The 57,671-nt window shown below is 47.7% G+C and carries 53 protein-coding genes and 2 pseudogenes (1 of these 55 running past the window's edge); 45 read left to right on the top strand and 10 right to left on the bottom strand.

Annotated features, from left to right (window positions below; translation table 11 throughout):
- Window positions 1–197 precede the first annotated feature (197 nt).
- The 3 genes from speE (at window position 198) to ACRJJO_RS09315 (ending at window position 2,244) form a co-directional block, all read left to right on the top strand.
- On the top strand, window positions 198–1,046 hold the full coding sequence (gene speE, locus ACRJJO_RS09305; protein WP_431065511.1) for a polyamine aminopropyltransferase: 849 nt from the start codon (window positions 198–200) through the stop codon (window positions 1,044–1,046).
- A gap of 635 nt (window positions 1,047–1,681) precedes the next feature.
- Window positions 1,682–1,927 carry a type II toxin-antitoxin system CcdA family antitoxin gene (locus tag ACRJJO_RS09310; RefSeq protein WP_431065512.1) on the top strand — a complete coding sequence of 82 codons (246 nt, stop codon included), beginning with the start codon at window positions 1,682–1,684 and terminating at the stop codon, window positions 1,925–1,927.
- A complete protein-coding gene (locus ACRJJO_RS09315) occupies window positions 1,927–2,244 on the top strand; it encodes a CcdB family protein (RefSeq protein WP_431065513.1) in 318 nt (105 codons plus the stop codon). Before ACRJJO_RS09310 ends, ACRJJO_RS09315 begins: the two co-directional genes overlap by 1 nt.
- Window positions 2,245–2,555: 311 nt before the next feature.
- Here the strand turns inward: ACRJJO_RS09315 and htpG are convergent, their stop codons facing one another.
- A complete protein-coding gene (htpG, locus tag ACRJJO_RS09320) occupies window positions 2,556–4,475 on the bottom strand; it encodes a molecular chaperone HtpG (protein ID WP_431065514.1) in 1,920 nt (639 codons plus the stop codon).
- A gap of 95 nt (window positions 4,476–4,570) precedes the next feature.
- Between htpG and ACRJJO_RS09325 the strand changes: the two genes are divergently transcribed.
- Together ACRJJO_RS09325 and ACRJJO_RS09330 are read left to right on the top strand one after the other, a co-directional pair.
- Window positions 4,571–6,217 carry a response regulator gene (locus ACRJJO_RS09325; RefSeq protein ID WP_431065515.1) on the top strand — a complete coding sequence of 549 codons (1,647 nt, stop codon included), beginning with the start codon at window positions 4,571–4,573 and terminating at the stop codon, window positions 6,215–6,217.
- Window positions 6,217–6,888 carry a sensor histidine kinase gene (locus ACRJJO_RS09330; protein ID WP_404359911.1) on the top strand — a complete coding sequence of 224 codons (672 nt, stop codon included), beginning with the start codon at window positions 6,217–6,219 and terminating at the stop codon, window positions 6,886–6,888. Before ACRJJO_RS09325 ends, ACRJJO_RS09330 begins: the two co-directional genes overlap by 1 nt.
- Here ACRJJO_RS09330 and holA read toward each other — a convergent pair.
- From holA to leuS, 3 genes are read right to left on the bottom strand one after another with little or no spacing between them, the layout of a single operon-like run.
- The gene (holA, locus tag ACRJJO_RS09335) at window positions 6,869–7,894 is read right to left on the bottom strand and encodes a DNA polymerase III subunit delta (protein WP_431065516.1); all 1,026 of its coding nucleotides are present in this window, start codon (window positions 7,892–7,894) and stop codon (window positions 6,869–6,871) included. The genes ACRJJO_RS09330 and holA overlap by 20 nt on opposite strands.
- A 3-nt stretch (window positions 7,895–7,897) precedes the next feature.
- Window positions 7,898–8,389, bottom strand: a complete 492-nt coding sequence (gene lptE, locus ACRJJO_RS09340) for an LPS assembly lipoprotein LptE (RefSeq protein WP_431065517.1) — start codon at window positions 8,387–8,389, stop codon at window positions 7,898–7,900.
- Between the two features lie 13 nt (window positions 8,390–8,402).
- Window positions 8,403–10,853 (bottom strand): leucine--tRNA ligase, encoded by a 2,451-nt coding sequence (gene leuS, locus ACRJJO_RS09345; protein WP_431065518.1) that lies wholly within the window; start codon window positions 10,851–10,853, stop codon window positions 8,403–8,405.
- A gap of 82 nt (window positions 10,854–10,935) precedes the next feature.
- Between leuS and ACRJJO_RS09350 the strand changes: the two genes are divergently transcribed.
- Complete coding sequence (locus ACRJJO_RS09350) at window positions 10,936–11,421, top strand: zinc ribbon-containing protein (protein ID WP_341326324.1); 486 nt, start codon at window positions 10,936–10,938, stop codon at window positions 11,419–11,421.
- 237 nt (window positions 11,422–11,658) lie between these two features.
- The gene (locus ACRJJO_RS09355; protein ID WP_431065519.1) at window positions 11,659–12,438 is read left to right on the top strand and encodes a ParA family protein; all 780 of its coding nucleotides are present in this window, start codon (window positions 11,659–11,661) and stop codon (window positions 12,436–12,438) included.
- 459 nt (window positions 12,439–12,897) lie between these two features.
- Here ACRJJO_RS09355 and ACRJJO_RS09360 read toward each other — a convergent pair whose 3' ends face one another.
- Both ACRJJO_RS09360 and lnt read right to left on the bottom strand, forming a co-directional pair.
- Window positions 12,898–14,166, bottom strand: a complete 1,269-nt coding sequence (locus ACRJJO_RS09360) for an HD-GYP domain-containing protein (RefSeq protein WP_431065520.1) — start codon at window positions 14,164–14,166, stop codon at window positions 12,898–12,900.
- Window positions 14,159–15,736, bottom strand: a complete 1,578-nt coding sequence (gene lnt, locus ACRJJO_RS09365) for an apolipoprotein N-acyltransferase (protein ID WP_431065521.1) — start codon at window positions 15,734–15,736, stop codon at window positions 14,159–14,161. Before lnt ends, ACRJJO_RS09360 begins: the two co-directional genes overlap by 8 nt.
- Before the next feature lie 421 nt (window positions 15,737–16,157).
- On the opposite strand from lnt, the gene soxB reads away from it, so the two are divergent.
- The 29 genes and pseudogenes from soxB to fliT all read left to right on the top strand — a co-directional run bounded on the left by soxB (window position 16,158) and on the right by fliT (window position 45,601).
- Entirely contained in the window at window positions 16,158–17,843 is a 1,686-nt protein-coding gene (gene soxB, locus ACRJJO_RS09370) for a thiosulfohydrolase SoxB (RefSeq protein WP_431065522.1), read from the top strand.
- Window positions 17,844–18,526: 683 nt separating this feature from the next.
- Window positions 18,527–18,817 (top strand): co-chaperone GroES, encoded by a 291-nt coding sequence (locus ACRJJO_RS09375; RefSeq protein ID WP_431065523.1) that lies wholly within the window; start codon window positions 18,527–18,529, stop codon window positions 18,815–18,817.
- Window positions 18,818–18,855: 38 nt separating this feature from the next.
- Window positions 18,856–19,292 (top strand): annotated as a pseudogene (locus ACRJJO_RS09380) (TCP-1/cpn60 chaperonin family protein); the annotation flags it as partial.
- Between the two features lie 300 nt (window positions 19,293–19,592).
- Window positions 19,593–20,100 (top strand): annotated as a pseudogene (locus ACRJJO_RS09385) (TCP-1/cpn60 chaperonin family protein); the annotation flags it as partial.
- 176 nt (window positions 20,101–20,276) lie between these two features.
- A complete protein-coding gene (locus tag ACRJJO_RS09390; RefSeq protein ID WP_431065524.1) occupies window positions 20,277–20,879 on the top strand; it encodes a Uma2 family endonuclease in 603 nt (200 codons plus the stop codon).
- Window positions 20,880–21,283: 404 nt separating this feature from the next.
- Complete coding sequence (locus tag ACRJJO_RS09395) at window positions 21,284–24,331, top strand: SNF2-related protein (protein ID WP_431065525.1); 3,048 nt, start codon at window positions 21,284–21,286, stop codon at window positions 24,329–24,331.
- A 25-nt stretch (window positions 24,332–24,356) separates the two neighbouring features.
- Complete coding sequence (locus ACRJJO_RS09400) at window positions 24,357–24,953, top strand: Uma2 family endonuclease (protein WP_431065526.1); 597 nt, start codon at window positions 24,357–24,359, stop codon at window positions 24,951–24,953.
- A 112-nt stretch (window positions 24,954–25,065) separates the two neighbouring features.
- Entirely contained in the window at window positions 25,066–25,296 is a 231-nt protein-coding gene (gene vapB / locus ACRJJO_RS09405; protein ID WP_431065527.1) for a type II toxin-antitoxin system VapB family antitoxin, read from the top strand.
- A 13-nt stretch (window positions 25,297–25,309) separates the two neighbouring features.
- Complete coding sequence (vapC, locus tag ACRJJO_RS09410; RefSeq protein ID WP_431065528.1) at window positions 25,310–25,705, top strand: type II toxin-antitoxin system tRNA(fMet)-specific endonuclease VapC; 396 nt, start codon at window positions 25,310–25,312, stop codon at window positions 25,703–25,705.
- A complete protein-coding gene (locus tag ACRJJO_RS09415; protein ID WP_431065529.1) occupies window positions 25,705–27,111 on the top strand; it encodes an MBL fold metallo-hydrolase RNA specificity domain-containing protein in 1,407 nt (468 codons plus the stop codon). Before vapC ends, ACRJJO_RS09415 begins: the two co-directional genes overlap by 1 nt.
- A 78-nt stretch (window positions 27,112–27,189) precedes the next feature.
- Window positions 27,190–28,146 (top strand): AAA family ATPase, encoded by a 957-nt coding sequence (locus ACRJJO_RS09420; protein WP_431065530.1) that lies wholly within the window; start codon window positions 27,190–27,192, stop codon window positions 28,144–28,146.
- Complete coding sequence (locus tag ACRJJO_RS09425) at window positions 28,103–28,765, top strand: PD-(D/E)XK nuclease domain-containing protein (RefSeq protein ID WP_431065531.1); 663 nt, start codon at window positions 28,103–28,105, stop codon at window positions 28,763–28,765. The genes ACRJJO_RS09420 and ACRJJO_RS09425 overlap by 44 nt, the downstream gene beginning before the upstream one ends.
- Before the next feature lie 285 nt (window positions 28,766–29,050).
- Window positions 29,051–30,040 carry a UDP-N-acetylglucosamine 4,6-dehydratase (inverting) gene (gene pseB, locus ACRJJO_RS09430; RefSeq protein ID WP_431065532.1) on the top strand — a complete coding sequence of 330 codons (990 nt, stop codon included), beginning with the start codon at window positions 29,051–29,053 and terminating at the stop codon, window positions 30,038–30,040.
- A gap of 11 nt (window positions 30,041–30,051) precedes the next feature.
- Window positions 30,052–31,209, top strand: a complete 1,158-nt coding sequence (pseC, locus tag ACRJJO_RS09435) for a UDP-4-amino-4,6-dideoxy-N-acetyl-beta-L-altrosamine transaminase (protein WP_431065533.1) — start codon at window positions 30,052–30,054, stop codon at window positions 31,207–31,209.
- 245 nt (window positions 31,210–31,454) lie between these two features.
- Window positions 31,455–32,147: a pseudaminic acid cytidylyltransferase gene (gene pseF / locus ACRJJO_RS09440; RefSeq protein ID WP_431065534.1), complete on the top strand. Its 693-nt coding sequence runs from the start codon at window positions 31,455–31,457 to the stop codon at window positions 32,145–32,147.
- 48 nt (window positions 32,148–32,195) lie between these two features.
- The gene (locus ACRJJO_RS09445; RefSeq protein WP_431065535.1) at window positions 32,196–33,119 is read left to right on the top strand and encodes a class I SAM-dependent methyltransferase; all 924 of its coding nucleotides are present in this window, start codon (window positions 32,196–32,198) and stop codon (window positions 33,117–33,119) included.
- 58 nt (window positions 33,120–33,177) lie between these two features.
- On the top strand, window positions 33,178–33,837 hold the full coding sequence (locus tag ACRJJO_RS09450) for a TylF/MycF/NovP-related O-methyltransferase (RefSeq protein WP_431065536.1): 660 nt from the start codon (window positions 33,178–33,180) through the stop codon (window positions 33,835–33,837).
- A 25-nt stretch (window positions 33,838–33,862) separates the two neighbouring features.
- Entirely contained in the window at window positions 33,863–35,266 is a 1,404-nt protein-coding gene (gene uxaC, locus ACRJJO_RS09455; protein WP_431065537.1) for a glucuronate isomerase, read from the top strand.
- Window positions 35,267–35,271: 5 nt separating this feature from the next.
- Window positions 35,272–36,111: an SDR family NAD(P)-dependent oxidoreductase gene (locus ACRJJO_RS09460; RefSeq protein WP_431065586.1), complete on the top strand. Its 840-nt coding sequence runs from the start codon at window positions 35,272–35,274 to the stop codon at window positions 36,109–36,111.
- Complete coding sequence (locus ACRJJO_RS09465) at window positions 36,101–36,913, top strand: class I SAM-dependent methyltransferase (protein WP_431065538.1); 813 nt, start codon at window positions 36,101–36,103, stop codon at window positions 36,911–36,913. The genes ACRJJO_RS09460 and ACRJJO_RS09465 overlap by 11 nt, the downstream gene beginning before the upstream one ends.
- Window positions 36,914–36,929: 16 nt before the next feature.
- Window positions 36,930–38,144, top strand: coding sequence for an ATP-grasp domain-containing protein (locus tag ACRJJO_RS09470; protein ID WP_431065539.1), 1,215 nt, complete (start codon window positions 36,930–36,932; stop codon window positions 38,142–38,144).
- Window positions 38,144–38,995 (top strand): N-acetylneuraminate synthase family protein, encoded by an 852-nt coding sequence (locus tag ACRJJO_RS09475; protein ID WP_431065540.1) that lies wholly within the window; start codon window positions 38,144–38,146, stop codon window positions 38,993–38,995. The genes ACRJJO_RS09470 and ACRJJO_RS09475 overlap by 1 nt, the downstream gene beginning before the upstream one ends.
- A gap of 13 nt (window positions 38,996–39,008) precedes the next feature.
- Window positions 39,009–39,995 (top strand): hypothetical protein, encoded by a 987-nt coding sequence (locus ACRJJO_RS09480; RefSeq protein ID WP_431065541.1) that lies wholly within the window; start codon window positions 39,009–39,011, stop codon window positions 39,993–39,995.
- Window positions 39,995–41,953, top strand: coding sequence for a hypothetical protein (locus tag ACRJJO_RS09485; RefSeq protein WP_431065542.1), 1,959 nt, complete (start codon window positions 39,995–39,997; stop codon window positions 41,951–41,953). The genes ACRJJO_RS09480 and ACRJJO_RS09485 overlap by 1 nt, the downstream gene beginning before the upstream one ends.
- Window positions 41,954–42,067: 114 nt before the next feature.
- Window positions 42,068–42,949, top strand: a complete 882-nt coding sequence (locus ACRJJO_RS09490; protein ID WP_341327690.1) for a flagellin — start codon at window positions 42,068–42,070, stop codon at window positions 42,947–42,949.
- Window positions 42,950–43,015: 66 nt separating this feature from the next.
- Window positions 43,016–43,453, top strand: a complete 438-nt coding sequence (locus ACRJJO_RS09495) for a flagellar protein FlaG (protein ID WP_431065543.1) — start codon at window positions 43,016–43,018, stop codon at window positions 43,451–43,453.
- Window positions 43,454–43,478: 25 nt separating this feature from the next.
- Complete coding sequence (fliD, locus tag ACRJJO_RS09500) at window positions 43,479–44,831, top strand: flagellar filament capping protein FliD (protein WP_431065544.1); 1,353 nt, start codon at window positions 43,479–43,481, stop codon at window positions 44,829–44,831.
- A 46-nt stretch (window positions 44,832–44,877) separates the two neighbouring features.
- Window positions 44,878–45,267: a flagellar export chaperone FliS gene (gene fliS, locus ACRJJO_RS09505; protein WP_431065545.1), complete on the top strand. Its 390-nt coding sequence runs from the start codon at window positions 44,878–44,880 to the stop codon at window positions 45,265–45,267.
- 4 nt (window positions 45,268–45,271) lie between these two features.
- Window positions 45,272–45,601, top strand: a complete 330-nt coding sequence (fliT, locus tag ACRJJO_RS09510; protein WP_431065546.1) for a flagellar protein FliT — start codon at window positions 45,272–45,274, stop codon at window positions 45,599–45,601.
- Window positions 45,602–45,834: 233 nt separating this feature from the next.
- Here fliT and ACRJJO_RS09515 read toward each other — a convergent pair whose 3' ends face one another.
- The 3 genes from ACRJJO_RS09515 to ACRJJO_RS09525 form a co-directional block, all read right to left on the bottom strand.
- Window positions 45,835–48,336 (bottom strand): 6-hydroxymethylpterin diphosphokinase MptE-like protein, encoded by a 2,502-nt coding sequence (locus tag ACRJJO_RS09515; RefSeq protein ID WP_431065547.1) that lies wholly within the window; start codon window positions 48,334–48,336, stop codon window positions 45,835–45,837.
- A 392-nt stretch (window positions 48,337–48,728) separates the two neighbouring features.
- Window positions 48,729–49,604, bottom strand: coding sequence for a flagellin (locus ACRJJO_RS09520; protein ID WP_125220649.1), 876 nt, complete (start codon window positions 49,602–49,604; stop codon window positions 48,729–48,731).
- Window positions 49,605–49,794: 190 nt separating this feature from the next.
- Complete coding sequence (locus ACRJJO_RS09525) at window positions 49,795–50,592, bottom strand: cytochrome C assembly family protein (protein ID WP_431065548.1); 798 nt, start codon at window positions 50,590–50,592, stop codon at window positions 49,795–49,797.
- 132 nt (window positions 50,593–50,724) lie between these two features.
- Here ACRJJO_RS09525 and ffh point away from each other — a divergent pair, with 132 nt between their 5' ends.
- From ffh to lpxA, 8 genes are all read left to right on the top strand, one after another.
- Window positions 50,725–52,080 (top strand): signal recognition particle protein, encoded by a 1,356-nt coding sequence (ffh, locus tag ACRJJO_RS09530; protein ID WP_404359944.1) that lies wholly within the window; start codon window positions 50,725–50,727, stop codon window positions 52,078–52,080.
- 77 nt (window positions 52,081–52,157) lie between these two features.
- A complete protein-coding gene (gene rpsP, locus ACRJJO_RS09535) occupies window positions 52,158–52,409 on the top strand; it encodes a 30S ribosomal protein S16 (RefSeq protein ID WP_014147255.1) in 252 nt (83 codons plus the stop codon).
- Between the two features lie 161 nt (window positions 52,410–52,570).
- A complete protein-coding gene (gene rimM, locus ACRJJO_RS09540) occupies window positions 52,571–53,080 on the top strand; it encodes a ribosome maturation factor RimM (protein ID WP_431065549.1) in 510 nt (169 codons plus the stop codon).
- A 10-nt stretch (window positions 53,081–53,090) separates the two neighbouring features.
- Complete coding sequence (gene trmD / locus ACRJJO_RS09545; protein ID WP_431065550.1) at window positions 53,091–53,831, top strand: tRNA (guanosine(37)-N1)-methyltransferase TrmD; 741 nt, start codon at window positions 53,091–53,093, stop codon at window positions 53,829–53,831.
- A 13-nt stretch (window positions 53,832–53,844) separates the two neighbouring features.
- Window positions 53,845–54,189 carry a 50S ribosomal protein L19 gene (gene rplS / locus ACRJJO_RS09550; RefSeq protein WP_014147258.1) on the top strand — a complete coding sequence of 115 codons (345 nt, stop codon included), beginning with the start codon at window positions 53,845–53,847 and terminating at the stop codon, window positions 54,187–54,189.
- Between the two features lie 483 nt (window positions 54,190–54,672).
- Window positions 54,673–55,182: a methylated-DNA--[protein]-cysteine S-methyltransferase gene (locus tag ACRJJO_RS09555; RefSeq protein ID WP_431065551.1), complete on the top strand. Its 510-nt coding sequence runs from the start codon at window positions 54,673–54,675 to the stop codon at window positions 55,180–55,182.
- Window positions 55,179–56,063 (top strand): site-specific tyrosine recombinase XerD, encoded by an 885-nt coding sequence (gene xerD / locus ACRJJO_RS09560; RefSeq protein ID WP_431065552.1) that lies wholly within the window; start codon window positions 55,179–55,181, stop codon window positions 56,061–56,063. The genes ACRJJO_RS09555 and xerD overlap by 4 nt, the downstream gene beginning before the upstream one ends.
- Before the next feature lie 6 nt (window positions 56,064–56,069).
- The gene (lpxA, locus tag ACRJJO_RS09565) at window positions 56,070–56,843 is read left to right on the top strand and encodes an acyl-ACP--UDP-N-acetylglucosamine O-acyltransferase (protein WP_431065553.1); all 774 of its coding nucleotides are present in this window, start codon (window positions 56,070–56,072) and stop codon (window positions 56,841–56,843) included.
- A 63-nt stretch (window positions 56,844–56,906) separates the two neighbouring features.
- Here the strand turns inward: lpxA and ACRJJO_RS09570 are convergent, their stop codons facing one another.
- A complete protein-coding gene (locus ACRJJO_RS09570) occupies window positions 56,907–57,236 on the bottom strand; it encodes a DUF2845 domain-containing protein (RefSeq protein WP_404359950.1) in 330 nt (109 codons plus the stop codon).
- 254 nt (window positions 57,237–57,490) lie between these two features.
- On the opposite strand from ACRJJO_RS09570, the gene ACRJJO_RS09575 reads away from it, so the two are divergent.
- Window positions 57,491–57,671: the 5' portion of an FAD-dependent oxidoreductase gene (locus ACRJJO_RS09575; protein WP_431065554.1), read on the top strand. It continues 143 nt past the right edge of the window; only the first 181 of its 324 coding nucleotides appear in the window; its start codon is at window positions 57,491–57,493; its stop codon lies off the right edge, out of view.

Below are 57,671 nucleotides of genomic sequence, written 5' to 3' on the forward strand. Positions count from 1 at the left end.
ATTTAGGTGCTGGGTTCACGGCGTCCTGTCAAGCGAGTTACCGAACCCGCTACAAGACTCATAGCATAAGGAAATTATTTTTCACGAAATCCTAAATCGGCGTTATTCGAACGTCTATTTTTTCTAGCTACTGAGTCATGAGCAAATTTCTAATATAATGGTGCCATTTTAAACGTTTCCAACAGGATTACCCAATAATGAACCCAACTGAATGGTTTACCGAACAAGCTCCCGGCGCAGGATCGGCGTTTTCGTTAAAAATCAAACGCAAGTTGCACGAAGAACAATCCGATTTTCAATTTCTCGAAATCTATGAAACAGAGGATTTCGGAAATCTGATGGTGATCGACGGCTGCACGATGGTTTCGACCCGCGACAACTTCTTCTATCACGAAATGATGAGCCATCCTGTGTTGTTCACGCATCCCGATCCGAAACGGGTATGGATTATCGGCGGCGGCGACTGTGGAACTCTGAGGGAAGTTTTGAAGCATCCGGGGGTAGAAGAAGTCGTGCAGATCGACATCGACGAGCGCGTGACGCGGCTGGCCGAAATTTATTTCCCGGAATTATGCGAGTCGAACGACGATCCCCGAGCCGAGCTGAAGTTTATTGACGGCATCAAATGGGTCAAAGACGCCGCGCCCGGTTCGGTCGACATCATCATCGTCGATAGCACCGATCCGGTAGGACCGGCCGAAGGCTTATTCGGCGAAGCGTTTTACCGCGATTGTTTGAATTGCCTGTCCGAAAACGGCATGGTCATACAACAATCCGAGTCTGCTCTTTATCATTTAAATCTGATGCAAGCCATGCGCAATGCAATGAGCGCGGCCGGCTTCGATCATCTGCAAACGCTGTTTTTCCCGCAATGCATTTACCCGTCCGGTTGGTGGAGCGCGACAATCGCCGGCAAGAAGGCATTGGGAGGTTTCAAGCAGGAGGATTCGGCGAATAAACCGTTTGCGACCGAATATTACAACGTCGACATCCACCGCGCTGCATTGGCGCAGCCGGAATTCGTTAAACGGGCGTTCGGCGGTTGATGTATGCATGGCAAGGCGGGCAATACAGTTGTCCGCCTTCAATACTAACTAATGAATACGAACAAAAATCGCGGTGTCGGTTGCCTAACTTATTCCCTTTCGTTATGTGTCTTCAGGGCAAACGCATTAAAATAATCAACATATCAATATGTTATCCTGTTGCTTAGAACGCTTAGTCAATTCGGCTTAACTTATGGTACCCCTCCCTGGGCCCCGTTAGGCCGCGCCGAGCATTGGCGATTTTGCCGAGAATAGCCCGTTAGGGGAGCGGCAGGGATGCCGCTCGTTTTCGGAGGGCTAGGGATAGCCCTTCCGAAAACCCTCGGCAAAATCGTCAGCGCGCAGGATGCAGCGGCCTCCGGGTGTCTTTTCTTTTGGATACTTTTCTTTGGACAAGCAAAGAAAAGTATCGCGGTTGTCGGTCCGCGAACCGACTACACATAAGCGTCGCGATAGCGACACAAAGCCTTATTTAGGTTTCAAATAAACTAAATCTTTATAGTTAACCAGGAAAAAAGGAATATTTTAACTATTTGATTTTCTATAGTGTTTTAATGCGTTTGTCCTGTATGTGTCTTGCGTCTCATAACTAATGTGCATATTATATGCGCATTAGTTATCGAGGAGATATGCGCATGTCCCAGGTCTTTGACGCTCACGCCCCAAAAAAACCAACAAACGTCAGTATCAACAGTGATTTACTTGTTAAAGCGAAAGAACTAAAGATCAATTTGTCGGCAACCTTGGAAAAAGCTCTAACCGAATTAGTAAACGCTCGGCAACGAGAACTTTGGATGTGCGAAAACAAGATTGCCATCGAAGCGTACAATCAATTGGTAGAGGATCATGGAAACTTTAGCGACGATTTGAGGAGCTTTTAGTGGCTCAGTTCAGGGCTTACGAGAATTCAAACAAAGCAACCATGAAAGCCTACCCTTACCTTTTGGATATTCAATCCAACTTACTTGACGAGTTACGAACCACAGTCGTCATTCCGCTTTGCCCTACTAACCTTGCAAGTAAAGCGGCAATTACAAAGCTAAGTCCTACCTTAGAAATTGATGGCAAATTTTTTATTGCACTCACCCAGCAAATTGCTGGCATAGATCGAAAATATCTTGGTAAACAAATTTGTGACCTTTCACATTATCGCTCTGAAATTATTGCCGCATTGGACTTCATGATTTCCGGCATTTAACGGCATAAAAGCCCAGGCGGTAGCCGGCACTAAATACTTTGCTGGAACAATGCGCGCCGGATTTGATTTGATCGGTGGTTCAAAAAAGCTATGTATGCGGTAATAGTCAAAACCCCCCGCCACTGTTGGAAGCACCTATAAATCCAAAGTGAATCGTAGAGTACGCTGCGCGCGCCTAATGTCGGCACAAGGCAACACACGAGGGCAAGTTAAACTACGGCTGATACTGCCGTGGTATGCACAGCGCACCCTACAGCCTTCTTCATGTGAACATGGCCAAAAAAAGGCCGGTTTCCCGGCCTTTTTCTCATTTATTTCAACAATCCCTGCAGTAGTTCGTTCAATTTATGTACGAACGCCGATGGGTCGTCCAATTGTCCGCCTTCGCTCAGGATCGCCTGGTCGAACAAGATGTTTGTCAGGTCTGCAAAACGTTGGTCGTCTTGCTCCTCTTTCAGGCGAGTGACCAACGCGTGAGTCGGATTCAGCTCGAATATCGGTTTGCTGCCGGGCATTTTTTGGCCGGCTTCTTTCATGATCCGCTCCATGTTCAGGCTCATGCCGTAAACATCGCTGACCAGGCATGAAGGGGACTCGGTCAGACGGTGCGACAGACGCACTTCGCTGACTTTGTCTTTCAGCACTTCCTTGATTTGATTGACGACCGACTCGAAGTCTTTGTTGACTTCTTCCTGCTGTTTTTTCTCTTCTTCGTCTTCCAGTTTGCCTAAGTCCAGATCGCCTTTCGCGACCGATTGCATAGGCTTGTCGTCGAATTCGGTCAGGCTTGAGACCAGCCATTCGTCGATACGATCGGACAATAGCAGTACTTCGATGCCTTTTTTGCGGAAAATTTCCAAGTGCGGGCTGTTTTTCGCGGCCGCGAAGCTGTCTGCCGTGATGAAATAGATTTTTTCTTGGCCTTCTTTCATGCGGCCAACATAGTCTTCGAGTGAGACGTCCTGTTTTTCGCTGTCGGTTTGGGTTGAAGAAAAACGCAGTAATTTTGCGATGCGGTCTTTGTTACTAAAGTCTTCAATAATGCCTTCTTTAATGACATTACCGAAATTGGACCAGAAGGTTTCGTATTTTTCGGCTTCGTTTTTAGCCAGGCCTTCGATCAGTCCCAGCACTTTCTTGACGGCGCCGGATTTGATTGTGCTGATTTGTTTACTTTGCTGCAAGATTTCTCGCGAAACGTTCAACGGTAGCGAATTCGCGTCGATCACACCGCGGATGAAGCGTAGGTAACGCGGCATCAATTGTTCGGCGTCATCGGTGATGAAGACTTTTTTGATATAAAGTTTCACGCCGTGTTTGGCGTCGCGATCCCATAAATCGAAAGGTGCGCGGGATGGGATGTACAGCAGCAGGGTATATTCGTTCGTGCCTTCGACCTTGCTGTGGATATGTGCAAGCGGGTCTTGGAAGTCGTGTCCGACATGCTTGTAAAATTCGTTGTAATCCTGTTCGGAAATATCTTGGCGTGCTTTGGTCCATAAGGCCGATGCGCTGTTGACCGTTTCTTCCTCGATGCGTGCCGGCGCGGTTTCGTTGCCTTCATCGTCGGTTTCGGCCGGAATTTCCTTGTCCATTACGATCGGTAATGAGATATGATCGGAATATTTACGCACGATAGAGCGCAGACGCCAGTCGTCGAGAAACTCGTCCTCGCCTTCTTTCAGATGCAGAACGATTTCTGTGCCGCGTTGCGGTTTGTCGATCGATTCCAGCGTGTATTCGCCTTCGCCAGAGGATTCCCAAAGCACGCCCTCTTCATGAGAAGCACCGGCTTTACGAGTTTTCAACGTGACTTTGTCCGCGACGATGAACGACGAATAAAAGCCGACGCCGAATTGGCCGATTAGCTCGCTGTCTTTGGCTTGGTCGCCGGTCAATGATTCGAAGAATTGTTTGGTGCCGGATTTGGCTATCGTGCCGATATGTTCTTGAACTTCTTGACGATTCATGCCGATGCCGTTGTCGATCACGGTGAGCGTGCGTTTATCCTTGTCGAATTCGAGCCGAATTTTTAATTCGCTGTCGCCATCGTAGAGTCCATCGTTGGATAAGGATTCAAAACGCAGTTTGTCGGCGGCGTCGGAGGCGTTGGAGATGAGTTCGCGTAAAAAGATTTCCTTGTTGCTGTACAAGGAATGGATCATTAGGTGTAGCAAGTGTTTGACTTCGGTTTCAAAGCCTCGGGTTTCTTTTTTTGCTTCAACGGTCATGCTTGATTATCCTCTTATCGATTCAAAAGAAATTTGCATTTGATGTGGGGGCACTTGGATTTTTTTCAAGTCATGAGCTAGACACTTTAGAAACTATGGTTAAAATTGCTTTCATGAATCTGAATCTAAAGTCCAAAAAATTTCTGATCGTCGAAGATCTGGCTAATATGCGTAAAGCGATACGCGAATTGTTATATACGCTCGATGTGCAACATATCGTCGAAGCGGCCAATGGTCTAACTGCGATTGCCGCGATGAAAAGGGAGCGTTTCGATGTCGTTTTGTGCGATTACAATTTGGGCGAGGGGAAGAACGGACAGCAAGTATTGGAGGAAGCCAGGTTTCGTAAATTGTTACCTTACAATGCGATTTTTATTATGGTAACGGCGGAACAAAATCAAAGTATGGTCTTGGGGGCTATGGAGAGTAAGCCTGACGAGTATTTGACTAAGCCTTTTAACGGTCAACAATTACTGATGCGGCTGGAAAGAAATCAAACTAAAAAAGAGTTTTTCGCCAATATAGAACAGGCAATCGAGGCCGAAAATTATAGTCTGGCGATACAGTATTGCGATAGCAAGCTCCAAGAAGACAACCGGAAAATGCATTTGCATTTGCAGAAAATTCGTGCCGAATTGGCTGTTAATATCGGCGATTTTAAAAAAGCGGATAATATTTACCGCGAAGTGTTGGCCGCGCGAGAGCTTAATTGGGCACGTCTGGGATTGGGCGTTATCGCTTATTTGCAGAACGATTATGAATCGGCGATTGATGTTTTTCAGAAGCTAATCGACAGTCAGCCGATGATGTTGGAAGCTTATGATTGGTTGGCCAAGGCTCATGAAGCAAGCGGCGATTATCTAAATGCCCAAGCCGCGTTAGATAAGGCGACCAATATTTCTCCGCAGGCCATTTTGCGGCATAAGAAATTAGCGACTTTAGCCGATAAAACAGGGCATCTGGAAATCGCCGAAAAGGCTTATCGATCGGCCGTCAATTTAGGCAAAAACTCCGTTCACAAGTCTTCCGGAGATTTTTCCGGGTTGGCCAAAGTCTATTCAAAGACCAATAATAGCGCCGCTGCGCTGAATACTCTGAAAGACATGCGCAAACAGTATGTCAACGACCCTGAAGCCGAACTTCGAGCGGCGGCATTGGAGACCGAAGTCTACCAGCAAATCGGTGATGAAGAAATGTCGGAGCAGGCTTATCGGACTGCGCAGGAGTTGTGCGAAAAGTTGGGTGATAAAATTCCGAATGACTTGCGCATGGATGTCGTTAAAGCGCATTATTTAAAGGGAAACGATGAGTCGGCGAACGCGATACTGGATCAATTGATCAAGAATAATATCGATGACGAACATTTTATCGGCAACGTCAAGGCAATGTTGGGTAGTATCGGCAGCGAGCACCATGCGGATGCATTGATTGCACCGATTAAGCAGGCCTTGATCGAAATCAATAACAAAGGGGTCGATCTGTTTAAGCGAGGGAAGCTATTGGAAGCGATGCGGGTCTTTGAAGAAGCGGCCGAGATTATGCCCGAAAATAAAACGATTATGATCAATATGATCAAGATTTTGATTTATGATTTGAAAAAATCGGGATTTAATCAACACAAATTTGCAAAGGCTCAAGACTTGATCAAGAAAGCCGCCAAATATGGCGTTAATCCGGACAAAATCGGGAATATGTTGATGCAATTGGAAAAAATGTCTGCCGTGAACGAATCCAAGGTCTAATGTCTACATCCCCCATCAATAATTTTCCGACGATTTTGGCCGCGTCGATTCATGATATCAAAAATTCGTTGTCGACCGCCCGCGAATTGATTGCACAATTAGCTAAGCTTGATGGTGTTGCAGAAACTCCTGAGTTTCGGCAGCTGGAGTTTGAAGCAACTCGCATGAATAGCAGTCTGATGCAATTGTTGATATTGTACAAAATCGATTCGTCGCTGTTTAGTCCGGTAATCGACGAGTATCAGGTCAAAGATATACTCGATGATGTGGTTGCTCAACAGAAGGGGGTGCTGGCTTTGGGTGGTATAGGCCTGATCGTTGAATGTGCTGACGACCTGTATTGTTATTGCGATAGTGGATTAATTAACACCTTGCTGAATTCGATCATTAATAACGCCCAGCGCTATTGCCGCAAAACGATTGTGTTGTCGGCTTATCAATCCGGCGATTCGGTTTGTTTTCAGGTCGAGGACGACGGCGAGGGTTATCCAGCGGAATTGATAGCGGATTTGTCGCATCCGGTTGCGAATGGGCCGGGTAATACCGGCCTTGGGTTGTTTTTCGCGGCAACGATTGCCGAGTTGCATGGCAATGGAACGAAAAACGGTATCGTGCGAATCGATAACGACAGTCGTTTTGAGGGAGCTCGGTTTAGATTGTTTCTGCCATGACTTCGGCGCCTCCGATCAGTAGGCAGATTTGAGTTAGTGTATCCCAAGCGTTGCCCTTGGAAGCCCCTTTGATTCGCCGGTCAGCTTCCGTACTCATCAGCAGGGCTTTATTCAATTGCGCTAGTTTAAGGCGTTGTTCGGCTCCAAGGATCAAGCCCTTTCGGTTTTCCCATACGTGGGCGTTTTTGAGCGCCTGATCTTTGGAAAAGCCTTGATTTCGGGCGGTTTTGACCGATATTAGTAAACGGATGTCCCGGGTCAATGCCCACAACACAAGGGGTTCCGCAGTGCCTTCCGACTTCAAGCCTTGCAGCATTTTCAGAATGCGGCCGATTTTTCCGGCCAGCATTACATCGCAAAGATTAAAGACATCGTAACGCGAGCTATCCGCGACGGCCGATTCGATATCGTGTCGGCTCAGTTGTTTGGGGCCGTACAGCACAAAAAGCTTTTCGATTTCCTGTGCGGCAGCCAGCAAATTGCCTTCGACCCGGCCGGCCAATACGCGCACCCCCTCTCGGTCGCCGGATAATCCTTTAGTCGCCATCCGTTTTTGCAACCAGTTGATGAGGTCTTGCCCTGATGGAGGCCATATTTGGATGATGACGCCAGCCTTATCCAAGGCTTGAGCCCATTTGGATTTTAATGAAGCGCTGTCGAGTTTGCCGGATGTGATGAGCAGTAATGTGTCTTCGGGCAGGTGTGAGCAATATTCGGTCAATGCTTTTGAGCCTTCCGCGCCGGGCTTGCCGGAGGGTAGGCGTAAATCGATGATTTTTTTATCGGCAAAAATACTGAATGAATCGGCAGATTCGCCGAGCGAAGCCCATTCAAAATGAGCGTCGACGGTCAATACTTCGCGATTTTCGAATCCGGCTTTTTTGGCGGCGCGCCGTACGGCGTCGGCGGCCTCACCCAGTTGCAACGGTTCGTCGCTTGCAATCAAATAGATCGGTGCCAAATTTTTATTCAGCGCCGCTTCGAGTTGTTCCGCTTTTAAACGCAAGACTTAATATTTGTGAAGTTGGGTTCGTGTACGGTCGAGAATTGACCGTACAGCTTGTTTGTACATTTCGTTAATAATTACTTGTTCCTCGTTGGCTTGAGCAATGACCGCTTCCTGGTCGTTGTAATATTCCCGGATAATTTCGACCGATTGATTGCGAGCAAGAACGGCTCCTTGATTATCCAAAAGTTCGTATTCCAATTTGTAATTTAATTCGAACTCGTTTGCTTTGCCGATGGAGCTTAATGACAATACTCGCCTATCCAGTCTTTCATTCAACGTATTGATCACCAATTCGGCTTGGCTGGCCGACTCGACGATGCGCACGGGAGACGATCTCAATGTACGGGTAAAGTGGTCGCGCAGATTGCCTGAAACTCCCTGCAGATAAACCTTGTTGATATTGTCGGGGAGGTCGACCGTTCCTTGTAGTCGGTATCCGCAGGCGCTTAACGCCAATGTCAGTAAAATTAGCAGGGCTATTTTTAATCTCATACGCGACCTCGGTTCATACAACTATATTGACTAATTTATTCGGTACGACAATGACTTTTTTGACAGGTTTGTCTTCGATAAAGCGTATGACATTATCATCGCCGAGTGCAATGGCTTCAATTTGCTCCTTCGAAGCGCTGGCAGCCACTGAAATTTTACCGCGTAGCTTGCCGTTGACCTGCACGACGATTTCGAGCGTGTCGAGTTGCATGGCGTTAGGGTCTGTTTTGGGCCATTCGGTATCCAGAAGACTGCCGCTTTGTTCTAAATGTTCCCAAAGCCGCTGACAGATATGCGGAACGATAGGAGACAGCATCAGTACGATCGCGCTGAGCGCTTCTTGACGTATAGCCTTGGCGTTGTTCGAGTCGGTGGTAAATTTGGCAATGGCGTTTAAAAGTTCCATGTTCGCGGCGATCGCGGTATTAAAGGTATGTCGCCTGCCCAGGTCGTCGGTGACTTTTTCGATGGTTTGGTGCAGTTGCCGGCGAAGGTTTTTTTCATCGTCGGTCAATGCATTGCGGTCAAGTCCAGGCGTCGGTAGATCGTTTTGAACATGCTGATGGACCTGTTTCCAAAGACGGCGTAGAAAACGGAACGCGCCTTCGACGCCGCTGTCGGACCATTCGAGCGATTGTTCGGGCGGCGATGCAAACATGATGAACAAGCGTACCGTGTCGGCGCCGTATTGATCGATCAAGGCCTGCGGGTCAACCGTGTTGCCTTTCGATTTCGACATCTTGCTGCCGTCTTTCAGCACCATGCCTTGCGTCAGCAAGTTCTTGAACGGCTCGTCGGGTACCGGCATGCCCTCGTCGCGCATCAATTTAGTAAAAAAACGGGCGTACAGGAGATGTAGGATTGCGTGTTCGATGCCGCCGATGTATTGATCGACCGGCAGCCAGTATTTCGCGGCTTCGTCGACCATCGAGTCCGCCTTGGGGCTTGCGAAACGCGCGAAATACCATGACGATTCCATGAAGGTATCGAAGGTGTCGGTTTCGCGCTGGGCCGGTTTGCCGCATTTCGGGCAGTCGACATGCGAAAAGGTCGGATGCGCGACCAATGGCGATTGCGAACCGTCAAGCACGACATCGCGCGGTAATGTTACCGGCAGTTGATCTTCCGGAACCGGGACCGTGCCGCAGTCGTCGCAATAGATAATCGGAACCGGCGCGCCCCAATAGCGCTGTCTCGAAACGCCCCAGTCGCGTAGTCTGAAATTGGTCTTGCGCGTGCCGCGGTCTTCTTTTTCAAGTTTTTCGGCGATCGCGATGAAAGCTTGCTCGGAAGTCAAGCCGTCGAATTCACCCGAATTGCGCAGTATCCCTTTGTCGGTAAAGGCTTGTTCGGCGCAGCTGTCGTCGGAATCGTCGAGCGAATGAATGACCTGCTTGATAGCAATGCCGTATTTGTGCGCGAATTCAAAATCGCGCTGGTCGTGCGCCGGCACCGCCATGACCGCGCCAGTGCCGTAACCCATCAACACAAAATTAGCGATCCAAACCGATACTTGTTCGCCGCTGATCGGATGCACGGCCTTGATGCCGGAATCGATGCCTTTTTTCTCCATGGTTTCCATCGCCGCTTCGGAGGTTTCCATGACTTTGCATTCCTCGACAAAGCGCGCGATTTCGGCATTGTTTTCGGCGGCTTTAAGAGCCAAGGGATGTTCGGCGGCAACGGCCAAGTAAGTTACGCCCATCAAGGTGTCGGGGCGTGTCGTGTAGATTCTGAGTGCTTCGATTTCGCCGGGAACCGAAAAATCCATTTCGACGCCTTCGGAGCGACCGATCCAGTTAGCCTGCATCGTTCTGACCTGTTCCGGCCAGCCGTCCAGAGTTTCTAGGGCTTGCAGCAATTCATCGGCATAAGCGGTGATTTTCAGGAACCACTGCGAAATTTCTTTGCGTTCGACCGGCGTGTCGCAGCGCCAGCAGCAGCCGTCGATAACCTGTTCGTTAGCGAGCACTGTCAGGTCGTGCGGACACCAATTGACCGGTGCGGTTTTTTTGTAAACCAAGCCTTTCTCAAACAGTTTCAAGAAAAACCATTGCTCCCAGCGGTAATAATCGGGATCGCAAGTCGCCAGTTCTCGGTTCCAGTCGTAACCGAAACCGAGACGTTTCAACTGGTCGCGCATGTATTCGATGTTTTCGTAGGTCCAGTCGGCCGGGTGAACGCCGTGCTGCATCGCGGCATTTTCGGCCGGCAAACCGAAAGCATCCCAGCCCATCGGTTGTAGGACGTTCTTGCCTTGCATGCGCTGAAATCGACTGATCACATCGCCTATCGTATAATTCCGAACATGGCCCATATGCAGTTTGCCGCTGGGGTAGGGGAACATCGATAGGCAGTAATATTTTTCGCGATTCGAATCTTCATGGGCCGCAAAGGCGTTGGTGTCTTCCCAGGATTGTTGAATCGCTTGCTCGATTTCTAACGGCTTGTAACTTTCTTCCATCCTTCTCATCTTTTCCGGTCAAATATATTAGAATACAGTACACTTGTTTAAATCTAAAGCCTCATTTTAAGGAGTTCATCGTATGAGTGACAATAAATTAATTAAAGCCTATAACAATTTGATGGAACACCTTTATGAGGTGATGGATGATGGTATACATTCTTTGGCTCATGCGCTCGAACAAGCCAAGGAAAAGACCAGCGAACTTGGCGGTTTGACGCAGGAAGAAATTAATAAAGTATCCGATTACGTCAAGCGCGATGTCGTGCATGCGGCGCATTCGCGTAATGAAAGTGAGGATGATGACGATTTGTCCGAATGGCTGAAATTCGATATCGATTTACTCGAAAATTTCGCGCTGGAGGAATTTATGAGTTTGGCCGATAAAACTAGCGTCGAATTAGCCAAATTCAGGGCGATTGCCGAAGTCAATACCTATCATAGTGGTGAAATTGCCAGTCCCGGCACGTTTGTTTGCGATCAATGCAATAAGGAAATTTCGTTTAAAACGATCAGCGAGATTCCAAAATGTCCGGCCTGCGGAGCCGATACTTTTGTTCGGTGTTGATATCAGAAATTCTCAGTTTGAGAAGTTTCTCCGTGTTCAGGGTGCGGGGTATTCCTGTCGAGGAACGCCGTAAACCCATCCATGGGGGGCTTGGCGGCGGCTCCCTGACGCCGCGACATCCTCGCCAAGCACACTCCGCACCCTTTTTTATTCTCAAATTGGGAATTGCTGGTGTTGATATTATCCTGCCAAACCTTATAATGCCGACTTTAACTATCTGATTTTATGGAGCATAGAATGCGCAGGGTCATTTTCAACCAGAAAGGCGGAGTCGGCAAGTCTACTATTTCTTGCAATTTGGCGGCAATCAGTGCGGTCGAAGGCAAAAAAACGTTAGTCGTGGATTTGGATATGCAAGGCAATGCGACTCAGTATCTACTGGGCGGAAAAGTCGCTAATTCGGATCAAACCATTGCTAAGTTTTTCAAGGATTGTTTAGGTCTCGGTTTGTTCGGCAGTAATAATCCGGGGCTTGAGGACGTGATTCATGAAACGCCTTTTCCGAATCTTTTTGTGATTCCTTCTCATCCTGAACTTGAGCCTTTACAAGCCAGGCTGGAATCCCGATACAAGATTTTCAAATTGAAAGAAGCCCTGGAAAAGCTGGAAGGATTCGATGCGGTTTATATGGATACTCCGCCGATCTTGAATTTTTATAGTCAATCAGCATTGATTGCCGCGCATAAATGTCTGATACCGTTCGATTGCGATGCATTTTCCCGCGAGGCCTTATATACGCTGATGCATGCTTTGACCGAAGTCAAGGCTGATCATAACCAAGAATTGGAAATCGAAGGCATCGTCGTCAATCAATACCAAAAACAAGCCAATTTGCCAAGGCAATTGGTCGAGGATCTGATTACCGAGGGTCATCCTGTGCTTGACGCTAAAATTTCGCCGTCGGTAAAAATTAGGGAATCGCACAGCGAATCGAAACCGCTGGTCTATTATGCGCCGTATCATAAACTTACCGATGAGTTTCGGGCGCTGCACATCGAAATTACCGGCAAAGTTTGATCTCAGTATTTCGCGATAAATAGTTACCGCGCTATCGTATTGGAAAGCCATTATCCTAAATGCTGCAGTTTAACCATGAATTGCATGGAGTCTTTCAGCAGCTTGTCCTAAAATATTGAATCACCTTTTAGAAGGGCAAAAATGGTTTGAATAGGTAGATAAGTTATTGAATTACAGTATTGTTCTTCATGGTGAAATGCTTTTTCTAGGTTTAAAAAAGTCTATAAAAACGGTAGGGATTCGTGTGTGCCGCCGAAGGATGGGTAGCAGCGAAGCGGAAACCCATCGCTTTGTTTGAGCGCAGGTACACGGTTGTGATAACGCAGCCATTCGCCAACCCCACGATTTATTGCAATGATTCTCTTGACGTTCCATGATGGGTTTCGCTCCGCTCTACCCATCCTACATTAGCTGCCTATCATACTTTCGTCGCCTTCTATCGGAGAGGCGTAATCAAGATTAAGCGGCGATTGCCGCATTCAGTATTCCCTTTTGGTAATATTGGATCACATCTACATTATAGGTGTCAGGGCGTTCAATCTTACGAATGCTATAAGCATAACCGCTAGCATCCAAATCCAACTTCGAGAGATCGATCAAGCGTTCTTGGCGCGGTTGTTTATGTTCATCCAATAACAAGATGATTTTCGGGCGGATCTTGGCTTTCGGGTTTACCTCGACGACAATCCCGACTTCTCCGGTGTTCAATTCGACAACACTTCCAGGCGGGTAAATACCCAGGCATTCGATGAATTTAATCGTCAGCAAGGAGTCGAGATGCGAACCGGAATTTTTGGTTAATATACTGATGGCTTCGAGATGCGTGCGGCCGTTTTGATAAATTCTATCGCTGGTGATCGCGTCGTACATATCGGCAATGGCGACGATGCGTGCATAAGGTGTTATTTGTTCTGCTTTTAATTGGCGCGGATAGCCGGTGCCGTCCAGCTTTTCATGATGGGTATGAGCAACGTCGATGGCGCCGCCATACATGCCTGGCGAGGCCATCAATAATTTCCAGCCCAGCGTCGTATGACCTTGCATGATTTTCAGTTCCTCGGAAGTAAATTTTCCGGGCTTATTTAAAATTTCCAGTGGTATTTTCATTTTGCCCATGTCATGCATCATTCCGCACAAACCGACATGGTGCAATTCGGCTATCGGTAGATTGATATGTCTGCCTAACGCGATTGAGTAAATGCAAACATTCATGCTGTGCTGAGCGGTATATTCGTCGCGTTTTTTCAATTGCGTCATCCACATTAACGCATCGGGAGCATTGATAATGCTTTCGACGCATTCGGCGACGGCTTTTTTAGCGAGCTCGACATTGATGGTCTTGCCAAGGCGAACTTCCTCCATGAAGCTTTTGACTAAATTGCTCGTTTTATGATGAACATATTCGGCATTCTTGATTTCTTTGGCGAATGTCGAGCGTTTTTCGGGCGGCGTGTGTTTTTCCAAAAAATCCTTGGAGTAAGCGGTGCTCTTGGCATAGATTTGCGGGGTTTTCGATTGTTTCGTGACATCGATATAGACATAGTCGCATTGTTGCTGGACGGCTTTGACGTCGTTTTCGTTTTTCAGCTCGAAGCCTTGAAACAAAAAATTCGTTTCCAGCCAGGGGCGGTCGAGTTTCGAGACATACATGCCGACGCGCAAGTCCTTGACGTCTATCTTAAATAGGTCGATTGACGAGGCGAATTCGTTACTGCTCCAGTCAGTCATCATAGCTTCCTCTTTCGTATTGATCCCGCTGACGATTATGAGTGCGGCGGTTGTATTTTATTTGAGTCGACATGCTTGCTATTAATAGAACAATGAGTACCGAGATCGCTGGAGTGTCTCCGGTTTTGGCATAAGGCGTCAGACCTCCCATCGGCTCTATTATGCCGCTGATTGCCGCCGTTTCGAAAGGTATTGCTTGTTTAACGATACCGCCCATAGGTGAAACAATGGCTGTTACACCGGTATTAGTGGCCCTCAATAGATAACGGCCCGTTTCGAGTGTGCGCATTCTGGCGATTTGCAGATGTTGAAAAGGCTCTATCGATTGTCCGAACCAGGCGTCGTTGGTAACGTTTACTAAAAAAGCGGCATCCGGCAATTTCGTTCGCGCTTCGCTGCTAATGGCGTCTTCATAGCAGATCGAGGCCGCAAACGGATATCCTGCCGCGATTGGCAACGTTTGATCGTCTCCACCCGGTGTGAAGTGTCCAAGACGCATGTTTAAAAAATCGAGAATTTTTCCGGACAAAGGTTGTAAGGGCAAATATTCGCCGAAAGGCAGTAAGTGGTTTTTATGATAAATACTTCGCTGTTTACCGAGTACTAATACCGAGTTGTATTTAACGTGAGGTTGATCGCCTTTCATAGGGAGGCTGACGATGATGTCGCTGTCGCGTTCGATGGCTTCGCGCTCCAGCGGTTCGATAAAACTTTCTTCGACTTCGGAATAATAAGCCGGAATCGATGTTTCCGGCCAAACGATAATGTCGGAATACCAATGTTTTTCCGTTAATTCGCGGTATTTCCGTAACGTTGCATCGCGGTTTTCCGGTGCCCATTTTTGTTCCTGCGGAATATTGCCTTGCAATAAGCTGACGCGAATGCTCTCTCCGATTGAATGGGTCCATGAGATGTTTTTGCATAGGGCGCCGCTCGCGAAAAGCATGGCAATCAGAATTAGATTCGTCACGATGTGCCGTTTACCGTGACGGCATTGCAGCGCGAGGCCGGCGCTTAGAGCCATTACAAAACCGGTGCCGTATACACCAATGATAGGGATATAGCCCGAAAAGGGGGTATCGAGTTGCGAGTAGGCGATTTGCAGCCACGGAAAGCCGTTAAGAAACCAATTGCCTCGGATATATTCCACTAAAATCCAGATGCAGGGCGGAATCAAGCCGTAGATCGTTTGGCGTGAACGACGAACGATCGCGCTCGTCAAGTATCCGGTTATCGCCGGAAAGAGGGACCAGACCGACACAAATAACAGCGTGATCAATACGGAACTCAACAAATCGGCCCCGCCATAGACTCGAACGCTGACGAATACCCATGAAACGCCAAAGCCGAATAAACCCAAGCCAAACAAGAATCCCCTCAAGGCGGCGCGGGCGGGAGTCAAAACCTCCCAAGACGCAAATATAACCGCCAAGGCTACGAAGGCCAAATAGGCATAATCGAAAGGTGCGAAAGCCAGCGCCATAGCAATACCGGCGACCGGCGCGAGTAGATCGCCGTAAAATCCTTTGAAAAAAGCGCTTAAATTTTGATTGAAAACGGTTCCCGGCATGTTCATTCTTTACAATAAAGCTCATTAAGGTCTGGCCATCGCCCCGGCAAATGAAAGTGCGATGCGTGGCGGAGGGTGCGGTCACTCGCTCGACAGGACGCCGTGAACCCAGCACCTAAATTATTCAAGATAGTTAACCATAGCCAATGGACTATGGAATTTAGGTGCTGGGTCAATACGTCCATGTAGGCTCGACGGCGGCTATCAGATTGCCAGGGATGGCATGAATGCAGTTTGCATGGAGCAAAAATCTGCCCTGCCGTCGACGCCTGCCGATCGAGCAACCGCGCCCTCTTCGAAACCGGCATTGTGTTGCATATCGAAAAATTAGATAAAGAGTCCAAATACACGAACTTTCACAGTAACTATTGAATATAAATCGCATTTGTCGTATTTCTATCCATCGGAGAAAATCCAAACGATGAATTTAAGTCGTCGTGAATTTTTACAAGCGCTATCGATAGCGCTGTTATCCTCGAATTGTTCGACACAAAGGCGTTTCGGCGATTTCGACATCGAAGACCTATATTCGGCTCAGCCTTACGGCAATGTCAGATTGCTGCATTTTACCGATTGCCACGCGCAATTGCTTCCTGTTTATTATCGGGAGCCTTCGAATGATTTTGCCGCCGGCGAAATGCATGGGCGCGCGGTTCCTTTAAGCGGGCAGGCATTACTCGATTATTACCGGTTAAAATTCGGTAGCCCTGAAGCCCATGCCTTCACGCATTTACGCTTTACCGAATGGGCCGAAATTTACGGAAAAATGGGCGGTTTCGCGCACTTGGCGACATTGATCGAGCGGCTTCGGGGAGAATGCGGTCCGGGCAACACCTTATTGCTCGATGGCGGCGACAGTTGGCAAGGTTCGGCGACGGCATTGTGGACACAAGGGCGGGATATGGTTGCGGCCTGCAATTTCTTAGGCGTCGACGTGATGACCGGACACTGGGAATTTACTTACGGCAGTAAGCGCGTATTGGATAATCTCAAACAGTTTAACGGGGAGTTTGCCGCGCAAAATATCAAGTTGACCGATGCGGCCCAATTCGACAGCGATGATGATAATTCGTGTGTGTTCGAACCCTATGTCATTAAAACCTTGCAACACGCTCGAGTTGCCGTCATCGGACAGGCGTTTCCATACACGCCGATAGCCAATCCCAGACGCTTCATTCCGGATTGGCAATTCGGCATTCAAGAATACAATTTGCAAGGTGTTATCGACCGGATCAAAACCGATAAAACCGCCGATGTCATCGTACTGCTGTCTCATAACGGCCTCGATGTCGATTTGAAATTGGCGTCGAGAGTCAGTGGGCTGGATATTATTTTAGGCGGTCATACGCACGATGCCTTGCCGCAACCGGTGTTAATCGACAATTCAGGCGGCAAGACTTGGGTGAGCAATGCAGGCAGCCATGGCAAGTTTTTGGCGGTGTTGGATTTGGATGTTGGCAAAGGACGACTGAAAGGCTTGAATTATCGTTTATTGCCGGTATTCTCGAATCTGCTGCCGCCCGATCCTAAGATGCAACAATTGATTGAAATCGTTAGAAATCCTTATATCGATCAATTGACTCGTCCGTTGGCGACGGCTGACCGGCTATTATATCGGCGCGACCGTTTTCACGGTACCTTCGATCAATTGATTCTCGACGCCTTGCTGGAAGTTAGTGGTGCCGATATCGCCATGTCGCCGGGATTCCGTTGGGGTAATACGCTACTGCCGGGGCAAACAATTACGCTGGAAGACGTGATGAATCATACGGCGATCACTTATCCAGAAACTTACATGCGCTTCCTATTAGGACGAGAAATCAAAGCGATTCTCGAAGATGTTGCGGACAATTTATTCAACCGCGACCCGTATTATCGTCAAGGCGGCGACATGGTTCGCGTCGGCGGCCTCCGTTTTAATTGCGATCCGAACGAGGAAATCGGCCGTCGTATTTCCGGCCTTAGAATGCCGAACGGAAAGCCGCTTGATTCTGATAAAACTTATAAAGTCGCCGGTTGGGCTGGTGTCGGCGAACCGTCTTCGGGAAAACCGGTTTGGGAGGTTGTTGTCGAGTATTTGGAGGATAAGGTGAAAGGTGAAAGGTAAAAGGGGAGGATTTTCTAGCTTCCCGATACCCGCTAAGGGATTTGAGTTACGGGGCGATTGCAATCGATGCGAGCCTGGAAAGCCGTATAGTGCCTCTGCTTCGCTTTTGCTTAGTACCTCGAGCTAGCCGTGGCATTCGTTATTCTTTGAGGTGTTCTAGTCTTCAATGGGCCTAGGCGGAAGGCTTAGGCATGGGCTTTTATGCACATTGCTCTATCTTGGCTTTAATTTGGCTGGTAAGGCGGATTTTAAATACTAATACGTCTTCAATTACGCATGTAAGTCATTGATATCATAATTTGACCGCATTTTGTATAAAAATTAGCCGATTTAACAAAGTTGTAATAAACATGCGGTTTTATCGCGTCAGTCTTCAAGATATGCACAAAGTTATCCACAGGTTTTGTGATTAAAGGTCGCCTTCTATAAATTTTCAAGAAATAGAGCTTAAAAATTTTAAAAAGCGGCCTTGAAATTCAAAAAACTACCCTTAAATTTGCGTCGAAGCTAGTACAGCACCATTTTTATCATGACAACTTTAGAACAGGAAATTTATCTGATGAGTCAGAAGCTTTTCTGTCCTTTAGTTCGACATAACAAAATGGTCGCTGCACAAGTCAATAGCGATATGAAACTTTATTCAACATTCATTTCATTTATTTATTCATGAGGTACACATTCTTATGAGTATTCGTCCTTTACATGACCGTGTCGTCGTTAAGCGTTTAGAAAGCGAGAAAACTACTCCGGGAGGCATTGTCATTCCCGATAATGCGAAGGAAAAACCGATCACTGCCGAAGTCATTGCCGTCGGCGGCGGTAAGTTGCTTGCTAATGGCGATAAACACGCATTGATGGTCAAGGTCGGTGACAAGGTTTTGGTCGGCAAATATTCCGGCACCGATGTCAAAATCGACGGCGCCGAGCTCGTCGTGCTGCGCGAAGACGATATTTTGGGTGTTTTAGAATCTTGATTTAACTGATTTGAAGAATAGTTTGAGGAAAACCGAAGATGGCAGCTAAAGAAGTTCTTTTTTCAGATGATGCGCGCCATTTTATGTTAACCGGCGTCAATATTTTGGCCGATGCGGTCAAGCAAACGCTCGGGCCGAAAGGCCGCAACGTCGTGCTTGCAAAGAGTTTCGGCGCGCCGACCGTGACCAAAGACGGCGTATCGGTCGCGAAAGAAATCGAATTGCAAGGCAAATTTGAAAACATGGGCGCGCAAATGGTCAGGAGGTCGCCTCGAAGACTTCTGACATCGCCGGCGACGGTACAACGACCGCAACCGTTTTGGCTCAAGCGATCTTGCGCTAGGGCTTGAAATCGGTCGCGGCCGGCGCCAATCCAATGGATATCAAACGCGGCATCGATAATGCGGTTAGCGCCGCGGTCGAAGAATTAAAAAAAATCTCCAAACCTTGCGCGGACAGTAAGTCTCAAGCGCGCCAAGATTTTTCGCGAAAGCTGAAATGGGGTCCGTCCGATTTCAGCAGCGAAAAATGACTTGGCGATTATTGCCTTCGGCGGCCCCGATTCGCCCTGCGTCCGTGCCACTACGCCACATCATCGTCAACTCGATGCGGCTCCGTAGCACTCCCACAAATGGCTTGACGCCGTGTCGCGATGCCTTGTATTTTGCCTCCGCCTGCGCTAGTCGCGCAGACTCCGGCAAAACACCCGGCGCTACGGCTATCGGGGACTAAAAATCTTCACTTCGCTGGCGCTCCGTTTCCAAGATTTTCAGCGAAGGAAAAACTACAAGAGCGTATCGCTAAATTGTCCGGTGGTGTTGCGGTGATCAAAGTGGGCGCGGTGACCGAGATCGAAATGAAGGAGAAGAAAGCGCGTGTCGAAGAAAGTATCGTGCCGGGCGGCGGCGTCGCATTGGTTCGTGCGCAAGCAGCCTTGCAAGATCTGAAAACCGACAATGCCGACCGTAACGTCGGTATAAAAATACTGCGCCGCGCAATCGAAGAGCCGTTGGGTCAAATCGCAACCAATGCCGGCGTCGAGGCTTCGGTAATCCTGGCTAAGGTTCAAGAAGGCAGCGGCAGTTTATGGTTTCAACGCGGCTACCGGCGAATACGGTGACATGCTCGAAATGGGGATTCTCGATCCGACCAAGGTGACACGGTCGGCCTTGTAAAACGCTGCCTCGATTGCAGGGCTCATGCTGACGACCGAAGCGATGGTCGCCGAATTACCGAAAGAAGACAAAACGATAATGCCGGCCGGCAGCATGGACGATTATTGATCCGGCTATTATATCTTTCGCACTTCAAATTTCGGCAGTATCTAAGGAGGCGCCGGGTGTTCGGTCCCGCGCCTAACGCTAGGTGAGGGACCGAACACCCCCCGATGCCGAATTTTGATCTACGATGGGTATAATGGCAGTGATTGATAGGACTGTATAAAAATTAGGAGCGCCTAATGGCTAAAATCAACCGATTATCACAGTTAGATCTTAATCAACACTACAGTTATGCCGATTATATGACTTGGCAGCTTGACGACATGATCGAGCTAATCAAAGGCAAAATCATGCTGATGTCGCCCGCGCCGAATGTTATACACCAAAGCATCTCGGTTAATTTTACGCGGTTATTGGCTAATCATTTTCGTCATAAACCTTGCAAGGTGTTTGCCGCGCCTTTCGATGTCCGGCTGTATGACAGAAAAAAATCGGTATTAACTAGCCAAGACATTCACACGGTAGTGCAACCTGATTTATGTGTGATTTGCAATCCCGAGCTATTAGATTCGCAGGGCTGTAACGGCGCGCCTGACTGGATTATCGAGATATTATCGAAAGGTAATGCCAAACGAGAAATGAAATTAAAATACGAAATCTATCAAGAAAGCGGCGTAACAGAATATTGGCTTGTTTATCCGGAAGAGCAAGCTATTTATCAATTTGTCCTAAACGATGAAAGACAATACCGCCTTAAGCACATGTATGCCAATGACGATATTGCCGTCCCGCATCTGTTCCCTGATCTACAACTTGATGTGAATGAAATATTTGAACTGTAAGCCGAAAATAATGCGTAGGATGGGTTCGGCTCTATTCTCCATTATATCTTTCAACGCGTTCATTCCCTGGTGCATTCATTAAATTTAGTTATGCCGAAAATACCCGAAGCGACAGGGCGTTAAATTACGTTAGAATAACCGTAATTATTCAGTATAAGTCATGTATGAGAAGGCGTCAGGCATTGATTTATAAGGCTGACTGCAACAGGACGTTGTAGTCAGAGCTTACAGGGATGTATTCACCCAGCACCTAAATACCATAATCCATTTGCTATGATAAACAATTTTGGATTATTTAGGTGCTGGGTTCACGCGTCCTTAGAAATCAATGCCTGACACCAACCTACCGCATGCGCTGAATAGTTACGAATAACCTAACTTCCGATTTCTTAACGGCAAACGCTATGGACAACGATTTTTTTCTTTTCGATACCGAACGACTGCATGCCGTCGCGGCCGATGACCGTGTAAAGCAAGGCTTGGCTTATTTTTCCGAGAACCGTGTGTTCGATCTCGATCTTCATGACGGCATCTTGTCGGCACAGGTCGAAGATGAGGATGCCGATTTGCCGTATTATTTGGAATTGTCCGAAGGCGGGGATATGCAACTTCATGTCGATTGCCGCTGCGGCGATCATCAGCTGGTTTGCAAGCATGCTGTCGCGGTCTTGTACGCTTACGCCGATCAGTTCGGAGGCGATGAAGAGATTCTGCTCTGTAGCGCGGTCGAGGAAGCGATCGCCGAACGCGTCAAAAAAGGCCGCAACGAAGTCCGTGTTAAATTGATCAGCGGCAATCTCGGTTTCGGCATTTGGCAGGCGTCGTCGATCCAATCGGCAACGCATTGGCAACAAACCTATCAGGTGCAGATTCGCTCGCTCGATCAGCGTATGAATTATTGCACCTGTCCCGATTTGGCAAGTAACCGCCTCGGCACTTGTAAACATATCGAAGCGGTCTTGCATTATGCGAGCAAACAGCCCGACTATAAGAAACTGAAACAGGCCGGTTGCCCAGTGTCTTTCGTCTACCTATCTTGGGAGTCGGCCACGCATCCGGTGCTGCGCTTACATCGCAGCCCGCATATCGAAACGGATCTCGCCGAATTACTCGCTAATTATTTCAATGCCGACGGAAGTTTCAACGGGCGAGTGCCGGAGGATTTTTTCAGATTGTCGGAACAAGTCTTCGGGCGCGAGGATTTGCAATTGGGCGACGATGCTGTGCGCTATGCCCGGCAATGTGCCGAGGATGCCGTGCAAGCCGAACGGGAGCGACAGATTGCTCAGGAAATTTTGCGCGCGAACGGCGTACTTCCCGGCATCAAGGCGCGCTTGTTTCCGTATCAAAGCGAAGGCGTGGCATTTTTAGCCTCGCGCGGCCGGGCGCTGCTTGCCGACGACATGGGGCTGGGCAAGACCTTACAGGCTATAACTGCAGCATCCTGGATGGCCGATAATCTCGGCATTCGGCGCGTCCTGATCGTATGCCCGGCGTCGTTGAAATCGCAATGGGCACGCGAAATCGAAAAATTCACGTCGCATGGCGCGCGCATCGTGCAAGGTCCCGCCGAAAACCGTTCGGTGCATTACCGCGCCGATGCCTTGTTTTTCATTGTCAATTACGAATTGATCTTGCGCGATCTTAGCGTCATCACCGAAACGCTGAAGCCTGATCTGGTGATTCTCGACGAAGCGCAACGCATCAAAAACTGGCGCACTAAAATCGCTTCTTCGGTGAAATTGATTCCGTCGCGTTATGTGTTCGTGCTAAGCGGCACGCCGCTGGAAAACCGCCTGGAAGACCTTTACAGCCTGTTGCAAGTGATCGACGCGCGCGTGCTCGGTCCGCTGTGGCGCTGTTTGCTCGATTTCCATGTCACCGACGAGCGCGGCAAGGTGATCGGTTATCGCAATTTGTCCGAATTGCGGCGTCGTATCGCGCCGATTATGTTGCGGCGCAATCGCAGCTTGGTCAGCGATCAATTGCCGGATCGGACCGAAGTGCGCCTGGATATCCCGATGACGCCCCAGCAAGTCGAACTGCACGGATCGGCGCTGTCCGCGGCAGGTTATATCGCTCAAATCGCAAAACGCCGGCCGTTGACGCCGAGCGAACAAAACCGCTTCATGGCGGCGTTGCAACAAGCACGCATGGCCTGCAATGCCGCCGGCCTTGTCGATAAGGAAACAGAAGGTTCGCCGAAACTCGACGAAATGGTGGGCATCCTCGAAGAGATCTGCCTCGAAAGCAGCCGCAAGGCGGTTATCTTCTCGCAATGGGCCATCATGACCGAAATGGTCGAAGCCAAGGTCCGCGCGATGGGACTTGGCTGCGTGCGATTGCATGGCGGCGTACCGAGCGAAAAGCGCGGCGAATTGATGGAGCGCTTCGAAAAAGACGATTCGGTGCAAGTGTTCATTTCGACCGATGCCGGGGGAACAGGCTTGAATCTGCAATCGGCGACCGTGTTGATTAATTTGGACATGCCTTGGAACCCGGCCATACTGGATCAACGCATCGCGCGGATTCATCGTCTAGGTCAGAAACAGAATGTGCTGATTTTTCTGTTGTTGGCTGAGGATTCCTACGAGCAGCAAGTCGCGAAGCTGGTGCAAAACAAACGCGACCTGTTCGACAATGTCATCGATCCCGAGGCTTCCGAGGATGTTGTCGGCGTGTCGAAAAAAATGCTACAGACATTGATAGATGAGCTGGCCGCAACAGAGCCCTCGGCAGACACGGAAAATAAGCCGCCGTTGCTGGAGCTGGAGGAAAGTCTCGAAACGGAATCCGCCGATCAGCCCGAAAAACTGCTTAAACACACGGAGCCTGCCGCCAGCGAGGACGAATCCGATAGCGCGATTCGGCAATTGATCGTGAATATACAGAACTGTTTCGGCACCCGTATCGAACGCATACTTGGCGCAGGCGGCGGGTTGCTGGTCGTTTTGAATGCGGTCGACGATGCCGACGAAGATAACGCGCGCAACCTGTCCGAGCCCGATGTTCCGGTGGCGCTGATCGACCGGCGAACCTTGGCCGGTTTACAGCGTCTTGGAGCCGCTTCGCCGGTCGCGCAAACCGAAGTACTGTTCGAGCCGGACGAGAGCGAAGCCGCACAGGTCAATCCATTGCATCAGACAGCCGAAGACAAATTGAAGTCGGCTGAATTACTTTGGGCTCAGCACGCGAATGCCGGCGTGATGGACTTGTTGACTGCGGCTTTGTTGGCCAAGGCTTCGGCAATCGGCGGCAAAAGCCAAACGCCGCCGGCCGATCAGGCGACCGTTTGGTTGTACGGCGAATTATTACCTCAACAGCGCGTTACGCAAGAACAAGCTGCCGTATTTGCCCGAGTGTTTTCGTTGAGCCAAGCGCCGTCAGTTCCGGATGCATTGATCGAACAATGCCTGACCGATGTACGCTGGCTGTTGTCGGTGTTGGCTTGATAGAGAACATCGGAGGGTGAGTATCATGCGCGTCAGCTATGCCGAACACCGCTTGAGCGAAGCAGACTATCTGGAAGGCGAACGAGACGGTCGGATTCGGCATGAATTGATCGATGGGCATGCCTATGCGATGACCGGCGCGAGCGACAAGCACAATAAGATTAGCGGCAATATTTTTGCCGAGCTTAGAAATGTGTTAAAGCAAAGAACGTCGCCATGCACAGGCTATATCAACGACATGAAAGTCAAAGTACAAAACGACTTTTATTATCCCGATGTGATGGTGGTCTGCGACCGGCAGGATCTCGAAAGCGACTATTACAAAACCCAGCCGGTTATTATTGTTGAAGTGCTTTCGCCGGGGACGCGGCGCATCGATAAAACCTTGAAGCGCCAAGCTTATTTGTCTTTGGAATCGCTTCAGGAATATGCGCTGGTCGAGCAAGATAAGGCTGAGATCGAAGTGTTCACGCGGCAAAGCGGCTGGCAGGCGGCTTATTACTATCTCGGCGATACGATTTATTTCGAATCGATCGATGCGAGTATTTCGGTCGAGGATATCTATTATCAGGTCGATAACGAGGATGTCTTGGCATTCATTCAGCAAAAACAGCAATCTTGAATCCATTAAGCCGCTTATTTTTAATGCCGAAAGCACTTATCGATTGACAGGTAGGCATTCTTTGCTAGCATGGATATACAGTTTGTATATCTCGGTAAAGAGGGAGGTTAGTATGGTTCAAACGACGGTGTTCAAGAATAACCGAAGCCAAGCGGTTCGGTTGCCCAAGGAAGTCGCATTGCCGGACGACATAAAATCGGTCGACGTGATTGCGGTCGGTAATAAACGCATCATTTCTCCGGCTGGCACGGCATGGGACGATTGGTTCGAAGGGTCGGGCGTCTCCGATGATTTCATGGGCGAAAGAGGTCAGTCCGAAGTGCAACTAAGAGAGGCATTCTGAGTTGCTGAAATACATGCTTGATACCGATACCTGCATCTTCACGATCAAAAGAAGACCCGTTCATCTCAAGCGCTTATTCAATGCGCACATCGGCCAACTCTGCATTTCATCGGTAACGTGGGGTGAACTTGTCTACGGCGCTGAAAATTCAGAACAAGTTCAGCGTAATTTATTGGACATCGAGGGTTTTGCCGCGCGTCTTGAAGTTCCTCCTTTCGACGCGCATGCCGCAAGGCAATCCGGTCAGATCAGGGCCGAGTTGTCACGCGCAGGCATGACGATTGGCGCTTACGACATGATGATTGCGGGGCATGCGAGAAGTCTAGGCTTGATTGTCGTTTCCAACAATGTCAGAGAATTTAGCCGCGTGAGCGGAATTCGTTTGGAAAACTGGCTCGAAAATATCTAATGTATCCTACAATCGAACATCACGGCGCGGTCAACGGCGTCACCGGCTCCTGTCATGAGTTGAAAATCGATGCAGACGATTCGGTGTTGATCGATTGCGGTTTATTTCAAGGCGCGGAAGTCTCGAACGACGGCGCGGCCTTCGATAACCTGCAGATCGAATTTCCGGTTCAGCCGGTTCGTGCGTTGATCGTCACGCATTGTCATATCGACCATGTCGGCCGCATACCTTATTTGTTGGCCGCCGGTTTCGACGGGCCGATTTATTGTTCCGAGCCGTCGGCAGAATTGTTGCCGCTGGTGCTCGAAGATGCAGTGCAGGTCGGATTCACGCGCGACAAGGCGTTGGTCGAGCGTTTTATCGGCTTGATCCGGTCGAAGATAGTCTCCGTGCCTTATGGACAGTGGCAATCGGTGCCGTTGAGCGGGAAAACCGGCAGCAAATTAAAAATCAAATTCAAACCGGCCGGCCACATACTCGGTTCCGCCTATATCGAATGCGATGTCGGTAACGGCCTACAACATACACGCATCGTATTTTCCGGCGATTTGGGCGGACCTTATACACCGCTGCTGCCGGCACCGAAATCGCCTTATCGGGCCGACGTGCTGGTGCTCGAAAGCACCTACGGCGACCGTTTGCACGAAAACCGGCGGCAACGTAAAGACATGCTGAAGCAATTGATCAGCCATTGCTTGCAAAATCGCGGCGCGATTCTAATTCCTGCATTTAGTATTGGACGGACGCAAGAGCTGCTTTATGAACTCGAAGAGCTGATTCATCGTTATCGGGAAGAAACCGTTGCGAAAGGCTTGGCATGGGATGATCTCGAAATCATCGTCGACTCGCCGCTCGCGAATCGTTTTACCCAAGTTTACCGCAAACTAAAACCCTATTGGGACGCCGAAGCCAAGCGGAAACTGGGCGCCGGGCGGCATCCGTTGGCGTTCGAGCAAATCACGACGATAGACTCGCATCAAGATCATCTGAACACGGTCGATTATTTAAAGAAAACCGCGCGGCCTTGCATCGTGATAGCCGCGAGCGGCATGTGCGCGGGCGGTCGCATCGTCAATTATTTAAAAACGCTAATCGAAGACGAGCGCACCGACATTCTGCTGGCCGGCTATCAAGCCGAAGGCACGCCGGGCCGGGCCATTCAGACTTACGGACCGAAAAAAGGTTATGTCGAATTGGACGGGCGGCGCTATACGATCAATGCCGGCGTGTATCAATTGAACGGCTATTCCGCCCACGCCGACAGAGATTCGCTGCTTCGTTTCGTCAAAGGCATGCGAGTCAAACCATCAGAAATTCGGTTAATTCACGGCGACGTAAAGGCCAAGTCGGCATTGCGACAAGTGCTGCTGAAAGTTGTGCCCGATGCGAACGTGCTGATTCCCTAAATCAACAAATCGCAAATTTCAGAAATCCAAGAGTAATCAAGTTCAACGGAACCTGGCGCAACTCGACTGGCGAAAATTATGAATACATTAAAAAAACTGCCATTAGTCATACAAACCTTTGCCGAAATACGGGAAAATCCGTATTGCTATGTTGATAAAACGCCCTTGATAGCGCAACTGATTGACGCAGGCAAAGCCTATTTCTTATCGCGCCCAAGGCGCTTTGGCAAAAGCCTGTTGGTCGATACCTTAAAAGAACTGTTCGAAGGTAACCAAGCCTTATTTAAAGGCTTGTTTATTGAAGACAAATGGGATTGGGGGCAAAGCTATCCCGTCATCAAGTTTGATTTTGCTGAGGGCGTATTACAAAGCCGTGCGCAGCTAGATGAACAACTTTATGAAATGCTACATACACAACAACGTCGTTTAAATCTTAAGCTCACTGCCCGTAGCATTAACGGGCAGTTCGCCGAATTAATTCGTTATACTTACGAAACAACCGGCCAAAAAGCCGTTATCCTGGCCGATGAATACGACAAGCCGATTTTGGACAACATTGGTCGCCCCGAACGCGCCGCTGAAATTCGCGAAGGCTTGAAAAACCTCTACTCCGTACTCAAAAGCCAAGACGCGCACATCCAATTTGTCTTTATGACCGGCGTGACCAAATTTTCTAAAGTCAGCTTATTTAGCGGTTTGAACCAACTGCAAGACATTACCCTTCATGAAAACTACGCTACGATTTGCGGTTATACCCTATACCCAACAGGATTTAGATACCACATTTGCCGGGCATTTAGCCGATGTCGATTGGGTGCAACTAAAAGACTGGTACAGCGGCTACCAATTTTTAGGCGAGCCGGTTTACAATCCTTACGATATTTTATTATTCATCAGCGGCAACCAACGCTACCGCAACTACTGGTTCGAAACCGGCAACCCCAGCTTTTTAATCAAACTGTTCCAACAAAAAGCCTATTTTCTGCCCGACTTGGAACAGCTCGAAGTTTCGGAAGAAATCCTGGATTCTTTTGACGTCGAGCGCATTAATCCCGTTACCTTATTATTCCAATCCGGTTATCTCACCATCAAAAAAGCCTATACCGACATCATGGGCGAAATGGCCTTTGTCCTGGCCGTGCCCAACCATGAAGTGAAAATGGCGCTGAACAACCAACTGATTGAAGGCTACTGCCAAATCGACACCGAGAAAAAAGCATACCGCACGGAACTTTACAAACTTTTACGCCACGGCGCGATAGCTGAACTACAGCCTATGTTACAACGACTATTTGCCGCCATTCCCTGGCGCAACTTCACCCACAACGACCTGCCCAACTCCGAAGGTTACTACGCTAGCGTCCTCTACGCCTTCTTCGCTAGCCTCAACGCCACGATTATTCCTGAAGATACCACGAATCGGGGGCAGGTTGATATGACAGTCATGTTGGGCGACTGTATTTATGTCATGGAAATCAAACTCGACAAAAGCACTGACTATCAACCGCAAAACCCTAATTCTGCGTTGCAGCAAATTCGGGACAAAGAATATGCGCAAAAATATCAAGATAAAGCAAAACAGATTTATGAGGTTGGGATGATTTTTAATCAAAATCAACGGAATTTGACACAGTTGGACTGGCGATACGCGTAAAGAACGGAAATAATCAAAGCATCAATGCGATATCCCGATAGAGACATAACGCATTTATCGGGCTACACTTAAATTTTATGATTCGTTATTAAGCGAGTCAAACAATAAGATATATTGATGATGGGCATTAAACACTTGTATACCTAAAGCCCTAATGTGCCGGGCCTGATAGATACGCTAGTTATAATTCCCTGCCGTAATAACGTTTCAACAATTTGCGAGCAATTGGCTGAACGATCTTACAAATCAGGGCATGCTTTCAAAGCAAAAATAAAGAACAGAATCATGCTACAAGGAAAAAATATATTGATAACCGGTGGTACCGGGTCGTTTGGAAAGCAATGCGCGAAAGTTTTGTTGGAGCGTTACGACCCAAATAAACTGGTTATTTTTTCCAGGGATGAGCTCAAGCAATATGAAATGCGGCAGGTTTTTAATCAAAAATGCATGCGGTATTTTATTGGCGATATCAGGGATCAAAGTCGTTTGAAGAGAGCGCTGGAAGATATCGATATTGTGATTCATGCCGCAGCGCTCAAGCAGGTGCCGGCGGCGGAATATAATCCTTTTGAATGCATCAAGACCAATGTGTTGGGCGCGCAAAACTTGATCGAAGCCTGTTTAGATACCGGTGTGCAACGGGTGGTGGCGCTCTCAACCGATAAAGCCGCTGCGCCGATTAATCTCTATGGCGCTACTAAGCTATGTTCCGATAAACTGTTTGTGGCCGCCAATAATATTAAAGGTTCCAGGGATATACGCTTTAGTGTTGTGCGCTATGGTAATGTCATGGGTAGCCGAGGCTCGGTGGTCCCGTTTTTTTTGCAACAACGTAAAACCGGTATTTTGCCGATTACCGACCCGGAAATGACGCGTTTTAATATCAGTCTTCAAGAGGGCGTGGATATGGTGCTTTGGGCGATTGAGAACGCCTGGGGCGGTGAAGTACTGGTGCCGAAGATTCCCTCCTATCGTATTACCGATTTGGCGATGGCTATTGGTCCGGAATGCGAGCACAGGATAGTCGGAATTCGTGCCGGCGAAAAAATCCATGAGGAAATGATCACCGTCAGCGATAGCTTCAATACGGTGGATTTAGAGTCTTATTATGCGATTTTGCCGGCAGGAGCTGCGTACAACATGAAAAATTATTGCGCCCGCACCGGCTCGCAAAAAGTTCCTCCCGGATTTCGATATGATAGCGGTAGCAATGATCGTTTTTTATCGATTGATGAATTACGTTTGTTGGTCGATAGCTATAGGAATCATGAATAAGATTATTTGCAATGATACCCTATAGCCGTCAAAGTATCTCAGAGGACGACATTCAAGCAGTGGTCGAGGTGCTAAAGTCCGATTTTTTGACGCAAGGACCTGTTGTTCCTCGGTTTGAGCAAGCCGTAGCCGATTATTGTCGGGCTATTCATGCCGTGGCAGTCAACAGCGCTACGTCAGCCTTGCACCTCGCCTGTCTGGCGCTGGGTGTCAAGCCGGGCGATATGGTTTGGACGAGCCCGATCACTTTTGTAGCCAGTGCCAATTGCGCGCTGTATTGTGGCGCCAGTGTCGATTTTGTCGACATCGACCCCGATACCTATAATCTAAGCGTCGAATGCTTGACGAAAAAATTAGCCGAGGCCGAGTGCCAAGGTCGCTTGCCCAAGGTTGTGATTCCAGTGCATTTCGGCGGGTTGTCTTGCGATATGGTAGCGATCCGCGAATTAAGTCGGCGCTACGGTTTCAAAATTATCGAAGATGCCTCGCACGCGATTGGTGGACAATATTGTGATGAGCCGATCGGATGTTGCCGTTATTCCGAAATCACCGTATTCAGTTTTCATCCTGTGAAAATTATTACAACCGGTGAAGGCGGCATTGCCGTCACGAACGATATCGAACTCGCCCGAAGAATGGCTTTGTTGCGTAGTCACGGTATTACCCGCGATGCAAATCAAATGACGCACGAACCGGATGGTCCCTGGTATTATCAGCAAATCGAGTTGGGTTTCAATTACCGGATGACCGACTTGCAAGCGGCGTTGGGGTTAAGCCAGCTTAATCGGTTGGATGCGTTTGTCGAGCGTCGGCATCGGTTAGCCGACCTTTATCGGCAAAGGTTGATAGATTTGCCGGTAAACTGGCAATTGCAACCGGATGACTGTCGTTCTTCTCTGCATTTATTCGTTATTAGGTTGCAAAATTCGGGAGTAGGCAAACCCCATTTGGAAGTATTTCGTCTGTTGCGTAGTGCAGACATAGGCGTCAATCTGCACTACATACCTGTTCATTTACAACCTTTTTATCAAAACAAAGGTTTTAAGCCAGGCGACTATCCGGAAGCCGAAAAGTATTACTCCGAAGCAATCTCATTACCTCTTTATCCCGATTTGACTGAATCGCAACTTTGCGAGGTAGCTAAGGTTTTGGGGGCAAGTTTAAATTGAGTTCGGCTGCACGAATGACTGCAAGCAAATTAAGCGGCCAGTTATTTCGAGCCTCTATCCTTATGAAATAAAGGCGTTCAAACAGATTATTCAAAATCTGGATGGTGTTGTGTATTTATATGGCAATTGTCTTGAAGACGATAAGAAGGGTAGAGGTATCGATGTATTACTATGAAAGTGCGTGAACAGTTGCTTGATTGACAAGTGTCGTCGGCAGGGTCGAAAGTAGCTTAAATGGAGGTCGAGTGAAAGTAGCTGTAATACCCGCACGGGGCGGAAGTAAACGTATCCCGCGTAAAAACATCAAGGATTTTTGTGGCAAGCCGATAATTGCTTGGTCGATTGAGGCTGCAAAGACATCCAAGTTGTTTGAGCACATTATTGTATCAACTGACGATGTTGAAATTGCCGAGGTAGCGCAGAACTGGGGTGCTGAAGTCCCATTCATGCGGCCTGCGGAATTGTCCAACGATTTTGTCGGTACCGGTGCGGTTACCAAACACGCAATTGAATGGGTTGTCGAACACTATGGGGAAATAGACTATGTATGTACCATCTATGCGACGGCTCCATTTATTAAACCGAACGATTTAGTTGCCGGCTTTGAGCGGATGGTGAAATTCAATAAATCGATCGCGTTTGCCGTGACCAGTTTTCCTTTTCCGATACAGCGAGCCATCCGCATTGACGAGTCCGGAAACGTATCAATGTTTCAGCCTGAACATTTGATGACGAGGTCTCAAGATTTAGAGCCGGCGTATCATGATGCCGGACAATTCTATTGGGCCAATTTTGATGCAGCTCTGCATGAAATACCGGCGTTTTCCGATGCTTCTGTAGCATTAATTTTACCTCGATACCAAGTGCAGGACATCGACACTCCCGAAGATTGGGAGCGGGCCGAATTGATGTTTTCCGCATGGCGGCAATCCTTATAATGCCTCGTAGCAAGACTGTGCCAAGAACCTAGAACTACTGACTAAGTTATGCAAGAACCCTCACAAATTAAAAAATGGCAAGAACATGAAGGTGTTGTTGTTGCTTCGGCTAACGGTTTTGATGTTATCGACTGTGGTTCATGCGGTTTTAAACACATTGTCGCTCTGCCCAGTATCGAGGAATTAGAGCAAATTTACCGTCATGATTACTATAGTCGCGAAAAGCCGTTGTATATTGAACGCTATCGCGAGGATATCGATTGGTGGAATACCGTTTACGTGCAGCGTTATGAGAGACTCGAACGCTATCTGTCGGAAGGTCGTCGCCGGTTGCTTGATATCGGCTCGGGCCCCGGCTTTTTTTTGCTCAAGGGCAAGCAAAGAGGCTGGCAGGTTAAAGGTATCGAACCTTCGTCACAAGCCGTGGAGTTCAGTCGTGGCTTGCAGCTGGATATCGAGTGCGGTTTGTTTTCCACGCAAACGGCGCCCGAACTAGGATGTTTTGATGCTATTAATATGAGTCTGGTGCTGGAGCATATTCTCGATCCTGCCGCATTTTTGGCATTGATACACGCTAGTTTGAACGATAACGGTTTAATCTGCATTGTGGTGCCGAATGATTTCAACCCATTTCAGTGCGTGTTGCGTGATCATCTAGGGTTTGATCCTTGGTGGGTTGCTCCACCCCATCATATTAACTATTTTGACTTCATTTCTCTTGCTGGTTTGGTAGAACGTTGCGGTTTTCAGGTTTTGCACAAAGAATCAACCTTTCCTATCGATATGTTTTTATTGATGGGAGATCAATATGTAGGCAGCGATGAAATTGGACGGGCCTGTCATAAAAAGCGAATGAACTTCGAGTTGGCATTGACCCGTGGTGGCCGCAGCGATGTACTGGAATATCTGCAGGCGGATTTCGCTCGTCAGGGAATTGGGCGGGAAGTAGTGCTGTACGCAAAGAAAATTTAATTCGGTTTGGAGTTCATGGTACGAAGAATGATGAAAATAAGGCATACCGGAGGGTGCGATGCGTAAATCGTTGCGGGATCAAGAGCTATACCAACCATTGTTTTCGCCATGGCTCGATCAATCAAGCAAGTTCGCTAATTTAATGGCAGATATAAAACCATATACCGTGGTTTCGTCTGACCGGGTCTGGGTGCTATATAGCTTAGCTCGACAGGCTTGCAATTTGTCGGGCGATTTTTGGGAATGCGGGGTATTTAAAGGAGGAACCGCGATGATGTTCGCCCAAGTGCTTTCGACTTTCAGGGATCGTCGATTATGCTTGTTTGATACCTTTACCGGTATGCCCAATACCGATCCAGGGCATGATTATCATCGCAAAGGCGATTTTGCCGATACCAGTCTAAGCGAGGTAAAAGCACGAGTGGGTGACGCGCCCAATATCGTATATTATGCCGGTTTTATCCCTGAGTCGTTTCAAGGATTGGAGCAGACGCGAATTGCTTTCGCCCATGTCGATGTCGATATTTACCGATCGGTGAATGATTGCTGCGAGTTTATCTATCCTCGATTGGTTAGCGGCGGTTTTATGGTGTTCGATGATTACGGTTTTCCTAGTTGTCCTGGCGCACGCTCTGCGGTCGACCAATTTTTCGTAGATAAACCGGAATTTCCTTTGGTGCTGCCTACCGGGCAGGCCTTGATTGTAAAACTCCCATGACGGATTCATTGCATACAAAACATCTATGGCTACTATTTTTGACGACGATTTTTTGTTACAGGGCGAGACGGCTCAGGCATTATATACAGCGACTCGAACCTTACCTATCATCGACTACCATAGCCATCTGCCCGTCGAGACGATAGCGATCAATCAACCGTTCGCTAACCTTTGTGATATATGGATACGCGGAGATCATTACAAATGGCGGGCAATGCGACTCAACGGTGTGCCTGAGCGTTACTGCAGTGGTCAAGCCAGCGATTGGGAGAAGTTTTGGGCTTGGGCCGCAACTTATCCATTGACGCTACGTAATCCGCTTTATCACTGGTCGGCCTTAGAGCTTAAGCAATATTTCGGCATCGAAACGCTATTGATGCAGGACACTGCCGTTTCGATATGGGAACATGCCAACGCTTTATTGGCGGGCAGCGATTTTAGGCCAAGGGCGTTGTTGCAAAAGATGAATGTGGAAGTGTTATGCACTACCGATGATCCGGCCGATACACTGGAGCATCATGCTCGTTTGCGGGCAGAGGGTTTCGAAGTAGCGGTGTTGCCGACTTTTAGGCCTGATGCGGCGCTGGCGATAGCCGACCGATCCCAGTTTGGTGCTTGGTTGAATAAGCTATCTTCGATTACCGGAATCGATATCGGTAATTTTGATGCTTTGATCGATGCATTACGTATGCGTCATGATGCGTTTGCCGATGCCGGTTGTTGCATGTCGGATCATGGTCTTGAGCGATGCTATGTCGAGTTGTGCAGTGTTGCCGATATGCGGCGTATCTTCAACAGCTTCTTGTGTAATGCCACTATCGATCACTTGGATATCGAACGCTGGCGTTCTTTTTTGATGAAGGAGTTCGCTCGTTGGAATCATGAAAAAGGTTGGACCATGCTTTTACATTTGGGGGCCACTAGAAACAATAATCGGCATGTTTTTGAAAGTGTTGGCCCCGATGCAGGTTGCGACTCGATCGGTGATTTCGACCAAGCCTATCGCTTAAATAAGTTTTTGAGTGACCTTGATGCTGAAAAACGCCTGCCTAAGACAGTGCTCTTCAATTCCAATCCACGCGATAATATGCTGTTTGCTTCCGTCACCGGTAATTTTTTCGAAGACGGCGTTGCCGGAAAAGTGCAATTCGGCCCGGCGTGGTGGTTTCTGGATACCGCCCAGGGGATTTGCGATCAATTGAATGCCTTGTCGCAAGTCGGTCTGTTTGCTCGATTCATCGGTATGGTTACCGATTCCCGCAGTTTTTTGTCATTTAGCCGTCACGATTATTTTCGCCGAGTAGTCTGTAATATGTTGGGTGAAGACGTCAGGTACCGCCTGATACCGGATGATATCGAACAATTACAAACTCTATTGCAGGGCGTTTTTTATAAAAATGCCCGCAAATATTTTGGAGTTAAGCCGTGAGCGAGATGTTGAAAGATCATAAGCTGGTGATCATTGGCGGTAACAGCGCGATTGGCGAATGTTTTTTGGATGCCGCTATGGCTCAAGGTGCGGCATGCGCAGTAATCGGGCGAAGCGATCCGAGCAAAGACCTGCCTTTTTTTGTCGCCGATATTACTTCTTTGGATGAGCTGAGCGTTGCTGCCGATAAGGCGATTGGCTCGCTCGACGGCATCGATACTTTAGTTAATTTCGCCGGTACCCATCATGCACCGATGGATTTTTGCAAGGACGATCCGCAAAAACTGTTGAGTGAATACCACCGGGTTATGGATGTGAATCTGACCGGGGCCTTTCTGGCGACTATGATTTTCAGCAAGCATATGGTTAGTCGCCGTCATGGGCACATTTTGCATCTATGTTCAAATGCTTCACGGTTGTCGCTTTACGGTTCCTATGCTTACAACATTTCCAAACATGGGTTGGAAGGGCTAATAAAAACGGCTGCTGCTCAGTTAGCTCCATTCGGGGTTCGTGTTAATGGCGTTGCTCCGGGAACCGTCGAAACAGCATTGAATCGTAGCCTACTACGATCGGGAGAGAATGGTGGATACAGCCTTAGGGCGTCGGCGATTCTGGCCCATACTCCAAGCAAGCAGTTCGCGACCTTGGATGGGATTGCGGAAACGCTACTCGCTACTTGTATTCCTCAGCGCCATTTGACCGGAAACGTGATCTTCTGTGACGATGGTTACAACATCGAAGGCCATTCCTGGCCAGCCGGCAATGCAGCGTTGTATAGTGGTGAAGAAGCTTTGCAAACGCTGTTTACTCACCTCAATCAAGATTATCCTCATGAACATTGATTCCGAATATTGCATGATCTGTGGCAGTGCCGAATTCGGGCCTGTTTGCGAAAAGTCCGGTTTTCGGTATGTCGGGTGTGCCCGATGCCGGTCGGTTAGGCAGTATCCTTATCCTTCGGATCAAGAGATTGCCGGCTACTATGCTGATTACCAAACTAAGAAATCTGGCGAGTCGGTATATCTGACCGATGCAGGATATGCCTGTTTCAAGCGTGACAAGACATTCACTTTTGCCGATTTAGGCTTAGGAAATGATGCCTTTGCTGGGAAGACGGTATTGGATGTCGGTTGCGGTACAGGACAGTTTCTGCAAATGATGGAGGATTTTCGTGCTGCTTCGGTGCTAGGTATGGACATTTCTCAAGAATGTATCGATCAGGCTCGGGCGCGGGAATTGAATTGTGTGTGCGGTGATTTTCTTAGCCTCGACGGACGCTACGATGTTATTAGCATGTGGCATTTGATCGAACATCTTCGAGACCCTTGCCAATATATCGCGCATGCTTACCGTTTGCTGAACCCTGGCGGTTGGTTGTTGATCGAAACTCCGGTGGTCGGCGTTATCTCTGAAAGTTTTGGTGCGGATTGGCGGTTTTTCATGCCGGTCGAGCATATCAATTTATTTTCTCAAGACGCCTTGTTTTGTCTGGGTGCTAAGGTAGGCTTAGATCTACGCTCTTGGATAAGATTCGGTAGCGGTAATACTTCCGGTAGCATGCCGGCCCCTAACAAGCGAGCTATGGATGTCATCGCTAAGAAACATGGCTTTGGCGACACCCTAGCAGCGCTCTTCGTAAAATAATCGTATGGAACGCATTGTGACTAAAGAACCTCAAGATAGCTCAATCATTGTGGTTAGTGCCGGGATTATGCAAATTCCGGCTATCAAGATTGCCAAAGAGATGGGGTTGACAGTGATTGCCACCGACCGTAATCCGCATGCCGTTGGTTTCGAATACTGTGATCATGGCATCGTGATCGATTCGAAAGATGTGGATGGTCATGTTCGTTTTGCCCTCGACAATCGGGAAAAATTCAATATCCGGGCGGCATTCGCCGGTTCGGATTGTGCTGTCACCGTTGCCGCAATCACTAATTCTTTGGGATTGCCGGGAATACCTTTAGCAGTCGCACAGCGTTCGAATAACAAGGTGTTGATGAAAGAACGCTGGCTTCGCGATAAGATTCCAACCCCATTCGGTGCCGAAGTCATGACCCTCGACGAGGCTAAGGCGGTGCTTAAGCGCGTTGGGTTTCCAGCCATCGTTAAGGCGGTGGATAATGCAGCTTCGCGCGGCTCTATGCGGATAGATACCGAAAAGCAGTTGTCGCAAGCACTGGAAAACGCCAAGCAGGCGTCCACTACCGGCACCGCAATTATTGAAGAATATGTTGTCGGTGATGAACAGAGCGTCGAAACCATTGTTTGGAAAGGGCGGCATTATCATGTCAGTATTGCCGATCGTATGTTCGGATACCACCCCTATCATATCGAAATGGCGCATATTGACCCGTCGGTTTTGCCATCTGAGCAGCAACAACGCATTTTTGAAGTGGTCGATGCCGCCGCCGATTCGCTGGGTATCGATTTCGGGCCGGCCAAAGCCGATATGATTTGGACCCAAAAGGGGCCGATGATTTTAGAAATGCCCGCGCGGCTCAGTGGGGGATTTCATTCGCAGTACACAACACCGTTAAGTTCCGGAAAAAACCCTATTCGAGCGGTGATGGAAATTGCCTTAGGCCGCGATCTTGATGAGACGTTTATCCGAGGTACTCGCAACTTGACATCGATTTGTGCCGGAATTTTTCCTCCGAAAGGTCGCATTAATGCCATATTGGGTATCGAAGAAGCGAGAAAAATAAAAGGGGTTGAAGAAATCATTATTACCAAGTCGCCCGGAGATTATATCGAGGATTATGTCGATAACGCTCAGCGCTGTTGTTGGGTTATAGTGGTCGGATCTTCGAAGCAGCATGCTTTCGATATTTTCAATGCTGCGAAAAGTCTTATCCGTTTCGAGGTGACGTGATGACGGTACGATTTATCGCGGAGGTTTCCAGTAACCATTCTCAAGACTTGACGCGTTGTTTCGATTTTATTGATACGGCCGCTACGGTGGGTTGCTCAGCTATTAAGTTCCAGTTGTTTCGTGTCGATTGGTTGTTTGCAGAGGGAGCCTTGCCTGAAAGCGAGGTGACGAAACGTAAGAATTGGGAGCTATCGTTAGATTTTTTACCTGAGCTGTCTAAGCGTTGTCGGGCGCTAAATATCGAGTTTTCCTGTACACCGTTTTATCTGGCCGCGGTTGCCGAGCTCGAACCTTATGTAGCGTTCTACAAAGTCGCATCGTATGAATTGCTGTGGGACGATTTATTGATTGCATGCGCTCTTACCGGCAAACCGGTAGTGCTGTCAACAGGCATGGCTACTGTGGAGGAGATTCAACATGCAGTCGATGTGTTGAAAAATAACGGATGCGCTGCGCCGGTTTTGTTACATTGCACTTCCTCTTACCCGACGCCTTACGCCGAGGCCAATCTTGCTGCGATCGAAACTCTAAGACGAGAGACGGGTTGCGAGGTCGGTTGGTCGGATCATACCGTTGAACCGGCAGTCATCAATAGGGCCATTCACAAATGGGGGGCTAAGGTGGTCGAATTTCATCTCGATCTGGACGGCAAGGGTGAGGAATTTGCGGCCGGTCATTGCTGGCTACCCGATCAGATCGCTGCCGTAATAAAGGATGTGAATAAGGGCATCGAAGCGGACGGTGATGGCGTCAAGGAACCTGTTCCGTCGGAATTGCCCGATCGTATGTGGCGGGCAGATCCTAGCGATGGCTTGCGGCCCTTGAAAGAAACTCGAGACCGATTGAAATAACGTCAGCCTACCAATGAATGTTCTCATTGTATGCCATGCAGGAAGTAGGGTCGGGCTTGGGCATTTAACTCGGTCTCTAGCCGTTGCGCGTATCGTGCAGCAGGCGTTTGACGTCAGCATTCGCTTTCTGATTCAAGGCGATCCGATCGCACATCCTGAATTGCAGCAATTTGAACACAGTTTTTTGTCGATTGGCGAGGATTTGACGAAAATGATCGAGAGGCAACTTGATACTTCGGTTCCTCAATTGATTATTTTCGATCTGTTTCCGGAGTGGTTGCCGATCGATTTAGCGAAACTCTTGAAAAATTTGCGAGCCAAGGCTTGCAAAATCATTGCCGTTGACGGTTTACTCAGTCATCAAGATCATTTGGATCTGATTGTCATGCCGTCTTTCCGTTGCCCGCCAGAGGTAGTGGAGAGTCAAGGGGCTCCAGTGATATATGGTTGGGATTGTTTTTTGCTGAATGCCAAGGCTTATCCTAGGCTTTGGTGTCGTGGCAGTCATGTGTTGGTTCTGAGCGGCGGTGCGGATGTTACGGGCTTGGGACAGAGGCTTCCAAGGCTTTTGCTTAATACTTTGCCGGATAATACGCAAGTCAATTGGGTGACCGGTCCCTATGCTAAGCAACCCGACTTTCCCGAATCATCAACGGTAATGTTCAACAATCATCAGGCGCCCTCCAGTCTTGATGAACTGATGCTTGATGCGCACTATGCCGTTACGGTGTATGGCGTCAGTTTTTTTGAACTGCTCTATTACGGTATACCCACAGTGGTGTTTTCGCCCTATGGCAATAAGGATGATGACGAGCTAGGTCTGATCGCGAAGGAGAATGTTGCTTTGGTGGCCCGTGATGAATTGGATGCGCTGGAAAAGCTGCGGAACTTGATGGCGGATGATGAAATGGCCTCCGCGTTATCTATTGCTGCTCAAAATAAAATGGCTGCGGCTAATGGCGGGCGGCTTGTGCAAGCGTTGAACGAGTTATTGGTTTAATGTCGCACGCCTATCTTATTTTTCATTTGAACTTGGCTTTCTCATCGATTCCTACTGAGGCTCGCCCCGAGGTTATTTGCAAGTGTTATTGGCCTTTACTGGAATTAATCCGTAAAACGAAGGTTCCGGTCGGAATTGAGTTAACCGGGTGGACGCTCAATCAGATAGTTGAAATCGATCCTGAGTGGGTTGATTGTTTTCGCGGCATGTTGCGAAGCGGGCAATGCGAGCTAATCGGTAGCGGTTGGTCGCAAATCATCGGGCCCTTGGTACCCTACCAGGTTAATGTCCGAAATCAAGCATTGGGCCTGGATGCATATCGGCAGTTATTGGATATCGAACCGAATATTGCGTTAGTCAACGAAATGGCTTATTCGACTGGCTTGGTCGACGTTTATGCCGTAGCGGGTTATCGAGGCATTATCATGGATAGGGATAATGTAAGGCTCGCATTGGGGTTGGAACACAGCCCGCTATCTACGATGCCGACGCATGCGCAAGGGTGCGGTGAAGTTTCTTTGCCTGTTTTATGGTCCGATTCGATTTTATTTCAGCGTTTACAGCGGGTGGTGCATGGGGATATTCCTTTTACGGAGTATACGTCTTATATCAAGCATCGTATCGAGCAGGGCGAAAGAATGTTGCCCATTTATTGTAACGATGCGGAGATTTTTGATTATCGTCCCGGCCGTTTTGCCGCCGAGTCCAGGTTGCACACGGAAGGGGAGTGGTTAAGGTTCGAAAGAGTTTTGAAACAATTACAAAGCGAGTGCGAACTTAACTGGTTGAGTCCGAGCGAGGCGTTGTCAAGGCAGATTGGTGATGCGGAAAAAAAAACATCCAGGCTCACTTCGATAATCCAACCCGTCCCAGTTAAGAAGCAGGCCAAATATAATATTAATCGTTGGGCGGTGTCGGGAAGAGATGATTTATGGCTAAATACAGTTTGCCATCAATTATGGCAAGCGATGCAGAAAAGCGGCGAGGATTCTTCCGAATGTTGGCGGGAAGTTTGTGAGTTATGGGCTAGCGATCTACGTACTCACATCACCGACTTGCGGTGGCAAGAAACGCTTGATCGGATTGTCCGATTAAAATTGAAATGGTCGCTTGCCGATTCTGTTCCGCGAGAACATCGAAAGCCTCAAAAGATATCGGAATCCGTGCTTATCGAAAATGATGAGGAAGGGATTTTTCTTACAATAAACACGCCGGCATTGAAATTAGTGCTGAATAAGCGGCGTGGTATGACAATCCATACTTTGGCGTTCAAATCGCAGGGCTTCGCTGCACTGATCGGCACATTATCTCAAGGATATTTTCAGACTATTGAATTAGGTGCGGATTTTTATTCCGGCGGGGTTTTGATCGAAATTCCAAGTCAGCATGCCCGGCTGACTGATTTGGAATGGGTAAACCCTCAGGTTCAGCAGTTTGGTAGCGAATTGTCTATTTCTGCGGTAATCGCTTTTGATCAGGGTAAGTTGCGAAAAACTATTTTGGTGGATACCGTTACCGAGAAAGTACGGTTACGTTATGAATTCGACGATTATGAGAGACCATTGGGATCGGTGCGTGTGGGTAAGGTGACTTTGTTGCCTGAAGCATTTACGGGAGATTTGACGATTGAAAGTGTTAATGGGGGGGCTGGAAAGGAGTTGTTTTGTTTGAATCAAAATGTCGATTACGGTAAGGCGGCATCGGTGCTGGTGTCCAGTTCGTCGGCCTTAGCTTGTAGCGATGGCAGAGTCAGTATTTATGACGATATGGGCAATGGGGTCGAGTTGGAATGGCATCCTGCTGTTTCAGCGGCAATCGTAATGTTGCAGCATGTTCACACTTATGGTGCTCATTTGACTCGATTATGGTTTTCATTGTCAGAACTGGACGATACTTCTCGCCGAGGCGGACGTTTATTACCCTTTGAGTTTGACATAAAACCATTAAAAAAAGATTAAAGTAATTTTGTTGATTGACGATAACTCTAGTGAGTTTAGAAACTTCTTTTCAACAATCAAAATAGCATTGTTTCGGATTGAAATTACATCTGAAGCGAGGTGGAGGATAACATCATGGCAATGGTCATCAACACAAACATCGGTTCGCTGAATAGTCAACGGATGCTGAATAGTACCAATAATTCGCTAAAAACCTCTATGGAGCGTTTGTCATCCGGTTTGCGCGTAAACTCCGCAAAAGACGATGCGGCCGGATTAGCGATCGGTAATAAAATGACTTCGCAAATCCGAGGTATGACAGTGGCTATTAGAAACGCCAACGACGGCATTTCAATGGCGCAGACGGCTGAAGCCGCAATGGGCTCTATTACGGAAACCTTGCAAAGGATGCGAGATTTGGCTGTGCAATCGTCAAACACGGGTGCAGTGAATGCTGCCGACCAATCAAAGTTACAAACAGAATTTGAGCAGCTTCAAAAAGAAATAGGCCGAATCATTACCAATACCGAATTTAACGGTAAGAAAATTTTAAATGGCGGATTGTCCGGGCAGGTCTTTCAAGTAGGCGCCAACACGACTTCAGATAACCGGATTTCGCTAACCGTCAATAATCTATCGGCAGCAGCTTCAACCGGGTTGGGATCCATACTATTATCGGCTGTAGTGATTGGCGGCTCGGCCGGGACGAGTGCAGGCGCCACAGCAGTAACCGCAGGTTCTGTCGGAGCGGTCATTGATGGTTTGGATAGAGCGTTAAGCAGAATCGATACGTTTCGTTCTACTTTGGGTGCGATGCAAAACCGCTTTACCACGACGATTAGCAACCTGCAGTCTTCGATTGAAAATCAAAGCGCTGCGCGGTCGCGGATCATGGATGCCGATTTTGCTGCCGAAACCGCTGCTCTAAGTCGAAACCAAATTCTGCAGCAAGCCGGAGTCGCGATGCTGTCGCAAGCAAACCAAGCCCCGCAAACAGTGCTTAGTTTATTGAGATAAAGTGGTAAGATGTCGGATGCCCTTTATTATCGGGCATCCGAAACAAGGGTGAGTTAGAGGTGGGTTATGAATAATGATATTTCAAATGTCACCAGGCTAGGTTTTACATCTTCACCACAAGGCGATAGTAATGCTACCAAATTTCAGACTGTTAAAAATAAGCATACAGAGCAAGTAGTTTCGCCAGATAATGTTCAACGAGTTACTAAGGATTCATTGGGCCGAGAGCGAGAAACTGAGGGCAAACAAACTGATAATTTGATTTCGATGGAGGATGTCAAGCAATTGGCGGAGGAAGGGAATAAAGTATTGGCGGAAGCTCAGCGTAATCTGCAATTTAAAGTGGATGAGACTACCAATCAAGTGGTGGTTAGTGTAGTCGATCAAAAAAGTGGCGAGGTTTTACGGCAAATACCTAGTGATGAGGTTTTGGCGCTAGCGAAGCGATTGAAGGAATTGGATGGCGAGCAAGTGCAGGGCGTGTTTTTGAAGGAGCGGGCGTAGTTTTTATTTAAATTGGGAGTGGGTTATGGCAATCACATCTGCATTAGGTGTAGGTAGTGGGATAGATATCAACGGCTTGGTAAGCCAATTGGTTAGAGCCGAAGGGCAGCCAGCTTTTAATGCTATTAATCGCCAGGAATCGTCTGTTAAATCTCGGCTAAGCGCCTTGGGAACTCTCAACAGTGCTTTGTCGAGCTTTCAAACCGCGGCGAATAAACTCAAGACAGATGGCTTGTTCAGTAAGCATCAAGCATTTTCATCGAATGAAAATATAGCGACAGCAACGGCGGGAACCCTTGCCATTGCCGGTAGCTATAGTCTGAAAGTCAACCAGCTTGCGACTTCGCATAAATTAATTACAGGCGACGGGGCCGGTTATTCGGGGTATAACGCCGAAGTGGGTACCGGCGAATTGACGTTGTCTGTGGGCGGTAACGAATTTTCACTTAACATCGGCGCTACCAATAATACATTGAGCGGTATTCGCGACGCGATTAATAATGCGCAGGATAATACCGGAGTGACCGCGAGTATTATTAGTGTCGACGACGGCTTTAAACTAGTGCTGACTGGCAAAGAAACCGGTAGCGAAAATGCGATAGCAATTTCTTCATTGGCTCCGGGATTGACAGAGCTAGCCGGCAACATGCAGGAGCAGCGAACGGCTAAAGATGCAATCATTGAAGTGGATGGCCAAATTGCCACGCGCAGTAGTAATTCCATTTCCGATGTTATATCTGGCGTAACCCTGGATTTAAAGGTTGAAGATCCGGATACCGTATTCGCTTTGGATGTATCGATTGATAGCACAGCCATTACCGATGCGGCGAATGATTTTGTCAAGGCTTATAACGGTCTAATGACTGTGGTCAAGGATTTGGGAAAATACGATGCCGGATCGAACGTGGCCGGCGCGTTAATCGGCGACTCGACTCTGAGAAGTATTCAAAGCCAGATACGCACTGATGTATCGAGGCCTGTCGAGTCCGCTTCTAACGAATCGAACTCTTTGGCATTAATCGGAATAACCGTTGATCGAAACGGTGTTATGTCGTTGAATAATTCAATATTCAGTGAGAAATTGAATGGCGATCTAAAGTCGATTAGTGATATTTTTTCATCGACCGACGGTATTGCCAATCGCTTAAGCGAACGTTTGACACAATATTTGCAGCCTGGCGGCACCTTGGATTCAAGAACCAAGTCGCTAAATAATCAGCTCAGAGGATTTGAAACACGCAGGGAAAATGTGCAGATTAGGCTGGATAATTTAGAAAATGCCTTAATGAAGCAATTCATTGCGATGGATACCGCAGTTGGGCAATTTCAGTCGACTGGTGCTTTCGTTTCTCAGCAATTGGCGCTGCTCAATAAATAATCAATTAGGATTATAGATAATGAAAGAGGCTAACATGAGACCGAGTATGTACAGGAATAATGCCAATAAATATGCCGCTGTACAGAACGAGGCGGTTTTAGATGATGCGTCCCCTCATAAATTAATTCAAATGCTGATGAGCGGTTTTTTAATGCGTGTCAACGCGGCTAAAGGCGCGATCGATCGCGGCGATTTTGAGGAAAAAAGCATTCAGATTTCTAAAGCTATTGCTATTGTCGGCGGATTGATCGATGGTCTAGATGCCGAGCGAGGTGGGGAGATTGCCGAAAACTTGAGTAGTTTATATGACTACATGAATAAACGGCTTTTTCAGGCGAGTTCTGAAAACAACATTCAAATTCTGGATGAGGTGAGTGGATTGATGCGTGAGTTAAAAGAAGCATGGGATGCAATTCCGGAAGCCTATCAGCAATAAAAAAATGGATTCCGTGGATGTCTTGCTCGATACTTTGAGCGGTTTTTCAGAGAAAATCGCGCAAGCGATTGATTGCGAAGCTTGGGACAACCTCAATGAGATTTTAATACGTCGTCATAAATGTCTCGAAGAGCTATTTAGTGCTCCGATTAAGCAAACACAGCGCTCTGCCGTAAGCGCTTTGTTGCTTAAGATTCAGCAGGAAGACAGTTTGTATCTAGCGGGCGTACAAGATCGAAAACAAATCTTGCAAAAGCGTGCGTCTTTGTTAAGTCAGGGACGTAAAAGCGTCAAAGTCTATCAAAGTGAACAAAATGAATCGAAGTCGGATTAACTGCGGCTTTTATATTTTAAGTATATTCCTTCTTTCATCCTAAAATTAGTATTTGAGTCTTCACCAGGCGGGTGAAAGTATTGTAGTCCCCCTTCATGCTTTGACTTTGTCTCAGCACGAACGGTCTACAACACAAGTTAACTGCTCTTTTTAGGTTCATCATGCTTTTTATAAATGCGTTCCTCAGAGCGTTTTTATTTTCCTGGAGAATGAAAACCGCATTGTGATCGTTGTTAATGATTCTGGTCTTTGAGGTCGGCAATTTTCTTTTTCAATAAAATGGCTGCCTCTAAGTCCGGGGTTCGATCTAGAATATGGTTGAGCATCATTTCCGCCGCATCGGGGATTTGATTTTCAAGATAGAGATCGGTTAGTTTTAATTGACACTGAAGGTCTTCCGGAAATTGAGATAAATAGGTGTTATAGCTATCGATTGCAATCATTAGCCGCCCCAAAATCCTGGCGGACTCAGCGTACAGTGGCAGATAGATCGGGTTAATTTGAGCAAGGCATTCCAGAGCCATGAATGCATTTTCATCGTTAAGCTGTTTAATGCTGATTGATGTAATTCTCAGTAATGCTTCTTCGATTAGCGGAGACTCGTCTAGATTCAAAATGGCGTCATAATAATTGAGCGCTTGATTGTCGTTCCCTTCCAATTCGGCTATAAACGCTGAAATCAATAATAGATAGGGTTCTTTGTCGGGTTCTTTGCTGTCGAGTTCCAAAGCATTATGCAGGTCTTTTAATTCGTCCGTTTTCTTATGATTGGATAATAGAAGGGCTCTTGTTTTTACTTCCGGTAATCGTGAAGAAGTTCTCGCTTGAGTGTTTAGCGTTGTTAAGCCATTTGTTAAAAATGTGTCGAACATTTTCGACAAAGATGCTATTTCATTTTTAGTTTCCGGAGATAAATATGCGGTCGGATGATGCTTAAGCCATATACTAGCCCGATTGTGACTTTTGTCCTTGTTCCATTGATCGAATAGCAGTGAAAAATCCGGTTTATCTATGAGCTCTTCTTTTCTAGATCGTGTGCGGGAAAGAGCGTCTTCTACTTGTTTGATAAGGCGGGTCGAGCCAATTTGGAATGCTTCATAATAGATGCGTCCGATTTTTTTGGTGTACTCCGCATCCCAGTTATCTTTATTCGGTGCGGCGATTTTAAGAAAATTTCGTATTCCAAATCGTTTTACCACTGAGCTGTAATCTCGATATTTTTGATGTAATCTCTTTTCAATCGTGTCCAGATTGCGTTTGTCTCGATAATTTGCGATTTGCCCTTCCTGGTTATACATTTCTTCATTGATTTTTATGGCTTTTTTGGCAAGTGTTTTAATGCCGTTAAGATGATGCAATGCTTTTTCCAATTCCATTGAAATGGCGGCATAGTGCTCGCTAAGTTCCGGCTCCGATAAGCATGGAATCAGTTGGGCAGCATACTCGTCCGGTGGAGTGTCTAATTCGTCGAGTGTTATTTTTTCAGGGGGAATATGATCGATGAATGCGACTTTAGCAGCCGTCTTAGCAAGATTAATGATTTTTCGGTTATCGGTCGTTATCGATTGGGCTTGTCGAGAAAGAATGGACAGCGCTGCATAATAATCTTGACCTGTGGGTCTTTTTTCTCCGCAATAAGTTTCGACTTGCAGTGACGTTAGGTCGTACTTGGGGCCTGCTAGTTGTTCGTTACTGCCTTTAGCATGTGTGATACCTTCTTTGGTAAAGCATAAATCGAAGCCGGCCAGTAAGATTCGGCTAAAGCCAAAGCGGTGAGCAGTATTAAGCGCTGTATTGGTAACGGTTGGCCCGACACTGTTGATATTATCTATGTTCAGTTTCGTCTTCCATGGGAATCGTTCACCTAGGTAAAGGCTTTTGCCGTGCCACTGGTTGATCAAGGTCGGGTAGGCGTGATGCGAATGGACAAAAATGGTCTTGTCTCCAAACTTAAACATTTCTTTGCTGACTTCAGCGCTAATCTCATAGGGGTCCACAGAAAAAACGAAATCCGGCTCAATCTTTGCCGAGATTAATTGTCTGGATACACGCGAAACTGAAAAAACCGTCAATTTGTTTCGGTGTTGTTTTATCCAAGGCAATAGATCAGTTAAGGAAGGGCCTCCCGCCAATATGATGACGGTTTGGCCGCGATACGCGTCTTGTAAGAGGCTTGCGGGCAATATGTTGTCGGCGAGATTTTCCAATTGGCGGACCATAAATGCCTCGCAGCCGATGGCGACATTGTATTGCCAGTGCAACGATTGCAGTATTTCATTTAATTGCCAACTTAGCTCGGGATAATCTTGAAGTGTCGCTTGTTGTGCGCCAATTGAATTGTGCAGTTTGACCGAATTAATGTAGAAGTAATCGTTGATTTTGAAATCATCGCTTAGTTTTTGCCAGTTTTCGAGGGTTGTGCAGGCGATTTCGGGGGGCAAATTGTCAAGCAAGCCTTGCTGTTCAAGCAGGTTCAAAATTTCTTCAGGTTCAATAAATATATATCGAGTTCCAGAGGGTATTCCTTGTTGTTGAATGAACTTTGGTAATAAGCCTGAGTCGGTCCCGACAATGATATATAGCGAATCTTCATTAAACAGTGCTGGATTGAACGATGTTTCGAAAACGACCTTTGCACTAACCTTGTTGAAAGTTGCGCCATTGATGAAGTAGAAATACTTGTCGCCGAAAGTATTGATGGCAAGTGCGGCATGTGCTGTGTTTGATAATATCATCGTGGGTTGTTCATGTTGTTTTCGATTTTGTCGGCAATTTTAGGCCTGTTTTTTATTACGTCCTTCGCACAGATGAGTCGTTCGGCTTTGTTGGAAATATGATCATGTCGAGGGTCGCCGTGAACCCGGCACCTAAATTATCCAGGAAAACTAACTTATACCCATGTCATCATCTTAGATCAAAATTCGGCGCCGGGGTGGCCGTCAAAGGATGCCGTGAACCTGCACCTAAATTATCTAAGACAATTTCCCATGGCCAATGGGCTATGGCGTTTAGGTGCTGGGTGAACCCGTCCATGGTGGCTGCTGAATCCATGCTGCCAACATCCTCTATACCTTCATAAAGTTGGTTAATTTTTTAATAAAAAGGGATTAACTCAATGATAATAAGGCTATTGTAGTAACTGGAGAACCGATTGCTTCGATTGGTTGGCTTGGGCTAGCATAGCTGTTCCCGCTTGTTGCAGTATTTGGTTTCTGCTTAATGCGGCAGTTTCAGCCGCGAAATCGGCATCCATGATTCGAGACCGCGCTGCGCTTTGATTTTCAATCGAAGATTGCAGGTTGCTAATCGTCGTGGTAAAGCGGTTCTGCATGGCGCCCAGGGTTGAGCGAAAAGTATCGATCGTGGTCAACGCCTTATCCAGGCCGTCAATAACTAGGCCGATAGAAACTGCGGTCTTTGGTGTGACGCCAGCGCTCGTTCCGGCTGAACCGCCGATCACTACGGAGCTCATTAGTATGGAGCCTAAGCCGGTTGAGGTTGCTGAGGCCAGATTATTGACGGTAATCGAAATCCGATTGTCAGAAGTCGTATTAGCGCCCACTTGAAACACCATTCCCGATAGACCGCCATTCAAAATTTTCTTACCGTTAAATTCGGTATTGGTAATGATACGACTGATCTCGCTTTGTAGTTGTTCAAATTCTGTTTGCAACTTAGCTTGGTCAGCTGCATTAACCGATCCTGTGTTAGAAGATTGCACAGCCAAGTCACGCATGCGTTGTATGGTTTCTGTAATCGATCCCATTGCGGCTTCGGCCGTTTGCGCCATCGAAATCCCGTCGTTGGCGTTTCTAATCGCCACTGTCATGCCTCGGATTTGCGAAGTCATTTTATTGCCGATTGCCAATCCTGCGGCGTCGTCTTTTGCGCTGTTGACACGAAGCCCTGACGAGAGGCGCTCCATTGAAGTTTTAAGGTTATTATTGGTTTGAGTCAGCATACGCTGACTATTGATCGAAGCGATATTTGTATTGATTACCATGCCTGACATAGCGATTCTCCAAAATGAAAACGAAATTTAAGAAGTCATTTTGGAATAAGCGATTGTTATGCCATGTTAATAAATAATATATTTATTAGGTAGTTATGCTTATAGCGGAGATGGCTTGCCGGGTGGGTGGCAAAATATTGACGCATGGCAAATAAATTGTTCGGTATTCAGGTTTTGAAGGTTAGTGCTTTTGCAGAATAATCTCTAAAACCAACTTACTGCCGAAATAAGCCAGCAGCAGCAGCACAAAGCCTACTAGTGTCCAGCGGATGGCGATCTGGCCGCGCCATCCGTATCGGATTCTGCCCAACAATAAACCGGAAAAGATGATCCAAGCTATGATCGATAACACGGTTTTATGTACTAAATGTTGAGCAAATAAATCGTCGATAAACAAGGCTCCGCTGACCAGCGAAATGGTTAGGAAAAAAAGGCCTGCTCCGATCATTTGAAACAATAACGATTCCATTGCCTGTAGAGGCGGCAGGGATCGAATGACGCGTTTAGGCTGGTGGCTACGAAGTTGCCGGTCTTGAATGGCCAAAAGTATGGCTTGTAAAGCCGCGACATTCAATAGGCTAAAGGCCGAAATCGAGGTTAATATGTGTACGCTCATCGGCCAGTCATAGCGCAAGCTTGTCTGGGCTTTAAAGGGGAAGAGCATATCCAAGCCGAGCAGTATCGCGGCCGTCGGAAATACCGCAATGCCTAGTTTTTCCACCGGTTTATCGAAGGTGGCAAAAAGAATTAACAAGGCGACCAGCATGGATACTAGCGATGCCGTATCAAAAAAACCAAAGTTCAGTCCGCTTTGTCGTTCGATGATGACTAAGGTGTAGGCTCCATGGGCGGATGCACCGAACCAACCTAAGTAAATCGAAGGTTTTTGTGTATTCTCGGTAACGGTTTCTCGAATCAAAAAGCCGGTTGCGGCTAAATAACCCAAAATGGAAAAGATACCTATGGCTGTTATGTTCATGGTCGCGTTGGCGAGAGATAAGGAATAATCGAAAGGCGATCTTAAAGGGTTATGTTAAACTATCCGACTGAATAGTTCTAACCGATTTGCGTTAGCGAACATCCGTTTGAATCATAAATAAAAGATGCCGATATGTTTGATAATTTAACCGACCGCCTAAGCAGTACGCTTAAAACGATTAAAGGTCAGGGTCGTCTGACTGAAACCAATATCAAAGACACGTTGCGCGAAGTCCGCATGGCGTTGCTTGAAGCCGATGTCGCGTTACCTGTGGTAACTGAGTTCATCGAACGCGTTAGGGAGGGGGCACTCGGGCAGCAAGTGCAAACCAGTTTGACGCCGGGACAAGCGATGATCAAGCTGGTTCAGTCGGAGCTGATCAAGGTTATGGGCGAGGAGAATGAAGGGCTTAATCTAAAAGCCAATCCTCCCGCTGTTATTTTAATGGCCGGCCTGCAAGGTGCAGGTAAGACGACCACGGCGGCAAAATTAGGCCGTTTTCTGAAGGAAAAGCATAAGAAAAAAGTCGGCGTGGTCAGTGCTGATATTTATCGCCCGGCCGCGATTAAACAATTGCAAACGCTGGCGGATGATTTGTCGTTGGATTTTTTTGCCAGCGACGCTTCGCAAAAGCCGATCGATATCGTCAATAATGCTTTGGATGCGGCAAAAAAGAAATTTCTCGATGTGCTGATTGTCGATACCGCGGGTCGACTGCATATCGATGATGAAATGATGGGTGAAATCAAAGCGTTGCATGCCGCGATTGATCCGGTCGAGACCTTGTTTGTCGTCGATAGCATGACCGGCCAAGATGCCGCCAATACGGCAAAAGCGTTCCATGATGCCTTGCCGCTGACCGGCGTTATTTTGACCAAGGCCGACGGCGATGCGCGTGGCGGTGCGGCGTTGTCGATTCGCCATATTACCGGTAAGCCGATTAAATTTATCGGTGTCGGCGAAAAAACCGATGCATTGGAGCCGTTTTATCCCGATCGTGTCGCGTCACGTATTCTGGGTATGGGCGATGTGCTCGGTTTGATCGAAGAGATCGAACAAAAGATCGATAAGAAAAAAGCCGAGAAGCTTGCGAAAAAAATTCAGAAAGGCAAGACCTTCGATCTAGAGGATTTACGCGAGCAACTGTTGCAAATGCAAAGCATGGGCGGTGTCGGTTCATTGATGGAAAAGCTGCCGGGTATGAATCAAGTGCCGCAGGGAATGAAGGATAAGGTCAACGATAAAGAGCTGGCGCGTCAAATTGCCGTCATTAATTCAATGACGATGCAGGAACGTCGTTATCCGGACTTGATTAAAGGTAATCGTAAGAAGCGTATCGCGGCCGGTTGCGGCCAAGAATTACAAGACGTCAATCGTGTTTTAAAGCAACACAAAGTGATGGAAAAAATGATGAAGCGATTTAAAAAAGGCAACATGGCCAATATGATGCGCGGTATGCAAAGCAACATGCGCGGCATGAGAATGTAAATTATCCTTCACTTATGCAAAAAAATGCGTAAAATAGGTCGATTAAATTTTTGATTAATGTTTTTTGAGGATTTTAGATGGTAACCATTCGTCTTTCCAGAGGCGGCGCGAAAAATCGCCCTTTTTATCAAGTCGTTGTCGCTGATAGCAGATGTGGTCGTGACGGACGCTATATCGAACGCGTCGGTTTTTTTAACCCATTAGCGCGTGGTAATGAGCAAAAGCTACAATTAGATATTGAGCGTGTTGCTTATTGGCAAGGTCAAGGTGCTCAGCCATCGGATCGTGTTGCCAGTTTGATTAAAACCGCTAAGAAAGCCGTAGCTTAAAATTTGACCGATCGACAGTATACTTCGCGCGGTCATGTTTGCGGCTTTTATGGCAATGCTATTTTGTTCGAGAGCAAGGCGCGAAAACAGGCGCATAGCAAGCTATGTAACTGTTTTCGCAACGCCGCTATCGGACAAAAGAGCGCGTTAGGAAACTGCAAATGTGTCCGCGCGAAGTATATATCCTTGTCGGGGAAATTTCCGGCGTTTTTGGCTTAAAAGGCTGGGTCAAAATTTTTTCTTACACCGAACCGCGGGAAAATATTTTGTCCTATTCGGCGTGGCAGCTAAGAAAAAACGGTGAGATCAAGTCGCTTAAAGTTAAAGAAGGGCAACGACAAGGTAAAAATGTAGTCGCCCATCTTGAAGCTGTCGACGATCGTGATGTTGCGGAAAGTTTGATTGGTTGGGAAATTTATATCGAACGCGATCAGTTCCCTTCACTTGCAAAAGATGAATACTATTGGGCTGACCTTGTCGGTCTCAGTGTCATCACGAAATCGGGTGTAGAATTAGGGATGATCGATCATTTGTTCGAAACCGGCGCCAATGATGTTTTGGTGGTGAGCGGAGATCGAGAACGTTTGATTCCGTTTTTAATGGGGCAGACAGTCCTGGAGGTCGATTTGAACGGCAAATGCTTGACGGTCGATTGGGATCCTGACTTTTAGTCGGTGGTCGATGCGTTTCGATGTAATTACGCTGTTTCCCGAGATGGTCAAGGCAGCGTCAAAATACGGCGTTACCGGTAAGGCGATAGACAACGGTATGGTCCGTTTGGAGGCTTGGAATCCTCGGGATTATACTCACGACAAGCATCGGACAGTTGATGATCGGCCTTATGGCGGCGGCCCCGGCATGGTCATGAAGTATCAACCGCTATTTGATGCGGTTAGCGAAGCGAAAGAGAATGGCTTTGGCGATCATGCAAAAGTTGTTTATTTAAGCCCGCAAGGCAGGCCCATTACGCAAAGCTTGTTGAATGAATCGGTCCATTGTGAGCAATTAATATTAGTTGCCGGGCGTTACGAAGGTATCGACGAGCGTTTTGTCGAAACGGTTTGCGATGAAGAATGGTCCCTGGGCGATTATGTTATCAGCGGCGGTGAGTTAGCTGCATTGATCGTTGTCGATGGGGTCTCGCGTTTATTGCCTGGCGTGCTCGGTGATGAGAGCTCGGCCCTTCAAGATTCGCATATGGATGGCTTACTGGATTATCCGCATTTTACACGGCCGGAAAATATCGAAGGCCGAGTCGTCCCGGACGTTCTGCTTAGCGGTAATCATGCGGATATCGAGCGCTGGCGGCTTAAGCAAGCGTTGGGGCGAACTTGGCAGAGGCGTCCTGAATTATTAAAAAACAAGCAGTTGAGTGATGTGGAATACGAGCTGCTGCAAGAGTTTATTGTGGAATTGGTTTAATTAAGGTGTGGTGATGAGCAATATTATTGATGTATTGGAAAAAGAACAATTAAGAAATGATATTCCTGAATTTGGCGCGGGCGATACTGTAGTCGTCAATGTTAAGGTAAAGGAAGGCGATCGCGAAAGAATTCAGGCTTTTGAGGGCATCGTGATTGCAAAACGTAATCGTGGACTGAACTCTGCGTTTACTGTCAGAAAAATTTCTCACGGTGAAGGCGTCGAGCGGGTTTTTCAGACGCACAGCCCTATTATCAGCGATATCAAAGTTAAACGCCGCGGTGATGTACGTCGCGCCAAGCTGTATTATCTACGGAACTTGACCGGTAAAGCCGCTCGTATTAAAGAAAAAATTTAAGTCGAGATTTTGCTTCGTTCCGGCAATAAAAAAGGCAGCCAAGGCTGCCTTTTTTATTGCCGGAAAAACCTGGATTTCCTTGTTTCCACGCTGCAGCATACCGATCTTGCTTAGGCAGCTAAGGTATGGGTTCCCACGGAGGGCCGTTCATCGTTATTCATAAATTGTAGGGTACGCTGCGAGTACCAAAGCCGTGCCCTGCCGGTTCGGTTGGCACATGAACATCGCGGGGTTACCATGGTACGCACAGCGGACCCTACGCGGATCACCTTGCGTTAGGTGTGGGATATCCGAGGGTGTTAAGTGACAATAAATGGTATAGAGGTCGTATTGGTTAAGGAGCAAGTAGTAGGGTATGCTACGCGTACCATGGTAATTATAAGCTGTTGAAAAATTTCGTGGCTTTCGAGTATTTCGTGGTTTAATCACTTTTTGCAGACAGTTAATCGATACGACAATTCTATTTAAGAATGGGAGCGCGATATGCCTTTCATCGTTCACTGGGTCAGCGAATGCCAAGGCGTCGAAAATATTCGAATCCTCCAAACGCCTGCCGGAAAACTGTCGGTACAGAGGTGCGGCGAGGTGATTTGCAGTATGGATTGGTTGCCCAGCGGGCCAGTCATGGTTTCCAGCCTCGATAACGGCAATAAACAAAGCTTCGATCCGGTTGAAAATTATTGGCGTGAACCGAATGCTATCGTGGAACTCAAGCTGTTACGGCGGGGTAGCCCGTTCTTGCAAACCGTTCAAGACGCATTACTCAGGATTCCGTTCGGGACGACGTTGACTTATAAGGATTTGGCTAAAATCTTAGATTCCGCGCCGAGAGCGGTCGGCGGCGCATGTCGGCGAAACGATTATCCGTTGATTGTGCCGTGCCATCGAGTCGTTTCGGTATCCGGCCCCGGCGGCTACTCGGGGCAAACACAAGGCGAGTCGATGGCTATCAAGCTCCAATTATTGGCTTTCGAGGCTTCGTTTAATCAATGAACCCAAGCGATTTGATCGATCAGTTCCTTGATGCGTTGTGGGCCGAGCAAGGCGTTAGCAACAATACCTTGTCCGCCTATGGTAGCGATTTAACTATTTTCGCCCAGTGGCTCAAGAGCATCTCTTTGTTGGATGTGGGGGGAGACGATATTTCTCGATTTCTGGCATTCAGATACAATCAAGGTATCGGTAGCCGTTCAAGTGCCCGGTTACTGTCGACATTGCGGCGTTTTTATGCTTATCAGTTTCGGGAGAATCGGATCAGCGTCGATCCGACCGCATTGATCGATATGCCTTATATCGGCAGAAAATTGCCGTCTTCATTATCGGAAAACGATGTCGAAGCCTTGCTTAAGGCGCCCGAAACCTCGAACCTATTAGGTTACCGCGACAGAACGATGTTCGAAATGCTTTATGCGACGGGGCTTAGGGTTTCCGAATTGGTCTGTTTGCGTTTGGAGCAGGTAAGCCTCCGGCAAGGCGTCGTCAAGATTACCGGAAAAGGCAATAAAGAGCGCTTGGTGCCGTTCGGCGAAGAGGCGATGGAATGGCTTGAAGGTTATCTGAAAACGATACGACCGGCGATTCTCGGCGAGCGGCAAAGCGCTTTTTTATTCGTGACGAATCGAGGCGACGGCATGACAAGGCAGGCGTTTTGGCATATCATCAAACGCCGCGCGAAAGAAGCCGGCATCGTCAAGGAACTGTCGCCCCATACGCTACGGCATGCCTTTGCGACGCATTTGCTCAATCATGGCGCCGATTTACGCGTCGTGCAATTGCTGTTGGGCCATTCCGATTTATCGACGACGCAAATTTACACGCACATCGCGCGCGAACGACTGAAAGATCTCCACGCAAAATTTCACCCGAGAGGATAAGCCAAGATGGCGCAAAACATTCATCCGACAGCCTGCATTGCAGAAAACGTAAAATTAGGCGAAGACGTCACCATAGGACCCTTCGCGGTCATTGAAAGCGATGTCGAAATTGGCGCGCACTGCCGAATAGGCCCGCATGCAGTCGTGCAACGTTATGTCAAAATGGGCGAAGGCAATATAGTGCATCCGCATGCCGTGCTCGGCGGCCTGCCGCAAGACTTAGGGTTCACCCCCGAAACCGTAACGTGGATCGAAATCGGCGATGGCAATCAATTTAGAGAGGGCTTTACCGCGCATCGGGCGACCAAGGAAAAGGGCGCGACGCGCATCGGTTCGGGGTGTTATTTCATGAATAACAGTCATGTCGCGCACGATTGCTCGATCGGCGACAACACGATATTCGCCAACAATGTCGCGATCGGCGGCCATGTCGAAATCGGTCGTAAAGTATTCGTGGGTGGCGGCGTGGTCGTGCATCAGTTCTGCCGGGTCGGTTCTTACGCCATCGTACAAGGTACGACCGGGCTCAACATGGATGTGATTCCGTTCATGTTGATCGGCGGACGTCCGGCCAAACATTATCGTTTGAATACGATCGGTCTCAGGCGCGCCGGGATTACCGGAGAACGTTACAAGGTGCTCGAAACGGCGTTTCGCCGGCTTCGCAGTAAAAAGAGCCTCGACGATTTGGAAGAAACCGATGAGCTCAAAGAATTGAAAGAATGGTTGGCGGTCAAATCGAAACGTGGTTTGCATGGTTTCGTCGATCTGTCGGTTTGAGTTGAAATGTCGCCCGAGGCTTGAATTGACATGGTTTTCGCCGATTGAAAAGATGGCTGCCGATCAATTGCCGTAACCGATGCTACGAATGTCCATTAATATACCGTTTTCGAAAATCAGCTGTTGCTTGAGTCTTCTCGGGCCGAAGTTGTAGATCCATTCGTCGATAGTGATTTGCTGGTATTCGGATATGTCGAGCGTACCTTGCGGAAAACGAAAACGACTGCCCGAAACGCCCAAACGCTTATCGGCATAGTCGGGTTCGCCGCATTTTATTCGAACATCGCTGATATGGTCGCCGGTTTGGACGATCCGTTGTCCGCAGCGGAAGGCAAAGGCTTCGGGGGCTGAGGCGAACAAAAAGAATCCCAGCAACAAATAAATTTTTTTCATAAATACTCATCGAAACGGAAGAATGTAATTAAAGTTAACGTAAACCGATGAACCGAAAATGAATCGGTAAGGTACTTTTTACGGTTTTTATTTTACACTGTGGCTCGACTTTAAACCTTTTTAGGCGGTAGGAGTATTCGAATGATGTTACTACAGATAGAGCCGGAAATGCCCTATTCGCGCATGGCCTTGCCGTATTATTTGATCGGGTAAGTCGGCGAAAACGGCACGTTCTTAAGAAAATCGCCGAACAATTGAAACCGGGAGCCAGAGTCGTGCTGATGGGGGCCGAGTTTATCGGCTGCATTATTTTGGAGATGCTGGTTAAAAGCGGAGCGAAACTAATCATCATCGAAATGGGCGAGGGCATGATGAACGAAAAAGGAGGTGTCTTGATCAAACAATGGTGTCTCGAAAAAGGTGTTATGATTCATT

Source organism: Methylotuvimicrobium sp. (assembly GCF_050611805.1).
In the GTDB taxonomy this organism is placed as follows: domain Bacteria; phylum Pseudomonadota; class Gammaproteobacteria; order Methylococcales; family Methylomonadaceae; genus Methylotuvimicrobium.

Bases quoted from the DNA above. Each gene is read 5' to 3' on its own strand.
- speE (WP_431065511.1), top strand. From the start codon at position 198: ATGAACCCAACTGAATGGTTTACCGAACAAGCTCCCGGCGCAGGATCG.
- ACRJJO_RS09310 (WP_431065512.1), top strand. From the start codon at position 1,682: ATGTCCCAGGTCTTTGACGCTCACGCCCCAAAAAAACCAACAAACGTC.
- htpG (WP_431065514.1), bottom strand. From the start codon at position 4,475: ATGACCGTTGAAGCAAAAAAAGAAACCCGAGGCTTTGAAACCGAAGTC.
- ACRJJO_RS09325 (WP_431065515.1), top strand. From the start codon at position 4,571: ATGGTTAAAATTGCTTTCATGAATCTGAATCTAAAGTCCAAAAAATTT.
- ACRJJO_RS09330 (WP_404359911.1), top strand. From the start codon at position 6,217: ATGTCTACATCCCCCATCAATAATTTTCCGACGATTTTGGCCGCGTCG.
- lptE (WP_431065517.1), bottom strand. From the start codon at position 8,389: ATGAGATTAAAAATAGCCCTGCTAATTTTACTGACATTGGCGTTAAGC.
- leuS (WP_431065518.1), bottom strand. From the start codon at position 10,853: ATGGAAGAAAGTTACAAGCCGTTAGAAATCGAGCAAGCGATTCAACAA.
- ACRJJO_RS09350 (WP_341326324.1), top strand. From the start codon at position 10,936: ATGAGTGACAATAAATTAATTAAAGCCTATAACAATTTGATGGAACAC.
- ACRJJO_RS09355 (WP_431065519.1), top strand. From the start codon at position 11,659: ATGCGCAGGGTCATTTTCAACCAGAAAGGCGGAGTCGGCAAGTCTACT.
- ACRJJO_RS09360 (WP_431065520.1), bottom strand. From the start codon at position 14,166: ATGACTGACTGGAGCAGTAACGAATTCGCCTCGTCAATCGACCTATTT.
- lnt (WP_431065521.1), bottom strand. From the start codon at position 15,736: ATGCCGGGAACCGTTTTCAATCAAAATTTAAGCGCTTTTTTCAAAGGA.
- soxB (WP_431065522.1), top strand. From the start codon at position 16,158: ATGAATTTAAGTCGTCGTGAATTTTTACAAGCGCTATCGATAGCGCTG.
- ACRJJO_RS09375 (WP_431065523.1), top strand. From the start codon at position 18,527: ATGAGTATTCGTCCTTTACATGACCGTGTCGTCGTTAAGCGTTTAGAA.
- ACRJJO_RS09390 (WP_431065524.1), top strand. From the start codon at position 20,277: ATGGCTAAAATCAACCGATTATCACAGTTAGATCTTAATCAACACTAC.
- ACRJJO_RS09395 (WP_431065525.1), top strand. From the start codon at position 21,284: ATGGACAACGATTTTTTTCTTTTCGATACCGAACGACTGCATGCCGTC.
- ACRJJO_RS09400 (WP_431065526.1), top strand. From the start codon at position 24,357: ATGCGCGTCAGCTATGCCGAACACCGCTTGAGCGAAGCAGACTATCTG.
- vapB (WP_431065527.1), top strand. From the start codon at position 25,066: ATGGTTCAAACGACGGTGTTCAAGAATAACCGAAGCCAAGCGGTTCGG.
- vapC (WP_431065528.1), top strand. From the start codon at position 25,310: ATGCTTGATACCGATACCTGCATCTTCACGATCAAAAGAAGACCCGTT.
- ACRJJO_RS09415 (WP_431065529.1), top strand. From the start codon at position 25,705: ATGTATCCTACAATCGAACATCACGGCGCGGTCAACGGCGTCACCGGC.
- ACRJJO_RS09420 (WP_431065530.1), top strand. From the start codon at position 27,190: ATGAATACATTAAAAAAACTGCCATTAGTCATACAAACCTTTGCCGAA.
- pseB (WP_431065532.1), top strand. From the start codon at position 29,051: ATGCTACAAGGAAAAAATATATTGATAACCGGTGGTACCGGGTCGTTT.
- pseC (WP_431065533.1), top strand. From the start codon at position 30,052: ATGATACCCTATAGCCGTCAAAGTATCTCAGAGGACGACATTCAAGCA.
- ACRJJO_RS09445 (WP_431065535.1), top strand. From the start codon at position 32,196: ATGCAAGAACCCTCACAAATTAAAAAATGGCAAGAACATGAAGGTGTT.
- ACRJJO_RS09450 (WP_431065536.1), top strand. From the start codon at position 33,178: ATGCGTAAATCGTTGCGGGATCAAGAGCTATACCAACCATTGTTTTCG.
- uxaC (WP_431065537.1), top strand. From the start codon at position 33,863: ATGGCTACTATTTTTGACGACGATTTTTTGTTACAGGGCGAGACGGCT.
- ACRJJO_RS09460 (WP_431065586.1), top strand. From the start codon at position 35,272: ATGTTGAAAGATCATAAGCTGGTGATCATTGGCGGTAACAGCGCGATT.
- ACRJJO_RS09465 (WP_431065538.1), top strand. From the start codon at position 36,101: ATGAACATTGATTCCGAATATTGCATGATCTGTGGCAGTGCCGAATTC.
- ACRJJO_RS09475 (WP_431065540.1), top strand. From the start codon at position 38,144: ATGACGGTACGATTTATCGCGGAGGTTTCCAGTAACCATTCTCAAGAC.
- ACRJJO_RS09480 (WP_431065541.1), top strand. From the start codon at position 39,009: ATGAATGTTCTCATTGTATGCCATGCAGGAAGTAGGGTCGGGCTTGGG.
- ACRJJO_RS09485 (WP_431065542.1), top strand. From the start codon at position 39,995: ATGTCGCACGCCTATCTTATTTTTCATTTGAACTTGGCTTTCTCATCG.
- ACRJJO_RS09490 (WP_341327690.1), top strand. From the start codon at position 42,068: ATGGCAATGGTCATCAACACAAACATCGGTTCGCTGAATAGTCAACGG.
- ACRJJO_RS09495 (WP_431065543.1), top strand. From the start codon at position 43,016: ATGAATAATGATATTTCAAATGTCACCAGGCTAGGTTTTACATCTTCA.
- fliD (WP_431065544.1), top strand. From the start codon at position 43,479: ATGGCAATCACATCTGCATTAGGTGTAGGTAGTGGGATAGATATCAAC.
- fliS (WP_431065545.1), top strand. From the start codon at position 44,878: ATGTACAGGAATAATGCCAATAAATATGCCGCTGTACAGAACGAGGCG.
- fliT (WP_431065546.1), top strand. From the start codon at position 45,272: ATGGATTCCGTGGATGTCTTGCTCGATACTTTGAGCGGTTTTTCAGAG.
- ACRJJO_RS09515 (WP_431065547.1), bottom strand. From the start codon at position 48,336: ATGATATTATCAAACACAGCACATGCCGCACTTGCCATCAATACTTTC.
- ACRJJO_RS09520 (WP_125220649.1), bottom strand. From the start codon at position 49,604: ATGGTAATCAATACAAATATCGCTTCGATCAATAGTCAGCGTATGCTG.
- ACRJJO_RS09525 (WP_431065548.1), bottom strand. From the start codon at position 50,592: ATGAACATAACAGCCATAGGTATCTTTTCCATTTTGGGTTATTTAGCC.
- ffh (WP_404359944.1), top strand. From the start codon at position 50,725: ATGTTTGATAATTTAACCGACCGCCTAAGCAGTACGCTTAAAACGATT.
- rpsP (WP_014147255.1), top strand. From the start codon at position 52,158: ATGGTAACCATTCGTCTTTCCAGAGGCGGCGCGAAAAATCGCCCTTTT.
- rimM (WP_431065549.1), top strand. From the start codon at position 52,571: ATGTGTCCGCGCGAAGTATATATCCTTGTCGGGGAAATTTCCGGCGTT.
- trmD (WP_431065550.1), top strand. From the start codon at position 53,091: ATGCGTTTCGATGTAATTACGCTGTTTCCCGAGATGGTCAAGGCAGCG.
- rplS (WP_014147258.1), top strand. From the start codon at position 53,845: ATGAGCAATATTATTGATGTATTGGAAAAAGAACAATTAAGAAATGAT.
- ACRJJO_RS09555 (WP_431065551.1), top strand. From the start codon at position 54,673: ATGCCTTTCATCGTTCACTGGGTCAGCGAATGCCAAGGCGTCGAAAAT.
- xerD (WP_431065552.1), top strand. From the start codon at position 55,179: ATGAACCCAAGCGATTTGATCGATCAGTTCCTTGATGCGTTGTGGGCC.
- lpxA (WP_431065553.1), top strand. From the start codon at position 56,070: ATGGCGCAAAACATTCATCCGACAGCCTGCATTGCAGAAAACGTAAAA.
- ACRJJO_RS09570 (WP_404359950.1), bottom strand. From the start codon at position 57,236: ATGAAAAAAATTTATTTGTTGCTGGGATTCTTTTTGTTCGCCTCAGCC.